Genomic DNA, 48,876 nt, shown 5'->3' on the forward strand with positions numbered 1-48,876 from the left:
GCGAGATCACCCGCTAGCTTCCACGGCAGCGTGTTTTCACGGCCAATCGTACGATTTTCGGCGTAGGCGACAATCAGGCTCAGGGGCATATTGTGCTCGGTCTCAACGCTACACCGCCACGGGCGCTTTGATGTGCGGGTGGTGGTTGTAATTCTCAATGACGAAGTCGTCGTAACGGTAATCGAACAGTGAGTCCGGTTTGCGTTGAATCACAAGTTGAGGGTATGCGTTCGGTTCGCGAGAAAGCTGTAGCTCGACCTGCTCAAAGTGATTGGTGTAGATGTGGCAATCGCCACCGGTCCAAACAAAATCACCAACTTCAAGTCCGCACTGTTGTGCCACCATATGTGTCAGTAAGGCATAGCTTGCGATATTGAAGGGGACGCCAAGAAAAATATCGGCACTGCGCTGATATAGCTGGCAGGACAGCTTGCCCTCAGCAACATAAAACTGAAAAAAAGCATGACAGGGCGGAAGTGCCATGTTTTTGATTTCACTGACATTCCATGCAGAAACAATCAGTCTTCGTGAATCGGGTGTTTTTCTGATTTGCTCGAGTACCTGTGAAATCTGATCAATATGTTGCCCATCGGGGGTAGGCCACGAGCGCCATTGCACACCGTAGACGGGGCCTAGGTCACCTGTCGGGCTTGCCCATTCGTCCCAGATTGTGCAGCCATTTTCTTGCAGCCACCGTACATTCGAGTCGCCTCTTAGAAACCAGAGAAGTTCGACAAAAATACTGCGGGTATGTAGTTTTTTTGTTGTGACGAGCGGGAAACCTTTGGAGAGATCGAAACGCATTTGATAGCCAAAGACCGAGCGCGTGCCTGTGCCTGTGCGATCTGTTTTGTTGACGCCCGTGGTGTAGACGTGGCGCATGAAGGTTTCGTACTGGTTCATCATGTTGACAGAGTCATCCGATTAAGCGGCTGGCTGCGCAGCTGCGCCAGACTGGACGATTTCGGCGGACCAAGTGATGGCCGCAGTGTGCGCAAGCATGGCAGAGGCAGAGCAATATTTTTCGTGGGATAAGGCAATAGCGCGTTCAACAGCAGCCCGAGGAAGATTGTCACCCGTGACTGTAAAGACAAAATGGATTTTTGTGAAAACCTTGGGATCGACCTCGGCACGCTCTGCTTGCAGTTTGACTGAGCAGCCTGTGATGGCGTGGCGACCGCGTTTCAGGATGAGTACGACATCGTAAGCTGTGCAGCCGCCTGTTCCGACTAGCAGCAGTTCCATCGGGCGAGGAGCGAGGTTGTGACCCCCACCCTCAGGCGCACCATCCATGGCCGCAATGTGTCCGGTTCCCGTTTTTGCAACGAACAGCATACCTTGCGGTCCGCCCCAGTCAATGTTGACTTCCATATCGAATCCTTAGCGTTGAAGCAAGAATGATAATCCTTTCGGGCCTCGAAAGGATCAGGTTTTCTGCAAGATAGGGCGGGCTAGAATGCTTGTAAATCTAACTAGGAGTCAGTCATGCAGGATTCTGTGCCGAAGTTTGCTTCCGGCTTTGTGCGTCGTCATGGGCTGTTTGATGCCCTGATCGCGGAGGCGGATATGGCCCTGCAGGTGCTGTCGGGATCGGTCGGAGCGAAGCGTCCAAACCCGGCGGATGTCCTGGCGCCAGATGCGCAGGCGTTAGACGCGACTCAAAAGACGCATGCGGCGGGACTCATGCGTGTAAATCATGTGGGCGAAATATGTGCGCAGGCGCTTTATCGTGGTCAGTCCGTGGTGTGTAAGGATCCAGCTTGTACAGAGCTATTGCTCGACGCAGCTGCGGAAGAGGTGGATCACTTAGCCTGGTGTGGGCAGCGCTTAGCGGAATTGAATGCTCGCCCAAGTGTTCTAAACCCCCTTTGGTATGCGGGATCGTTTGTCCTCGGCGCTCTGGCGGGTCGATCGGGCGTAGCGCACAATCTTGGGTTTATGGCAGAAACAGAGCGTCAGGTTGAGGCGCACTTGGATAACCATCTTGAGCGTCTGCCGGTCCACGATGATCGGTCTCGCGCGATTGTCCTACAAATGAAAGAAGATGAGATCAAACACCGCAAAACGGCGGAAGATCATGGGGCCTCCGCCCTAGCAGCGCCGGTCAAGGCCGTGATGCGGACCGTTTCCCGGGTGATGACGACAACCGCATACCGAATCTAGGGCAGGACGACATTCTGGTTGCCACATGTTGTTGCGACGCACAAAAACAACAAAATTCCATGTATTTCATAGGTAGATTTAAATATTCTTGCAATGCACAAAAAAATGGTTTAGTATTTGGCATATGGAAGTTAAGTACAAAGTTGTTGAAACTAAACCTGCCGAAAGCAGATAAATGTTTAAACAACGGAGGCGTCCAGAAAGCTCTCGCCTCCTTAGCTTGCCAAGCTTGTCTCCTCCACCCTCCTCCTTTGGTGGATTTAGCCCAAGACTGTAAAGTCTTGGGCTTTTTTTTGTATAGCCTCGCTCTCCCTTATCATCATGGTTTTGGCTGGTCACGGATAGACAGCTATTGCGCACCCCGCAGTGATGCGCCTTGTCGGAGAATATTTTGCGTATACAGGATGTCAATCTTGCCGTTGTGGGGCTTGGGTACGTGGGTTTGCCACTGGCTGTAGAGTTCGGTAAGCATCGGAGTGTCCTAGGCTTTGATATCAACACGGCACGTATCGATGAGCTCAAAAACGGGCATGATCACACGCTGGAGGTCGACGACGTCGAGTTGGCCACCGCCAAACACTTGCGTTACACGGCCCAGCGCGCAGACCTTGGACAAGCCAATGTCTTTATCGTTACTGTGCCCACGCCGATTGATGAATACAAACAGCCTGACTTGACACCGTTGGTGAAGGCGAGTGAAACAATTGGGCAGGCTCTTAAGGTCGGTGACATCGTCATCTATGAATCCACTGTTTACCCAGGGGCAACTGAAGAGGTTTGTGTACCTGTACTCGAGCGAGTCTCTGGCTTGCGGTACAACGTCGATTTTTTTGCAGGGTATAGCCCAGAACGCATCAATCCTGGTGACAAAGAGCATCGCGTCAGCACCATTAAGAAAGTCACTTCCGGGTCAACACCTGAGGTTGCGGCACTTGTAGATGCTTTGTATCGCCAGATCGTGGTGGCCGGCACGCACCTGGCACCGAGTATCCGTGTGGCGGAGGCGGCTAAAGTCATTGAGAATACGCAGCGTGACGTCAATATTGCGTTGATTAATGAGCTGGCGTTGATTTTTAACAAGCTCGGCATCGATACAGAAGCCGTCTTGCAAGCCGCCGGGACAAAGTGGAATTTTCTTCCGTTCAGGCCGGGTTTAGTTGGTGGACATTGCATTGGTGTGGACCCGTATTACTTGACGCATAAGGCTCAGTCGATCGGCTATCACCCAGAGATTATTCTGGCGGGGCGCCGGCTCAATGACAGTATGGGTGGGTATGTTGTGTCTCAGCTGGTTAAGGCGATGACACGGGAACGTATTTACGTGCAGGGGGCACGTGTGCTGGTCATGGGTTTGACCTTCAAGGAAAACTGCCCTGATTTACGCAATACACGTGTTGTTGATATCGTCAAAGAGCTTGGTGAGTACAACGTTGACGTAGATGTGTATGACCCGTGGGTTGAGGCAAAGGAGGCTGTGCATGAGTACGGCATCCATCCTGTACAGACGCTTGAAAATGGGCGCTACGATGCGGTGATTATGGCCGTGGCACATCGACAGTTTGCCGAGCTGGGTATCGATGCGATCCGCGCATTAGGAAAACCCAAACATGTGCTTTATGACTTGAAATATATCTTCAAGACTGAGCAGTCGGACCTGCGTCTTTAACCTTTAATAGAGTCACATGACAATCACCCGCTACCATCAGGTCCAGGCGTCCTTACGCGCGAAGCCAAGAAAATGGCTTGTAACAGGCTGTGCAGGTTTTATCGGATCTAATCTGGTTGAAACTCTCCTGTCACTTGACCAGCAGGTCATCGGGCTCGACAACTTTGCTACCGGATATCGACACAATTTGGAAGAGATTCAAGCCTCTGTGTCAGGGTCTCAGTGGTCTCGCTTTGTCTTTTATGAAGGCGATATTCGTGATCCTGCCATGTGTGCCCACGCGGTGTCCGGAGTGGATTGTGTGTTGCATCAGGCAGCACTTGGTTCAGTGCCGCGCTCTCTTAAAGATCCGGCAACCACTAACGACGTCAACATTTCTGGTTATCTAAATATGTTGATAGCCGCTCGTGACGCAGCGGTGTCTGCCTTTGTTTATGCAGCCTCAAGCTCGACGTACGGAGATCACCCCGGCTTGCCGAAAGTTGAAGATCGAATTGGCAAACCGCTTTCTCCGTATGCCGTGACAAAGTATGTCAATGAGTTGTACGCCGATGTGTTCGCTCGCTCGTATGGTTTTGCGAGTGTGGGCCTGCGCTACTTCAATGTCTTTGGTAAGCGACAAGACCCGGAAGGCGCCTATGCCGCGGTCATACCCAAATGGGTTGCCGCCATGATTCGCGGTGATGACGTGCTTGTTAACGGTGACGGCGAAACGAGTCGTGATTTTTGTTTTGTCGAAAATGCCGTGCAGGCCAATATCCTTGCTGCTGTCGCCGCGCCTGAGGGAGTTAATCAAGTCTATAACGTTGCGGTGCATGCGCGCACGAGCCTCAACGCGCTCTTTGATCTGTTGACGCATGCTCTGGGACGACAGGGCGTACAGTACGACAAAGAGGCCGTGTATCAAGACTTCAGGGCCGGCGATGTACGTCATTCGCAAGCGGACATCAGTAAGGCGCGCACACTCTTAGGCTATTCCCCCACGCATACGATTGCTGAGGGGTTGGAAGTGGCCATGCCTTGGTACGTCAAATTTTTGGGCTAATGAGACAGGCGCGCGATGCCTCGATCTAGCCGCTCGCAAGCTTACGGACCCAGTGGGCCGTAGATGGATCATAGGGACTGACTGCAGGGTCGCTGCCAAGTGCGTCGAGTCGCCGTTCGATGTCGCCGGCCAAGCGTTTACCGAACTCCACACCCCATTGATCGAAGGGGTTAATGCCCCACAGTACCCCTTCGGTAAAGACTTTGTGCTCATAAAGCGCAAGTAGCGCGCCAAGTTGTTTAGGATCTAATTGGGGCATGACGATCAGTGTGGAAGGACGACCGCCTGGATGCACACGGTGTTTCGCGAGTGCTGCAGCGGCCTGTGGATTTTTCTCTTTGAGTGAGACTTCAGCGAGTGCCTGCTCAAAGGACTTTCCTTCCAGAAGCGCTGCGCGTTGCGCCAAACAATTTGCGATAAGCAAGCGATGGTGGCGGGTGTGGCGATGGTCTGGTTTAGCGCAGAGGATGAAGTCTACGGGCGCGCCTTTGCCGTCCTGGTGCAACCACTGAAAAAATGTGTGCTGACTATCCGTTCCGGGCATTCCCCAAACTGCTGGGCTACTCGCGACATCAAGCGTGGTGCCATCGCGTTGCGTAGATTTACCAAGCGACTCCATTTCGAGTTGTTGCAACCAGGGGACTAAGTGTCGCAGGCGCGCATCATACGGGCATAAAGCAAATGACGCGTAGCCGAGCACGCTACAGTTCGCAACGGCGCTTAAGGCCATTTGCACGGGTGCGTTCTCTTCAAGGGTGGCATTCAGGAAGTGCTCATCCATCTGCGCTGCGCCAGCACGCAAGTCATTGAGTGTGTCCATTCCTAGGCCAAGCGCAATTGGTAAGCCTATGGAAGACCATATCGAATACCGTCCGCCGACCCAATCCCAGAACTCGAAAATGTGTTCTTCGCGAATCCCGAATTCACGCGCGGCTTGTGCGTTTGCTGTGACAGCAACAAAGTGATCAAGCGGCTGCTTGACTCCGCCTGCGCGTAACCAATCAATTGCACATGCCGCATTGGCGAGTGATTCAATCGTTGTAAAGGACTTAGACGAAATGATGATTAAGGTGTCAGACGGATCGAGACCCTCGAGCGCTGCCGTGATCGCGTGCGCGTCGACGTTTGAGGCAAAGCGAATCGTGCGCCGCCCAGCGTGTCCGGCCAAAGATTCCACTGCGAGTCTAGGGCCCCAATCACTGCCTCCGATTCCCAGGTGCACGACATTGCGATAGAGGTTTTGTGCATTGACTCTCTCGACAAAGCCGGCGAGTTTTGCTTGTTCGGCCTGCACCGCATGAGCAACCCGGGACGGGGGCGTTGGTGCTCGCAATGCCGTATGCCAGGCCGCACGATTTTCTGTCCAATTGATCGGCGCACCTTCAAACAAATCAGCGCGCGCTTGTTCAAAGCCTTGTTGGTTGAGCAACGCTCGAGCGGCAATCACAAGCGCGGGACTATGGCGTTGTGTGCTGAGATCGACCTCAAGTTCGGCGGCGCGCAGGATACGCAGCGTGGCGGGCTTGGTGGGGCTTGCGGACACCGCATGCGAAAACGATTTCCAAGCGGTAGTTTGCGAAAGGGCGCTCATAGGGGCAGGCGTAAAGTCAATGGAGATCGGTCAGAAGGGGAGTTTGACGTGCGGTGCAAGCGCGAGCAATTGTTTGCGAAAGGCGTCTTGGATGCGAGCGAGCGCTTCGACGGAGTCACCCTCAAAACGCAGTACGACAACGGGTGTTGTGTTTGAAGCGCGCGCTAAGCCAAAGCCATCTGGGTAGTCGGCACGCAGGCCATCAATTTTGACGATTTCGCTTGCGCCCTCGAATACGCCTTCGTTCTGTAGGCGTTTGATTAAAGCGTGTGGCTCGCCTTCGCGCATTTCGAGTTTCAGTTCAGGCGTTGAAACACCTTGTGGCAACGCTTCGAGGACGGCCGATGGGTTGGCCGAGCGAGAAAGGATCTCGAGCAAGCGTGCGCCGGTGTAGAGGCCATCGTCAAAGCCGAACCAGCGTTCTTTAAAAAACACATGGCCACTCATCTCGCCGGCAAGCGGTGCGCCTGTTTCGGCAAGCTTGGCTTTGATAAGTGAATGCCCGGTTTGCCACATGAGCGGCTTGCCACCCGCAGCGCGGATTTGCACCGCAACGTGACGACTGCACTTCACGTCGTAAATAATCGTCTCGCCAGGGCAGCGTTCTAGAACATCACGCGCATACAGAATGAGTTGGCGATCTGGCCAGATGATTTGTCCGGATTTTGTGACCACGCCCAAGCGGTCGCCATCCCCGTCAAATGCCAAACCGATTTCGCAATCAGTCGTTTGTACGCAGTGGATGAGGTCTTCAAGGTTGTGGGGCTCGGCGGGGTCGGGGTGGTGATTCGGGAATGTGCCATCGACTTCGCAAAAGAGTTCAGTGACCTCGCACCCCAGTCCGCGAAACAGTTGCGGCGCAACGGCTCCGGCAACTCCGTTGCCGCAGTCAATCGCGATTTTCATTGGGCGCTTGAGCTTAATGTCGCCTAGGACCCGCGCCAAGTAGGGGGTAAGGATATCGACGCTTTTTGCCTCACCTGGTGTTGTGGCGTGTGCGGGGCCCGCCGCGACCTCATCGCGCAATGCCAAAATTGCATCGCCATGCAGTGTGCCGCCCCCCATCATCATTTTGAAACCGTTGTATTCGGGCGGGTTGTGGCTACCCGTGACGGCGACGCCAGAGCCGGTTTTTAGCGTGTAGGCGGCGAAGTAGACCAACGGGGTGGGTACCTGACCCACATCGATGGTGTTAATGCCGCCCTGGCGCATGCCCTCTTGTAGGGCGCCGGCCAGTTCGGGGCTGCTCAGACGACCATCCCGACCGACGACCATTGTCGTGACGCCCACCGCATGGGCTCGTGCGGCAAGGCCGCGTCCGAGTTCGCGCGCAAAGGCGGGATTGAGTGCTGTGGGTACGACGCCACGAATGTCGTAGGCTTTGAAACTCGAATGTGGAAACGGATGTGATGCGGACACGAGTGCTGCTCCGGGTTCGGTGGGCACACTAAAAAGCGGGGTGAGCCCAAGACGCAAAATGAATCCCGTATTATCGCCTATTTGACTAGTGGCAAGCATCCTGAGAACCTCTTAATTGATGACGGTTTTCAATGAACTACCCTACAATTTGTTGAATGGTTACAAAAAAATTGGCCGGTAAGTCCAACCCTAAAATGAGATTTGAATGAGCGTATTGAAACAACTGCAGGACATCGTTGGCGCTGCTCAGGTGTTAACCGGCGAGGCAATGGACCCTTATGTAGTGGATTGGCGGGGCCGTTATCGCGGTCAGGCGTTGGCTGTTGTGCGCCCGGCCTCAACACAAGAGGTCGCTGATGTCGTCAAAGTCTGTGTCTCCAATAAAACACCGATCGTGCCTTCTGGTGGCAATACCAGCCTATGTGGCGGGGCAACGCCTGATGACACTGGGCGTGCGGTGGTGGTTTGCCTGGCGCGCTTAAACAAGGTGCGAGCGATTGATACAGATAACGACACGATGACAGTCGAAGCCGGTTGTATTTTGCAAGCGGTACAAGAGGCAGCACGTGGCGCTGACCGGCTGTTCCCGCTTAGTTTGGCGGCCGAGGGCAGCTGCACCATTGGTGGCAATTTGGCCACCAATGCCGGCGGCACCCAGGTATTGCGTTATGGCAATACGCGGGATCTCGCCTTGGGGCTGGAAGTTGTGACGGCCGAAGGCGAGATTTGGCACGGACTGCGCGGATTGCGCAAGGACAATACGGGCTACGACCTGAGAGACTTATTCATTGGAAGCGAAGGTACGCTGGGCATCATCACCGCTGCGACGCTGAAGTTATACCCTTTGCCGGTTGCCCAGCGCACTGCGATGCTAGCGTTAAACACCATGGAGGATGCAATTACCGTATTGTCGCGTGCGCGAGCCGGTTTTGGTGCCTCGCTCACGGGGTTTGAAGTCATGATGGGCCCAGTTTTGCAGGCGGTGGTCAGATTGTTTCCGCAGCAGCGACTGCCCTTTGAAGGGGCTTCTGCCCAATCGCCTTGGTTTGCTTTGCTAGAGCTTTCGGATAGCGAGAGCGCGGAGCATGCGCAAGGACGCTTCGAGGCAGTCCTAGGTGCGGCGATCGAAGATGGTCTTGTGACCGATGCGGCCATCGCAGAGAATATCGCTCAGAGCAAGGCGATGTGGCATTTGCGCGAGAGCATCCCCCTGGCTGAGGCTGAGCTTGGCAAAAGCATCAAGCACGATGTGTCGATACCTATCTCTTCGATCGGGAGATTCGTCCAGGTGACTAACGCAGCGCTACAGAAGCGGTTCCCGGGTATTCAGCATATTGTGTTCGGTCACCTTGGCGACGGCAATTTGCACTACAACGTGGCGCGCGCGCCGAATCAAACGGAACAAGAGCTCCTCGCATCACAATACGATGTTTACCAGTTGGTGCATGACAGTGTGCATGCGCACGCGGGCTCGATTAGTGCTGAACACGGTGTTGGGCAACTCAAGCGTGATGAGCTCACCCGGTACAAGAGCGAACTGGAACTCAAACTGATGAAGCAGATTAAAACAGCCCTTGACCCGCAAGGGCTGATGAATCCGGGCAAGGTCTTGCAGGCTTAATTAGCGTTTTTGGCAGGTCGAGCAGTAATAGGTGGCTCGCTGTCCCTGCACGAGTCGTTTGATCGGGCGGGAACACGTTTTGCATGGTTTGCCGTCTTGTTCATAAACGGCGGCATGCAATGTGAAATAGGCGCCTGCCTCGCCCGTGGCATTGACATAGTCACGCAAGGTGCTGCCACCGGACTCGAGCGCATCTTTAAGCGTACCGCGTAGGGCAACGACTAAGCGTTCACAACGCTCGTACGATAGGCGTGCCGCGGGGGTGGCAGGGTGAATTTTGGCGCGGAATAGGCACTCTGAGGCATAAATATTCCCAGCACCCACCACAACATCGCCCGCTAGTAAGGCCTGTTTAACCGCCATTTGTCGCCCCGCAAAGCCTTTGCGCAGGTGCTCTGCGTTAAAGCGGGGGTCAAACGGCTCAATTCCAAGTTTTTGTAGCAACGGATGCCGCTCGGCTGGGCCGTCTTCGGCTGGGTGCCAAAGCACAGCCCCAAATCGTCTGGGGTCATGCAGACGCAGGGTTAGGTGCTCAAAATGCCATTCAACATGATCGTGTTTGCGCAATATTTCGCCAGTTTGGACGCTGCGCAGCGAGCCGGACATCCCCAAGTGAATCAGTTGGGTGCCCCGATCGAACTCTAATAGCAGGTATTTCCCTCGGCGCCGACAGGCATTTACCTTCTGCTCTTTCACCCATTCCGGTAGCCCTGCAGGGATAGGCCAGCGCATGCGCGAGTCGTGTACGACCATGCGCTGGAGCACCCGTCCTGTTGCAACGGCATCAATTCCTTTACGAGTTGTTTCAACTTCTGGTAGTTCTGGCATGGGCGAGTGCTAACATCTTGTCACTGAGTCAGTTGATTGTGCCACCAACTAGGCGGTTCGCGTGAAGTCGTCGTTTAAATTTCGTATTACCCCTTGGCTTGCTACCTTGCCCGTGGCCGTGTCGATTTCACTTTTTGTGTCGCCGGTTTGGGCGCAGGTGGGGCAGACCAAAGGAACCTCTCAAAACACCCCTCTTCAGATTCAGCCTCGCGTCGCTGAGTCCGAAGAGATCCATTTGCGCTTTGGCCAGCTGCCCGAAGTCACACTTACATCCTCCCTTTTGTTTCGAATACTGGCTGCCGAGATCGCGGCGCAGCGAGGGTCGTTTTTGTCTGCGGGCAAAACGATGCTGGAGCTAGCGCGTGAGGTGGGCGACTATCGTCTTGCCCGCAGAGCGCTTGAGTTTTATCTAGGAGGCGGAAATTTGCCTGGCGCGTTGGACTCCGCGCGTGTTTGGTTAAGGATTACGCCGGATGACCCAGAGGCCGCCTCTACTGAAATGGCGCTTGCAGCTGCCTCCGGGCAGACAAGCGGTCTTGCAACGGCACTGCGTAAGCAAATTGATGCCACGGCAGACAAAAATGTCGGCATCGCACAAGCAGCACATATTTTGAGCCGTATGCCGGATAAGCGTAATGCGCTGAGTATCCTATCGACTGCAATTGCGGAAAGCACAGCTCGCAACACGCTTGCTGCGCATCTGGCGCTTGCTGATATGGCCAGTGCGGCCGCAGATCGCGAACGCGCCTTGGAAGAGGCCCGTAAAGCCCTTGCGGTTGCCCCACGCTCGGAAGACGCGGCGATGCGCGTATTTGAGTACGGTTTAGGTGTTGACCCAGCGGCAGCGCTACGTGATGCGTCGGCTTTTGCTGCTGCACAGCCTCAGGCTCGTCGTTTGCGCTTGATGATGGTTAGTCATCTGACGGATTTGCGGCAGTACGACACCGCAATGAATGAACTTCAGTCAATGGCTAAACGGTCGCCAGAAGATTTCGACTTGCTGTTCGTTCAGGCCCAGGTCGCGTACCGTGCGAAAAAGCTAGATCAGGCGCGAGGTTTTCTAGAGCAGTTTGTCATCGTCCAGACGCAGCGTGAACGCGGGTCTGCTCCCGGCGCAACTGACGCGCCCTCTGCACTTGCTGAGGCATATCAACTTTACGCACAAATTGCTGATGAGCAGGGCAAACTCGATGAGGCTGTTAGTTTGCTCGCCAAAATCGAGGATCCCTCCGCGCGTTACTCTGCCCGGATTAAGCAGGCAATGATTCGTGCGCGTCAAAAGCGTGTGGACGAAGCGATTGCCTTGATTGATTCTGGTAGCCCGCAAAGCGATGATGAACGAATTCTTGGCTTTTCGGCAGGTGCACAGATTTTGCGTGATGCAGATCGAATCGGCGACGCGATTAAACGTTTGAACGCAGCTAATAAAGAGTTACCAGATACGATTGAGATTAAATACGAGCTCGCGATGCTCTATGAGCGCGAGAATAAAATGCGTGATACCGAGAAACTCTTGCGCGAAGTGATTGCGCTTGATCCCGGACACGCGCATGCGCACAATGCCTTAGGGTATTCGTTAGCGGATCGAAATCAGCGCTTGCCTGAGGCGCTTGAGCTGATCACCCGTGCGCTGTCTTTAGCGCCCAAGGACCCCTTCATTTTGGATAGTATGGGTTGGGTGAAGTTTCGGATGGGCGATAACCAACAAGCGTTGGAGTACCTCGAACAAGCTTATGCTAAACGCCCTGAGGCTGATATTGCTGCGCATCTTGCCGAAGTGTTGTGGCGACTTGGGCGTCGTGATGAGGCTCAAAAGTACCTCAAAGAGGGCGCGCAACGCGACCCCAAAAATCCCACACTCATTGATACGGCGAAGCGACTCGGAGTGCGCCTTTGAAGGTGACGTTTTTATTGGTCTGGGTGAGGGCACTCGTTGGCTTTACTCTGATCGCACTGGTTGGGTGCGCGACGCAGCAAGCAAGTCTCGCACCGCAACCCTTGGATTCCTTTGCTAGAAGTGGACGGTTTGCTTTACGGGTAGAAGAGCCACTGTCTCCTGCGCAAGCCGTGCAGGGTGGCTTTTCCTGGCGAGATGCGAACGGCCGGCTTGAACTAGATTTAACCAATCCGTTTGGCAATATTTTGGCTCGCATTGAGGTGACAGGTAAACGTGCCGTGCTGACTCAAAGTAATGGCGTTAAGTTAGAAGCGCTCACCCCAGAGGAGCTTGTAAAAACTGCAGTGGGCGAGGCGATCCCCGTCAAGAATTTGCGTACTTGGTTACGTAGTCAAACAAGCGCTGAGCCTGCGATGACGCGAGTGAGTCGGGATGAGCAAGGACGAGTCGCAAGCTTCGAACAAGCTGGCTGGCGAGTAGAGCTCTCGCGTTTTGATGCTTCTGGTCCGCGACTCTTGGTTCTTTCGCGACAGGATGACGCAAAAAAAATCGTAATTCGCCTAGTTGTTGATGGGACCTAAAAGCGCCGTAAAGGCTTGATTTAATATGCTTTATGACCTCGTTGCTCCCGCCAAGCTAAATCTTTTCCTGCACGTTGTTGGTCGACGTTCAGACGGCTACCATTTGATTCAAACGGTGTTTCGGCTTATCGACTTGGCCGACTTACTTGATATTGATACGCGCAGTGACGGTCAAATTGTTCGTGAAACGGACATGTTGGGAGTAGCGCACGACGACGATCTGGTGGTGCGCGCGGCCAAAGCGTTGCAACAATATACGGGCACCAAGCTCGGCGCTCAGATTCGTCTGCGCAAGCATATTCCGTCAGGCGCAGGGCTTGGGGGCGGCTCGAGCGATGCGGCGACTGTGTTGATCGCCTTGAATCGATTGTGGCGAACCGGTCTGAGTCGACAGGCGCTGATGCAGTTGGGGCTAAGTTTGGGAGCCGATGTTCCAGTGTTTATTTATGGGCAAAATGCGTTTGCGGAAGGAATTGGTGAAAAGCTCACGACCGTAGAGTTGCCTGAACAGGCCTATTTGGTGGTCCAGCCGGCGCAACATGTGCCCACGCAAGGGATTTTTCAGGATCCGGATTTGACAAGAAACACCGATCCGGTCAAAATACTGGACTTTTCTGGGCGTCAAATCGCGGGATGCGAAAGCACCGCAGATTTGGGTTTTGGGCGCAATGATTTGCAGCCTGTTGTGTTAAAGCGTTACCCGGTGGTACAGCAAGCGCTAGATTGGCTAAACAAAGCCGAATTTAGTGTAGGTGGTTTTGAAGCGCGTATGACGGGGTCTGGGGCATGTTTATTTATAAATTTTCCTGACGCCACACAAGCTGAGCTCGCTCGCCAGAAATTGCTCGCTAAAATAAGTTCGGATTTTTCCGATACTGCAACGGCGGACATGTTCAACCCGATACAGTCTATTTTGCTGTGTAAAGGTTTAAATGTGCACCCGCTGCAGGATTGGGTTGATAGTTAGTTGGGGAGTCGCCAAGCTGGTTAAGGCACCGGATTTTGATTCCGGCATGCGAAGGTTCGAATCCTTCCTCCCCAGCCCCATTGCAGAGCTGTTGAACTAGCCAACGTGTGTAAGGGCATTTGTTCAGCAGCTTTTTTGTTCCGCATCTAAATTCTTACTGTCTGTGACTGCCTCGACCATGGCCAACGATAGTTTTATGATTTTTACCGGTACAGCCAATACAAGGCTGGCCGTTGATGTGGTTAACCACCTAGACATGTCCCTAGGTCGAATGACCGTCGGCCGTTTCTCGGACGGGGAAGTCATGGTTGAAATTAACGAAAACGTCCGCGGTAAAGACGTTTTTGTGTTGCAACCGACCTGTGCCCCCACCAATGACAACCTGATGGAAGTAATGGTGATGGTCGACGCGTTGCGTCGTGCTTCGGCCGGCCGTATCACCGCCGCGATCCCTTACTTTGGGTACGCCCGTCAAGATCGTCGCCCACGCTCGGCCCGAGTTGCAATTACCGCCAAGGTTGTCGCAAACATGTTGCAGGTGGCTGGTATTGATCGCGTGCTAACAATGGATTTGCATGCAGATCAGATCCAAGGTTTCTTTGATATCCCTGTAGACAACATTTACGCTGGCCCGATTTTGTTAGGCGATATCTGGCGCCGCAATTTGACTAATCTCGTTGTGGTGTCACCGGATATTGGTGGTGTGGTGCGTGCCCGGGCCTTGGCGAAGCAGCTTGAGGCCGACCTGGCCATTATCGACAAGCGTCGCCCTCGTGCCAACGTTTCAGAAGTGATGAATATCATTGGTGAAGTCGATGGCCGCACTTGTTTGATCATGGATGACATGGTTGACACCGCTGGTACGCTTTGTAAGGCAGCACAAGCGTTGAAAGAGCGTGGCGCTGGGGCTGTGTATGCCTACTGTACGCATGCCGTTCTGTCTGGCGGTGCGATTGAGCGTATTAATAATTCTGAGCTCAATGAGTTGGTTGTGACCGATACGATTCCACTGTCTGAGGAAGGTCGCGCTTGCGGCAAAATCAGACAGCTGTCATGCGCAGCTTTGCTGGGTGAGACCATCTTACGAATTTCAAATGCTGAGTCAGTGAGCTCACTGTTCGTTGACTAAAGCGAGAAGAATTTGTTAGCCACTGGTCGCGGTGGCCGACAAACGCGTTGACTGATATTCAGGCAGCGTTTTAACCGGGTGATATCCACCCTTTTTGGAGTTTTTTCATGCAATTTAATGCAACCCCACGAAGCGTACAGGGAACGAGTGCGAGCCGCCGCCTGCGCCGTGAAAGCCGCGTCCCAGCCATTGTTTACGGTGGCAAAGAGCAGCCAATCAACATCGAACTCGATCACAACGAAATTTTTCACGCCTTGCGTAAAGAAAAATTTCACGCATCCATTCTCGACATGCAACTCGAAGGCAAAAGCCAACAAGTTCTGTTGCGTTCGGTTCAGTGGCACCCCTTCAAGCAGATCGTGATGCACGTTGACTTCCAGCGTGTTTCAGCGGACCAAGCTTTGCACACCAAGGTGCCACTGCACTTCATGAACGCTGAGCTTTCGCCTGCTGTCAAAATCAGCGCTGCAATCATCTCGCATGTGTTGACGGACCTTGACATCTCTTGCTTGCCAGCGAACCTGCCAGAATTCATCGAAGTAGATCTGAGCAAATTGGTTGGTGGTGGTTCGATCCACTTGGCTGACATCACGTTGCCAAGCGGCGTGACCCACGTTCCCCATCGCGGTGACACGAATCCTGTGTTGGTGACTGCAATCGTTAAGGGTGGCGCGAGCGATGATGCTGATGCCAAGCCAGAAGGCGCAGCCCCTGCAGCCCCTGCCGCTTAAGGATCGAATGGTGCTGAACCCTTAGGGTTCGGTCGCCGCACGTTCCGATCGCCCCGCTAGCGTTTTGCGCAAGCGGGGCTTTTGCTTTCTAATGCAGGCATGTCTAAGCCAATCAAACTTATCGTAGGTCTTGGTAATCCTGGGCCGGATTATGAACGCACGCGTCATAACGCGGGTTTTTGGTTGGTCGATGCGATTGCAGAGGATTTGCGCGCGAGCTTCACGAATGAAAAGTCTTTTTCAGGACTAGTCGCCAAGGCGCGAGTGCAGGCCGAGCAGGTCTTTCTTGCCAAGCCTCAAACCTATATGAACCGTTCAGGTCAGTGTGTGGGCGCCTTGGCGCGTTTCTATAAATTGGAAGCACAAGAAATCTTGGTGGTGCACGACGAGCTTGATCTCTTTCCGGGGCAGGTTAAAGTCAAGCAAGGGGGCGGTCATGCTGGCCATAACGGATTGCGGGATATCCAGGCAGTGCTTGGTAGTGCAGACTTTTGGCGTTTGCGTTTGGGCATTGGTCATCCAAGAACTCTTAATCTGACCCAAGAGGTCGCAGATTTCGTTCTGCATCCGCCTCGCCGAGAAGACCAGATGGCGATTGATGATTGCCTGACACGTTGCCGGGCTGTGATGCCACTTTTTTTTGCGGGCGATTTTGCACGTGCCACGGCTCAACTGCATCGTGATAACCCCGCATGATTGAGCAGTCTCGGGTGACGGGCGTGTTGCCCTTTCGCGAGGAGCTCGTGCACTGTCTTCGCTTTATTAGACGTCCGACCCTGACTCGGGCTTTTGCAAACCGCTCTGCCGGCGCACGGGGTGGGGGTGCATGGCACGCAGACTGGTGGCCTGGCATCTCCGTCAAGCGCTTATTGGCGTGGGCAGCACTGCTGTGGTTCGTCAACATCGTCTTATTGGGCCCTCTGGTCTTGGGTGTTTTTGAGTTGAGCGGTGCCAGCCATCGAATTGACGTGCATAACCTGCCCTGGTTTCAGGCCTTGCTTTGGGCGCCCATTGTTGAGGAATTATTGTTTCGGTTTGGGTTGCGGCGTCCGGTGCACGCGCTGTGGTTAGTGCCCGTGCTCATCCTCGTATTTCTAAATGGTATGCAGTGGTGGGCCGGTAGCTTGCTCGGTCTGTCAGTGTTGGTGTTGTGGTGGCTTGCGCGCTGGGATGTGATGCCTAGCGTGTGGTCCTGGTCTTGGTTAAGAGCCTACTGCAAGGTATTTCCTTGGGTGATGCATGCCTCGGTCGTGGCATTTGCTGCGCTACATCTGCATAATTTTAAATTCGAGCAGATGGCGTGGTGGATGATGGTCGTATTGGTGCTCCCGCAGTGGGTGACGGGGCTCGTGTTGGCCTGGATGCGGGTGGAGCGTGGCATCGGTGCCGCGATATTGCTACACGGCTTGTTTAATGCGGGCCCGCTCGCCGTTGCTTGGGTTGCGCTTCAGTTTGCGAATGCAGCAAGCTAAGATTTAGCTGTGTACTCCTCTCGCAACTGTCTCTTTAAGATCTTGCCGATCTCGCTGCGGGGGAGGCGATCAATGCAAATTAAATCAGCTAGGCGCTGGGTCTTCCCGACCCGAGCATTGAGCCATTGGAGCAAGCTCTCGGCGCTGACGTCCGACTGCGGGCGCAACACCACATAGGCGACTGGCGTTTCGCCCCATTGACGTGAGGGCACACCGACCACCGCAGACTCACGAACCGCTGGGTGCTGACTCAACTCAGCCTCGAGATCGCTCGGGTAAATATTGAAGCCGCCCGAGATCACCACATCCTTTTTGCGATCAGACAAGGTCAGAAAACCATCTTCGTCATAACGTCCGATATCGCCGGTGCGAATAAAGCGCTTGCCCTTGGCGTCAAACCATTCGACCTCTCGCGTTTTTTCTGGCATGCCGAAATAGCCTTCCATCATGGCAGCGGAGCTACCTACGATTTCACCAGTCTCGCCTGGCGCAACTTCCTGGCCCTGCTCGTTAATGAGCCTAATGTCGTGCCCGCTCGCGGGCTTTCCAATGGTGTGGAGCTTATGGGGGTAGTTGTGCGCTTCAAGTTCGCAACGTCCGCCGCCTTCGGTCATCCCATAAATTTCAGTTAGGCGGCCCGGCCAGCGACGTAATACGTCGGCCTTGAGCGCAGCACTGAAAGGAGCGCTCGTTGAAAACTTCGCCTGAAAAGAAGAAAGATCGAAGTCATCAAAATTGGGATCATCCATGAGCCGCTGATATTGCACCGGCACGAGCATCGTGTGCGTGACACGATGCTGCTGGGCGAGCTCCAAATAGCGGCGGGTGTCGAACTTCGACATCAAGATTACGGTGCCGCCTAGGGCAAGTGTCGGTAAGAGTGCGACGAGCGTTGTATTGGAATAAATGGGTGTGGACGCCAGCATGATCGTATCTGGGCCATAGCCGTTGGTCGCTGCGCGTTGCACATGCGCCCACCGCATTGAGCAGGGTTGCACGATCCCTTTTGGCGTTCCGGTCGTGCCCGAGGAGTAGATTAAATTAAAGGGCCAGTGCGGCTCGGGAAAAATTGGCGTTGGGGTGGCGTGCGGGGTAAGCCAGCTGGACCAGTCGGATGCGTCGCCCGAGGAGTCGTCGAGCCAGACCCGGTTGAGTCCCGCTGCGGCTTGTTCATCCGTTGACCATTGGCGCGCGCAAGCTTGATCCATAAACAAGATCTTGGCACCAGAGTTGGCCAGCATGGCGGAAAGGTTTTGTGGGGTCGCGGAGGGGGGCAGAGGGGTCATGAGACCGCCTGCCCGAAGAACACCTAAAAAAAGCGCAACGTACTCAATGGAAGTACTCGCGCAGGCTGCAACGGCCTGGCCTTGTTTTAGGCCTTCCCGTTGTAGGCTGTTAGCCACCCGCCCGATAAGCGCATCCAGTCCAGCGTAGCTGAGGGTATGCCCATCCAGTATTAAGGCTGGTTGAGTTGGGCGCTCTGCGGCCGTGACATGGACGAGTGCCGGGATAGACCCAAAAGGACGAGCGAGGTGGTCATCGAGATACATGGCGGGACCCAAAGCGTTAAACTCAATCCTCATATTCTATACAGCTGTTCCACCCTTCAGAAATTCAGGATTCTCATGGCTCTGCAATGTGGCATCGTGGGTTTGCCCAACGTCGGTAAATCCACCCTTTTTAATGCCCTCACTAAGGCGGGTATCGCCGCCGAAAACTATCCTTTTTGTACGATCGAGCCAAACGTGGGCGTGGTCGAGGTACCTGACGCCCGCCTAGGCAAGCTCGCCGAAATCGTCAACCCCGAGCGCATCTTGCATGCCACGGTTGAATTTGTGGATATCGCAGGCTTGGTGGCTGGCGCCAGTCAAGGCGAAGGCCTGGGCAATCAGTTCTTGTCACACATCCGCGAAACCAACGCCATCATCAACGTGGTGCGCTGCTTTGAGGACGACAACGTCATCCACGTCGCCGGCCGTGTCGATCCGATTTCTGACATTCAAGTGATTGAAACTGAGCTTGCCTTGGCCGATATGCAAACCGCTGAAAAAGCCTTGCATCGCTATCAAAAAACTGCACGCTCGGGCGATAAAGACGCACAAAAAGTTGTCGCGATTCTTGAAGTGGTCATCAAGCAGTTAAACGATGCACAGCCGATTCGTGCGCTCGGTTTGTCAGACGAAGACATGGCCTTGATAGCACCGCTATGCTTTATCACTGCCAAACCCGCCATGTACGTAGGCAACGTCAGTGATCACGGCTTTAAAGACAACCCGATGCTTGATCGCCTGACAGAATACGCCACGGCACGCAAAGCACCCGTCGTGGCGATCTGCGCCGCGATTGAATCTGAAATTGCAGAACTGCCTGACGACGATAAGGCTGTGTTTCTCGAAGACATGGGCATGCAAGAGCCAGGCTTAAACCGCCTGATTCGTGGCGCCTTCACCTTGTTAGGTTTGCAAACCTATTTCACCGCCGGTGTAAAAGAAGTACGCGCCTGGACAGTACCGATCGGCGCAACAGGCCCACAAGCTGCCGGCGTGATCCATACCGATTTTGAGCGCGGCTTTATTCGCGCACAAACCATCGCCTACGAGGATTTCATTACCTTTAAGGGCGAACAAGGCGCCAAGGAAGCAGGCAAGATGCGCGCCGAGGGCAAGGAATACATCGTGCAGGATGGCGACGTCATGAACTTCTTGTTTAACGTATAAAAAGGGCGCTTGTCATGGCTGACATGCACATCATTCCGATTGAGCGATTGCGTTCCGCAGTGCGCTATCTCGTTTCTGGCTTTGGTAGCGATGCGCGCGAAATCGAACTCGTTACCGAAAATTTAATTCAAGCGAATCTAACCGGACATGACTCGCATGGCGTTGGCATGTTGCCACGCTATGCCGAAGCCTATCTCGAAGGTAGCCTAAAGCCAAACGCCAAGATTCAAACGCGGATGGATAGCGGCACCATGATCGGTCTGGATGGCGAGTGTGGTTTTGGCCAGGCGATTGGGCATCAAGCGATGGAGTTGGCGATCGCACGTGCGAAAGAGCATGGCAGCTGCATTATGGCCTTAGGCAACTCTCATCACCTCTGCCGTATCGGCGCCTGGGCTGAAATGACTGTCGCTCAAGGGTTGATTTCGATTCATTTCGTCAATGTCATTTCGCGCCCCATCGTTGCACCCTTTGGCGGTGGCGATGCACGCTTTGGTACGAACCCCTTTACGGTGGGTATCCCCGTGGCGGGTCAAGATCCGATCTTGCTCGATTTTGCGACCAGCATCATTGCGCAGGGTAAAGCCCGTGTCGCTTTCAACAAAGGCGAGCAATTGCCTGAGGGGTATCTGATCGACAGTGAAGGCAAACCTACAACAGATCCTGTCTACGCAGTCAAGCCTCCGCTTGGTGCGTTGTGCACCTTTGGTGACCACAAAGGATTCGGCTTGGCGTTGATTTGCGAACTGCTGGGCGGCGCACTGGCAGGTGGCATGACAACGCATGCTCCCGCTGACGGCAAGCGTCGTGTCGTCAACGGCATGCTGTCGATCGTCTTTGATCCCGCTAAGCTTGCGGACGGCTCTGTGTTTGAGCACGAGATGAAGGCGTTTATCGACTGGGTCAAGGCTTCGCCACCGCTCCCAGGAGGCGAGGGCGTACGTGTTGCAGGTGAGCCTGAGCGCGAGTCGCGTGCAAAGCGCACGAAGTACGGTATACCCGTGGATCACACCACGTGGTCTGACATGTTGGACACGGCAAAGAAGTTAGGGCTTGATCCTGTGCAAATGCAGCAGCTTGCCGGCCTCTAGAGCTGGCGGCTATGAATACAGAAAAATGATCTAGGGAGACATAAATGGCTATTCAAAAAATGACAGGTCGTCAGGCTTTCATCAAGCTGCTGCTTGACGAGGGCGTGACACACATGTTCGGTAATCCGGGTACGACCGAGCTTGCCATTATGGAAGCGGTGCCTCAGTTCCCTGAGCTGACCTATGTGTTGGGCTTGCAAGAGTCGATCGTAGTTGGGATGGCCGATGGTTTTGCTCGCGCTACGAACAAATTGGTTGCTTGTAACTTGCACTGTGCGCCGGGACTTGGCCATGCGATGGGGGCGATCTATAGCGCTAAGTTTTCTGGCTCGCCTTTATTGATTACGGCAGGTCAGTACGAAGTGGGCTATGGTCTGCAAGAGCCGCTGCTGTATGAGCCCTTAGTGCCGATGGCTGCGCCGTTGGTGAAGTGGGCGTTTGAGGTCACACGGTTAGAAGACCTGCCACGCATTATTCGACGTGCCGCAAAGATTGCCCGAACTCCACCCATGGGGCCGGTGTTTATTAGTTTGCCAGGCTCGGTACTCGACGAAGAAGCAGAAATCGAATTTGGCTTTCCGACGGTCGTGGACGCCGCAGTGCGTCCTAGTGATACTGCACTTAAACAGATCGCGCAAACCTTGCTTGCCGCGAAAAAGCCCGTCATTGTTGCCGGTCGCGAGATCGCCAACGCGGATATGTTTGCACAAGCGTGCGAGCTTGCCGAGCTGTTAGGTGCCGCGGTCTATCAAGAGTCCGTGCCGTATAACGCGCGCTACCCCTCGTCACACCCGACTTGTATGGGCGACCTGACACGTAATCAAAAGAAAGTGCGTCAGACGCTTGAACAATACGACCACCTCTTGTGCTTGGGTGCGGATCTATTACGCATGTCGCCCATGAGCACGGTAGAGCCTCTGCCTCCAGAGCTGCCCGTCACCCACATTACTGAACGAGATTGGGAACTCGGCAAAAATTACTCGACTGCGACCGCTGTGCGTGCGGATGTGAAAGAGACGCTACTGGCACTGCTGCCGATTTTGCGGGCAGCACGTACGACAGAACAAGCTCAGCAAGCCCAAGCGCGGGTAAAAGAGCTTGCGACACGCAACTGGTCTGCAGCCCGTGCAAAGACGCGGCAGGATGTCGCGGCGAGTGCGAATGCCAAGCCGATTGATCAGCGTTATCTGGTCAGCCAGTTGGTAGATGTCTTGCCTAAAGATGTCATCGTTGTAGACGAAACACTCACGGCTGCACCAGCGATTTCTGCGATGCTACCTATGGATGATCCACACGCCTACTATGGCTTAGCAAGTGGTGGCTTAGGCTTTGGGATGGCCGGCGCGGTGGGTGTGAGCCTAGCGCATCCGAAGCGGCAAGTGGTCGCGACCATTGGCGATGGCAGTGCGATGTACAGTATTCAGTCGTTGTGGACCGCTGCACATTTAAAGTTGCCAATCACCTATGTGATCATCAATAACCGCAGCTACCGCATTATCAAAGAGCGTTTGCTTGCCATGCGCGGCACCGATCAGTTTGTGGCGATGGATATGGATAATCCTGCTATCGATTTTGCGGGTGTTGCCAAGAGTATGGGCATGCCTTCGCGTTTAGTGACCGATCCAAGCCAAATCGCCACGGTGCTGAAAGAAGCGTTAGCAAGTGGCGGACCGAACTTGGTCGAGGTCATTGTGGCGCGGGGTTTTGGCGAAGCTACCTAGCGACCCACTGCGCGAGCCCTGCAGTCGCAAGGCTCAGCGCATCAAGGTGCCGCCATTGACATCCATGATGGCACCTGACACAAAGCTAGCGGCGGGTGAACAGAGATAGGTCAGCATGCCTGCGATCTCTTCGGGCTCGCCAAGACGCTTCATCGGGTAGATGTTCGGTTCATAGCCGCCAGTTTCTGTCATGCCCGTCGCAATGGGACCGGGGGCGACGCCGTTGACGTTGACGTGATGCGGGGCCGCGCGCCCGGCAAACCACCGCACAAGCGCGTGGACGCTCCCCTTGGAGGCAGAATAGTGCGGACCTGCCCTTAGGCCGCCCGTCCAGCCTGCGATGGAACCACACAAAGCAATACGACCATGTTTACGCTCCATCATGCCGGGCAAGATCGCACGGACCAAATTGATCGGGCCAAGTACGTTTACTTTCATCACGCGCATGAACTCGACCTCATTCCAGCTGGGATCCATCCAGTCGTCATGAAAGGGGCAAATACCCGCTGTGTCAGCCATTGCAGTCAAGGGGCCGTGGCGGTGGACCATCGCCTCGACCGCGGCGCGGTCTGTCACATCGCAAGACTCTACCGCTGTCACACCCTTTAGCTGCTGCGCAAGCTCTTCGAGTTTCGCTTGCTGCCCAAAGTCGCTTAACACCAACGTGGCGCCAAGTTGATTGCACAGGCGAGCGGTGGCTGAACCGATGCCACCTGCTGCGCCGGTAATGAGCATGCGGGTGCCCGACAGGTCAAACGCTTGCGCAGCGGTGTGATGAGAGATGTGCATTGTTGAGTGATAGAAAGAGTTAGACGGACAAATAGCGTTGTTTAATTTCAGCGTTGGCGTTCAATTCTGAAATCGTGCCACAGAACACATCCTTGCCCTTATCGATGACCACAGCACGATCGGCTAAGCCTAAACAAAAGTGCAAATTCTGTTCCGCTAGCACGATGGTCTTCCCCATTTTCCGTAGGGATTGAATTAGATCGTCAATCTTTTGAACCATGATTGGGGCGAGACCTTCACTGGGCTCGTCGAGCAACAGAACATCCGGGTTGCCCATCAGGGAGCGACCGACCGTCAGCATTTGCTGTTCGCCGCCTGAAAGTTGTCCCCCCAAGCGTTCACGTAGAGGCTTAAGCAGCGGCAGCATGTCATAGACACGATCAACACTCCAGTCGTCTTCACCGTTGGCGCCTTTTTTGACCGCGATAGTGAGATTGTCCTCAACAGTCAGGTCAGGAAAAATCTGGCGATCTTCGGGCACATAGCCCACGCCAGCCCGTGCGATTAAATGGGCGGCCTTGCCCGTTACAACTCGGTTGTGCAAAGTAACGGTCCCTTTGCGTGCTGGGATAACGCCTGCGACCGATTTCATGGTCGTGCTCTTGCCTGCTCCGTTGCGCCCGAGTAAGGCTAAGGTTTCACCTTGTTGTACATCGAAGGACAAACCGAATAGCGCTTGGCTCGTCCCGTAAAAAACATCGATGCCGTCGACTTTCAATACTTGCTTGCTCATGCGTGCACCTCCGCTGGCTTTCCTAGATAGGCTTCGATCACCGCTGGATTGTTACGAATTTGCTCGGCATTACCCTCGGCAAGCACCTTTCCGTATGACAGCACATGAATGTGCTGAGAGATACGGAAGACGATCTCCATGTCATGTTCGATCAGTACGACGGTGAGCCCACCTTTTTTCCAAAGCGCGTAAACAGTTTGAATCATCTGCTCACGCTCTTCGGGCCCCATGCCCGCAACAGGCTCATCGAGCAACAGTACTTTTGGCTTGAGCACAAGTGCTAAAGCCATATCGAGGAGCTTTTGATCCCCATGAGAGAGATTGCCACTAATGACATCTGCTTTGGTGTGCAAACCAAGTTGTTCCATGACCTCATAAGCGCGGTCGCGCGTTTGCGCTAAGGGAAAGCGACCATGCATTTGCGAGGACTTCCCGAGAGGCGACATCAGGGCACCCCGTAAGGACTCTTCTACCGTTAAGGTTTTGAAGAGTTTGGCTACCTGAAATGCACGACCAATCCCTTTGTGCACAATTTCGCTGCTGGGCAGGCCGACGATATCCTCACCATCTAGCAAAATCCTACCTGAGTCAGGTCGTAACGCGCCAGAGATCAAGTTAAAGAAGGTGGTCTTGCCAGCACCATTGGGACCAATGACAGCGCTTAGCGATTCTGTTTTGAAATGAATCGAGACATCTGAGGTCGCAACGACACCACCAAAGGACTTATTAAGGTGTTCGATCTTGAGCATTACTTACGACCCTCGCTTTGTACGTTGCGTGCGGGCGGAACACCGCCGTATGTTTGCCAAGTTGATCCAGCCAACCAACCCGCGTCAACAGGAAGATTGATGCCCGTAATGGCTTTTGCGGCTGGCGATAACAAGAAACCGACTGAGTCTGCGATTTCATCGGGTGTCACGAAACGACCCATTGCTGCTTGTGAGGTCAGGTCTTCGGGGTTGCGATCCTTGCGATCAATCGCAGCCTGTAGTGCCTCAGTCAGCACATAGCCAGGAGAAATTGCGTTGATCCGCACGCCCGAGCGGCCCCACTCCGCCGCTAAGCAGGCCGTCATGGAGGCGACCGCAGCTTTTGCAGGGCCATAGGCGTGTAGCGGAGAGGACCGCAGTGAGGTGATCGACGCAATGTTAACAATCGCGCCTCCGCCGAGCTCCACCATGCGTGAGCCGTAAATGGCACACGCTAGATATGTACCGCGCAGATCGATATCGACGACGCGATCCCACTCCGTCATGGTGAGGCGATCTGGGGGCAGACGATGCTGAAGAATTCCAGCGCAGTTCACAAGTGCGGTGACGGGACCATGCGTGGCCTCGATCATTTCTGCGACTTTACGCATGCCATCGTCATCCGTCACGTTACACGCATAAGCCTGTACGCCCATCGGTTTCATTTTTTCGTCGGACCACGTACCTGGCAGATCAAGCGAGACAACATGGTCACCGCGCTTGGCGAGATGACGTACACAGGCTGCACCAATTCCGCTTGAGCCACCTGTAACGACAGTAATAGAGGGCTTCTTGCTCATGGACGTGCTCCTTTGCGACTAAGCGACTGATAAATTTGAACAACGAAATCCGTCATGCCTCGTTTGAGACCTAAGGCAAAAAACAGGACGATGATACCTAGCGCTAAACCGTGATACTCGGTTGTGCGTGTGATGATGTCGTTGAAGATCATCAACAGCCCTGCGCCCACCACAGGACCAATAAAGGTATGTAGACCACCCATCATGATCATGAATACAGCTTCGCCTGACATCGTCCAGTAGCTGAACTCCGGGTAGGCGCCTGAAACGAACAAGGCCATGATGACACCGCCAACGCTTGCAAAGCAGCTAGCTAAGATAAAGGCATAGAGTCGCACTCTCCAGACGTTAATGCCTAAGAACTGTGCACGATCTGCGTTGTCGCGCACCATCCGCAAGGTGTAACCGAAAGGTGACTGGAGGATGTAGCGCATGAGAAAGAGGCAAACTACGCCAAGCACGCAAGAAAACCAATACAGGGTCTGTACATCAGCGAGGTTCAAACTGCCCCAGACGCGCGGAATACCGCCCATCAGTCCTTGATCGCCACCCGTCAGTGATGTCCAGGTGATGATGATGCTGTGGATCAACATTTGAAATGCGAGGGTAAGGAATGAAAAATAGATTTCCTTTAGCCTCACGCAGATCGAACCGATGACAAAGCCTAAGACGGCACAAAACAGGACGGCACCAAGTATTGCTACTGGGATAGAAGCACCGCCTTTCTGCATCAGCAGGCCAAAGGCGTAGGCTCCACCGCCAAAAAACATGGCATGCCCAAACGACACCATGCCGCCATAGCCCACCAAAATGTTGAGGGAGGTCGCAAAAAGACCAAAGGCAGCTAAACGGATGACAAAGTCTAACGCCACGCGTCCAGGTGAGAAAAATGGAATCGCGACTAAGATCGCGAGTCCGGCCAACGCGACGAGTAGGTCCTTATTGAAGCTTGAATGCGTGGTCATCAGCGTTGCTCCTTACCAAGAAGGCCGCTCGGCTTGAGTATAAGAATCAAGGCCATCGCAAGAAACATGATGCCCTCTACAAAAAGAGGAAATCCGATCGAGCCAAAAGAGCGCACGAGACCGATCAGTAACGCGCCAACTAACGCTCCGCTCACTGAGCCCATGCCACCAATCACCGTGACGATGAAGGACTCAATCAGAATTGAGAAGCCCATGCCAGCAGACATCGAGCGAACCGGCGCGGCGAGCGCTCCAGCAAGCCCCGCCAAGGCTCCGCCAAACACGAAAACGCCAGCGTAAATCCATGTCGTATTTAGACCAAGCACGGATGTCATTGTCGGATTGTGGGCTGCTGCGCGCACAATCTTCCCAATGCGCGTACGCGTCAGAACGTACCATAGGATCGCACCGATCACGGCAGCGGCACCCATCATAAATACGTAGAAGACCGGCACGATGCCGCCGCCAATGAAGAGCGGTGGTGTTTGGAAGGCGGCGGGCATACCCATCGATTGAAACTCGTGACCCCAAATAATTTTGACTGCATCGTCAAGAATCAATATGAAGGCATAGCAGACCAATAGTTGCAGCAGAACATCGGCGTTGTAGACACGCCGCATGAAAAAGCGCTCGAAGATCAGGCTAAAGAGACCCACTCCAATTCCGGCAATCAGCGCTGCAAGCAGATAGCTGTCAGTTAGGCGGTATGCAGACAGCGCGATGTAGGCGCCCAGCATATAAAACGAGCCATGCGAAAAGTTAATGACGCCGAGCACGCCAAAGATAAGCGTGAGGCCTGCGGCAACTAGAAATAGCAGCGCTCCCACGATGAGTCCCGTACTGGTCTGGGTGACGATACAGGAGATGGACGAGAGGCATTCGAATAGTGCGGTGGGATCCAAAGATGTCTCCGAGTGAAACCAACGTGTGGCACAGCGAGGGCGAGCAGTAACAACGCCATCGCTCGATACGAAAGGGGTCTCTGCCAATCAACATGGCAGAGACCCCGTCGACTTCAGTGTGAAGCGCAGCGGGGCTTATGCCCAACCTTTACGCTTCTTCCATTCGGTTTCGAGTTCATAAATTTGAGCCCAGCTACCGTTGACCTGGTTGGTCATGTATGGCTCTTTGTTGGTGAGAGAGCCGTAGCCAATCGCGTAGTTCACCAGCGTGTGGTCCTCAGCCCGCATGGTGAGCGTACCGTCTGCGCCGAAAGGCGAGTCAATTTTCAAGCCGCGCATCACTTCCGCTATTTTTTTGCCATCAGAACTATTGGCTTTTTTCATTGCGGTCATAATGAGGTTAATACCGGCAGAGTTTTCCCAAGACCAGTTCAGTGCGAGCTCTTTGAACTTGGCTTGATAGGCATCGGCCCACGCATTGTTTGCGGGAGTATTTGGGAAGCTACGCAGGTAGCGGTTGCCTGAGTGCATATTTGGCGGAACGTTCTTGACCGCTGTCAGTACCGCATACTCTGCTAAGTTTGGCGAAAAGAATTGCTTGTCCTTGAACAGAGCGTAGATGCCTGCCTGATCGATGAAGGAGGTCATGTCGCCGCCCCACAGCGCGGAGTAAAGCGCTTGTGGTTTGCCTTGAACGAGACGTGTAATGTTTTCGCTATAGTCCGCCTGGAAGAGCTTGGGCCAAACTTGACCGACGACTTCAATGTCTTTGTTGAAGTGTTTGAGATATTCAAAGTATTCGGCTGTGGTGTCGCGACCATAGGCATAGTCAGGCGAGATACTCATCCAGCGGTTGAGTTTGAGACGCTTGGCAACCTCGGCGCCATAGGACCCACCAACGATTGCATCGTGGATGCCTTGGCGCGCGGAGCGGAACGCCGTTGGGAAGCGCAATTTTGGATCTGCAGTCAGAGACGACGTCTCTGAACAAGTATGCACGACAAGTACTCCCAAATCTTTGGCCACTTCGTGTACGGCAAAGGCGCCTGAAGACGCTTCCGCATCCAAAATCATTTCACAGCCGTCGCCGGTGATCAGTTCGCGGGCAACGCGTGCGGCCTCTTGAGGCTGGCCTTTGGAATCGCGCACGACCATTTCGATCATACGTCCGCCCAAGCCACCGGCTGCGTTAAATTTCTCAACTTCAAGCGCAACGGCGTTACGTGAGGAGATGCCAAGCATGGCGACACGGCCAGACAGAATCGTCGGCATACCGATACGAATGGTCTTATTCTGCGCTAATGAGATCGCTGGGGCACCCAAGACTGCCATACCAGCGGTTGCGGCTGCGCCTTTTAGTAATTTGCGGCGAAGGGCCGTTTTTGAGTTCGATGTTGAAGCTGCGCTCATCTTTTGTCTCCCGTAGTGTTCAGATGATAGTTATGTGTTTTGAACTAACCTCTATAGGACGTTTTTACTTAGTTTTTGTCAAGAACCGAAGTCTCAGGAAAACCCTAGGCGTGTTGTTTCTAGGTGTGGCGGGATGCGCTAAAGTGTCGCTAGAGTGAAACCTTTTGGATGCTAGCTAAATGACACAAGCAAAGTTTTTTCCAGTGGCCGGTTGTGCCGGTACAGACCATAGGTTGGCGGGTGACTACCACCACCGCTGGATGGTGATCGATGCGCAGGGCGAGTGGTTAACTTCTTTGGCGTGCCCAAAGTTGCTAGAGGTGACGGTCGATTTGAAAATGGGTGCTCTGGTGCTGCGTGCGCCGGGAATGCTGCGTATGGATATCCCGCTCGATGTGATTGAGGATGATGAAAGTGTGAATCGTCCGGCTACTATTGCCGCGCAGCCTGTTGTCGTCATTGATGAGGGCGAGGTTGCCGCGGTATGGTTCAGCAAAGCGCTTGGTCAATCATGTCGCTTTGTCAAAATTCATCCCGACAAGAAACAACCGGTTTGGCCGTAAGGGTGAGCCTTCCCGCTGCTTTAAATTTTTTCTGTGGTTGAGGCGGTTAGGACACGATACTTCGCCATTAAGGCGTCTTGGCCTTCCTTCCATTGCGGATGGATTTCAATGCAATCGACCGGGCACACGACCTTGCACTGAGGCTCGTCGTGATGTCCAACGCATTCGGTGCATGCTGCCGGACTAATGATGTAGATCTCTTCGCCCATCGAGATCGCATCGTTGGGGCATTGTGGCTCGCACACGTCACAATTAATACATTCATCGGTGATGCGCAGTGCCATAACGCTCCTGAAAACCGGTCAGGCGCAATCCCTTTTGGGATTACGCTTTGGGTGCTGCGGCGTTTTGTTCCCGGCGCTCTTTCGCTTTGGCTTGTAGCCAACGTTCGACTGACGGAAACACAAACTTGCTCACATCGCCGCCCAACTCTGCGATCTCGCGCACAATCGTGCCCGAAATAAACTGGTATTGGTCAGAGGGTGTCATGAACAAGGTTTCAACTTCCGGAAGCAAATGGCGGTTCATGCCGGCCATTTGAAACTCGTACTCGAAGTCGGATACGGCGCGCAGGCCGCGGACAATCACCCGCCCGTCTTGTTCGCGCACAAAGTCTTTCAAGAGACCGGCAAAGCTGGCCACTTTGACATTGGGGTAGTGGCCGAGCACTTCACGTGCGATTTCAACGCGCTCTTCGATCGCGAAGAACGGCTTTTTATTCCGGCTATGTGCCACACCGACCACAACGCGGTCGAATAAGCTAGCTGCTCGGCGCACTAAGTCTTCGTGGCCGCGTGTCATCGGGTCGAACGTACCAGGGTAGATAGCAGTGATCATTTTTGCAATGCAGCAATTTGGATAAGGTGATAGTGTACGGCCCCTGCCCGGTCTTGGCGCAATAAGTCGTACTGCTCGGGTACAAAAATCGGTTTTTCGGCCTCAATATAAACAAGACCGTTGGGTTCTAACAAATTTGGAAGAATGGGCCAGAGTTCTTCGAGCCAGTTTTTTCCAAACGGTGGATCTAAAAAAATAAGATCAAACCGCGCCGCCTCTAGTCTTTCAACTATATGCTTTGCATCACCGGCGTGAATTCTAACTGCTTGTGCACCTAACTTATCGCGTAAAGCCCTAAGGGCGGCGACAGCTTTGGGGTGTTGTTCCACTAGTTGGACGTGCGCAACGCCGCGCGAGGCTGCTTCAAACCCTAGCGCGCCACTTCCGGCAAATAGATCCAGGACGCGCTTACTCTGAAAATCACCTTGCCAAAAAAAGTTTAGCCAATTGAACAAGGTTTCTCTGACTCGGTCTGGCGTAGGACGCAAACCGTCCACTTCGATCACCTCGATTGGTGTGCGACGAAACTGTCCGCCAACGATCCGAATATACTTCTTCACTATGTTTCGCTTTTTCAAGAAAAAAACTACGCCCGTTGAGCCTCTTCCAGAGGCCCAGACCACGACGCCTGCGCCGGATCTGAGCATCTCGCAGAATACCAGTACCGAGGTCTCCCCGGATGCGGCGCAGAGCCCTCCCGTGCAGGGCCGACGCTTTATGTTGTCCCAGGCCTTATCAGGCGCCCCGCTTGGTCGCCAGACTGGGCTGCCCATTGTGTCGGCCGACATTGCGCAGCCGAGTGCGGCAGTCCCTATTGTTTCTGTGGACGCGGCTCAACAGCCTGAAGCGCCGGCTCACGCGCCAGCACTTGAGCTGGTAGAAGACCAGAGCGCAGAACAAACAGAAGAACAAATTGCAGAACAAAAAACGTCTTGGCTAGCCAAGTTGAAGGGCGGTTTGGCCAAAACTGGGCAAAGTCTTGGAAGTCTGTTTGTCGGCGTACGTGTTGACGAGGATTTGTTCGAAGAGCTTGAGACGGCTTTGATCATGGCCGATGCGGGCGTTGAGGCGACCGAGCAACTGATGTCGGCGCTACGTGCCCGTGTAAAACGAGACCGAATCGAAGACGCCGATGCCGTACGTCAAGCTTTGAAAGACGTGCTGGCTGACCACTTAAAGATTCTCGAAAAGCCTTTTGATGTTGGGCATGTTAAGCCGCTTGTCGTGATGATTACTGGCGTGAATGGTGCTGGCAAAACAACATCGATTGGAAAGTTGGCAAACGCGCTGCAGCAACGCGGGGCTAAGGTGTTGCTGGCTGCAGGTGATACGTTTCGCGCTGCCGCACGTGAGCAGCTAGTTGAGTGGGGCAATCGCAATAATGTTTCTGTTGTCGCGCAAGACGGTGGTGATCCTGCTGCGGTGGCCTTTGATTCTGTTCATGCGGGTCGTGCGCGTGGCATGGATATCGTGATGATCGACACAGCAGGGCGTCTACCAACGCAATTGCATTTGATGGACGAACTGAAAAAAATTCGCCGTGTGATTGCCAAGGCTGATCCGACAGCGCCGCATGAGGTCTTACTTGTTGTCGACGGCAACTCCGGACAAAACGTACTGTCGCAAATCCGGAGTTTTGACGCAGCGGTTGGATTAACCGGGTTGATCGTTACAAAATTAGATGGGACCGCGAAAGGTGGCACCCTGGCTGCCGTAGCTGCTGGATCCCAAGGCACACGTCCGGTTCCCGTCTATTGGATTGGCGTCGGCGAAAAAATGGAAGATCTGCAGCCCTTTGTGGCCGCAGACTTTGCGGCTGCGTTAGTAGGCTAACGCCAGGGCCTGTGGGTGTTCGCAAGCGCTTTGAAGGCCTCTGTCGCCTCAAGCGTCAAGGTATCAAGTCGCGAGGTAATCCACCCGCAGGCAAACCAAGCACTAGGTTGTGTGTCGCGTAAGCCGACGAAGCGTTCACGCGCTACGATCAGATCATTCATCTCGCCCAGAATATTCTGTACGCGCGCAAGAGCCTTTTTGTATGGAGCCAGTCGACGTTGTGGCAAGATCGACTCACAGAACTGCAGCGCATAACGCAGCTTTTTGCCCCGTTTGCGCAGCTCATGCCGGGCTTCCATGTCTAGCGTTGGAAGTTGGCTCCCCTCCGCTACAACTTTGCGATCCCATTTCTTTAGTTTTTTGCTGAGCGTTTGTTCAAGCGATTGCTCTACAGGTTTCGCAAGCACTTCTTCGTCAGTCTGTACAGTGGCCGAAGCGGCCGGGACCGAAGGCAGTACAACACGCGCCAGCATCTCAAGCAGCCAAGACTGGTAACGCACGCTGCGAACGGTTGTCGCGGCATGGTTATCTTGCACTGCTTGTTCCAGAACTAATGGAGGTTGCCCTGCTTTGCGCAAAATGGGCAAAATCAGTTCTCGCAAGACGTCGTCATCGCGAGCGCCACCCAGCTGAGCAAAATGCATTTTTATTTCAGTGCGTACTTCCAGGCTGGGTAAGTCGGTCAGCCCATTGAAAAAAGACCAGGCAGAGCGTAGCCGACGAATGCCGACACGCAGCTGGTGCACATGTTCAGAGCGCTTGTCTAGGTAGAGGTCACCGGTATCCACGCCAGCAATGAATGCGCTGTTTCGAATGATTTGATCCAGGCACTCGGCAGATACGTCGCGCAAGGCTTGTGCAGCATTGCTTTGTGCGTCTAACACGATCGGCGTGACCGGTTGGGGCGCCCAGAATGCGGCGACTGCCTCGATGCGTTTTGTTTCTGAGTCTTGTGCGTTCAGCGCATCAAGCGCAGTCAAGGTTTTGTTTAGCTGAGCCAAGCGATCCCCGCGCTCAGCTTTGCTGCGCGCATCGAGAAGCAAGGCAAATTTTTGTTGCCAGCGCTTACCAAGTGTAAATATCGTTTCGAGCGGCCCCGATAGCAGTTCAAATTCAATTTCAGAAATCGGTAGCTCAAGCGCGCCAGCACGAATAACGCCGCGGTCATACGCAACTTCGACGCGACCAGTTTTGTCTCGAAGGATTCGGGACAGTCTCAGGACATTCGTTTCATATCGAACTTCCAAAGGTTCGGTCAGTGACGTGAGGACAACGCCTGCTGGAAGTCCCGCATATACACTCAGGTCAAGAACGGGGCCAGGGCGAGCCTGATTGAGTTCGATGCGGGAGAGGCTATCGGACCCTGGCATCTTTAGTGTTTGTACCCAGCGCCGACCTTCTAAGCGAAGTCGCAACGAAATTTTCGCGCGGGCAAGGGTGCGTGTTGGCGTATCAAAATAGAGCGCCCGTAACCGAGTGCGCGTAAGCGCTCCCCGAGCCAGTTCGCGCTCAACGCCGAGGCGGGCTGTCACAGGCACATGCAATTTGAGTTCTTGTTCTAGCATTCGGGTGTTTAAGCAGCCTTTAGGGAAGCAAAGTGTATCGACCACCCCACCTAAATTTGATGACAAGGTAAAAAAGCTAAGAATTCTGTATCTTTTTTGCCTCGAGAATCCAGTTGGCCAGTTCAACAAAGCCGGCACCGCCTAAAGAGGGCGTGACAAACTTGGGCTTATGCGTCAGACGGTGCAGTTGAGTTTGAATATTGGCCACGCCGACCGAATAATCAAAGAACCGGAACATCGGCTCGTCGTTCGGTGAGTCCCCAGCGAACGCACACACGGGCAGGAGCTCCTCGAGCCGACTTGAAAATTCGCGAGCGAACAAGGTGCGCGTCATGGAAAGCTTGTCATAGTGGCCAAACCAACCATTGACGTGGATGGAGCTGACCTTCGCTTGCGCACCCTCTGCTTCAAAGAGTGAGACAATTTTCTTGACTGCGTCCTCGGGCAAAGGCGGGACATCCTCACAAAAATCAATGGCTAGATCCGCCTCACGATAGTTTTGATCACTTGCCAGCGCACAGCCTGGAACACCACTCAAAATCTTGATTGAGAGGGAATTTAGACGCTCCCGATTGGCTCGACGCTCTGTATCGCTCGCGAAATGGTGGGTCAGCATCCGCCTTTGTTCGTGGTCATAGCGCATATAAAACGCCCCGTTTTCACCTACAACCGCAAAAACTGGCCACATACGCGCGATGTGGTCGCACCAGCCGGCAGGTCGCCCTGTGATGGGGATAACAGTGATGCCAGAAGCCCAAAGACGCTCAAGTGCCGCGTAGGCGTCTGCCGTGAGACGCCCTTCGGTCGTTAAGGTGTCATCGATATCAGTCAGTAGAAACTGGATCTTAGCGGCGTGCTCGGGTCTAAGGGTATTGAGTGCGCGCATGCGTATTCCGGGAGGAAGTTTGGGCGCCAGTAGGCTGGGGCCGTATGGTTTATCTTAACGATTCTATAATAGGTGTTTAGATTCGCCTGATTGTCCGACAACCATGTCCGCCAAAATTTCTCTCGCAACGAGCACAACTCCCGTACCGCCCTCGGCGATTTCACCGGTCTCTGAGATTATCGATGAGCTCCGAATGGGGCGTATGGTGATCCTAGTGGACGAGGAAGACCGTGAAAACGAGGGTGACCTTGTCATGGCAGCAGAGTTCGTGACCCCCGAGGCGATCAACTTCATGGTCACGCATGGGCGTGGCTTGGTTTGTCTCACCTTGACGGAAGAGCGTTGTCGGCAACTCGAATTGCCGCTGATGTCGAATAAAAACGGTACCCCGTACGGTACAAACTTTACGGTTTCGATTGAGGCGGCTGAGGGGGTTGAAACTGGAATTTCGGTAGCAGACCGCGCGCGGACGGTGCGCGTAGCTGTTGCACGGGATGCGAAGGCCTCTGACTTAGTCCAGCCTGGTCATATTTTTCCGCTACGTGCCGTTCCTGGCGGCGTGCTGGTGCGCGCTGGTCATACCGAGGCAGGTTGCGACTTGACCGCGATGGCTGGATTGACACCCGCAGCCGTAATTTGCGAAATCCTGAAGCCCGACGGCACGATGGCACGGCTGCCGGATCTGATTGAGTACGGGCGCACACATAATTTAAAACTCGGCACGATTGCTGATTTGATTCAGTACCGTAGTGAGCACGAGTCTGTGATCGAGCGTGTTGGAGCGCGCCCCGTACAAACCCCTTGGGGTGAATTTCAGATGATTGCCTATCGTGATACCGTGGCCGGACATCCGCATCTTGCCTTGGTGTACGGTCAAATTGATCCCGGCCGGGAAACGCTAGTGCGAGTGCACGAGCCCACGTCGGTGCTCGATGTGATCGATGTGCAAAGCCCCGGTCACAGCTGGGGCGTGGGCGAAGCGCTCAAGGCGATCCGAGAGGCTTCGGCGGGCGTCATGGTTTTTTTGAACTGCCAGGGCTCGGCAGACCACTTGTTTGGTCAAATTGCGAGCTGGCAGGGAGCACCCAGCGCACCGCCCGTTAAGCGTGAATCTGGACGTATGGATTTACGCACCTATGGCATGGGCGCTCAGATTTTACGAGACTTGAACGTCGGACAAATGCGCCTGTTGGCGCGCCCGCGCAAGATGCCAAGCATCATGCCAGGCTTCGGTCTGGACGTGACAGGTTACGAACACCAACCCCCCACCCGTAACAAATAGGAAGCACACCATGAGCCCATACACCTTGACCCCCGACATGAATGGCGAGGGCCTGCATATTGGCATCGTTCGTGCCCGCTTCAATGAGGATATCGGCTTAATTGAACTGGATGCTTGCTTGCAAGAGCTCGAGAGCCTTGGTGTTGACGAGCGTGACATTATGGTCGTCACGGTACCTGGGGCCCTAGAGCTTGGTGTAACACTCGCGCGTATGGCCGAGACCTTTGAGTTTGATGCGTTGATTGCACTGGGCGCCGTCATTCGCGGTGAAACCTATCATTTTGAAATTGTGAGCAATGAAAGTGCTTCAGCAATTTCTCGCATTTCCCTCGAAACAGGGATCCCGGTTGCTAACGGTGTGTTGACAACCGAGACTGACGAACAGGCCGAAGTGCGTGCCGCCGATAAAGGTCGCGACTGCGCACAGTGTGCGGTAGAGATGGCAAATCTTGTGGCTGCGCTTGAGCCTGAAGCCGACGAAGATGAAGAGGACGAAGATCTTGAACAATCCGACGCACGACGCTGAAGCGGGCGCGGTAACTCCGCCACGCAGCGCGCGCAGACGGGCGCGAGAACTTGCTTTGCAAGGTTTGTACGCCTGGCTAGTGCGTGATACGGATAGCTTGCAGGATGCTGGCGAGATTGAGGCGCACTTGCGGGACGAAGATGAGTTTGAGCAGGCTGATGCAGTCTGGTTTCAAACGCTATTGCATGGCGCGATGAAAGACGCGGGGCCATTGCGAGAGAAATTTTCTCCCTTCATTGACCGGCCTCTTGCCGAGTTATCCCCAATTGAGCATGGTATTTTGTTGATTGGCAGCTACGAGCTTGTGCATCACGTTGAAGTGCCTTACCGGGTGGCGATTAACGAGGCCGTCGAGCTCGCCAAGTCGTTCGGTGGCACCGATGGCTTTAAGTTCGTAAACGGCGTACTCGACAAACTTGCCGCGCAAGTGCGTGCACCTGAAACCCGAGCGACAACCCGTCGTTGAGCGTCTCCGGGGCAACCATACTCGTGCCATCCGAATTCGAACTCATCACGCGCTACTTTAGTCGACCTGTGCCAGGTGACATGCTTGGTGCGGGCGATGACTGCGCGTTGTTTTCCGTGAAGCCGGGTATGCAGTTGGCGACCAGCACGGATCTGTTGCTCGAGGGGCGCCATTTTTTTGCTGGGACGGATCCATTCCGGCTTGGGCATAAGGCGCTGGCCGTCAACCTCTCGGATTTGGCTGCAGTAGGCGCCAAACCCCTTGCGTGTCTGTTGGGACTTGGCTTACCAAGTGTCGACGAACAATGGGTATCTCGTTTTGCGGATGGGTTTTATGCGCTTGCCGATGAATTCGGTTGCGCGCTGATCGGTGGCGACACCACGCGCAGCATGCAGGGTGTCACGCTGAGTGTCACGGTCTTTGGTGAAGTAGCCCCCGAGCTAGCGATGCGTCGAAGCGCCGCAGTGCTGGGTGATGACATCTGGGTATCTGGAGACCTCGGCGCAGCGGACATTGCATGCCGAATGCTGGCTGGCGAGCTGCCGCGGGACGAAAAACTTCTGGCACAAACACGTCTTGCTCTAGAGAAACCTACGCCGCGGGTTGCGTTGGGTCGCAGGCTCGCCTCGCATGTGCATGCGGCGATTGATCTGTCGGATGGGCTTGTGCAAGATCTTGGACATATTCTCAAGGCGAGTGGCGTTGCCGCTGAGCTTGAGGAGGTCGCAATGCCTGTACACGACGCGTTAACGGGCTATGACGCCGCGCATGTGCGTCGCGCGATCCTTGCTGGTGGTGATGTGTACGAGCTTTGCTTCACCGCATCGCCTGCGCAGCGAGACAGTCTTCAGCGCATCGCAATCGAAACGGGCGTTCCCTTGGCCCGCGTTGGTCGAATCACCAGCGGATCGGGTGTAGTCGTGCGGGATGCAGGCGGGCATGCGTTGTCCGACCTTCCGAACGGGTTTGATCATTTCAGGAGTTCTGGTGACGCGCGTCTCTGAAAGGCATCTGACCAAGTGGCCGACCTTGTCTTGGGTGTTTTCTGACCCCGGGCGAATGATGATGTTTGGGTTTGGCTCGGGATTGGTTCGGCCAGGTTCTGGCACGTGGGGCACGTTGCTCGCGTGGCTACTCTGGAGCTTCTCGGCACCGGGTGTGGGTGACACGGCGATCGCCGTGTTCTTGGTCGCCTGTTTCATTTATGGCTGTTGGGCTTGCGAGCGAGTGACCGCGCAGCTGGGTGTTGCCGACCATGTGGGGATCGTCTGGGATGAGTTCGTTGCCTTTTGGATCGTGCTGTGGCTCGTGCCAGATTCGTTAACGGCACAGGCTGCTGCTTTTGTGTTGTTTCGTTTTTTTGATACGGTCAAGCCCCCTCCTATTCGTCAAGTCGATACCCGCTTCAAAGGGGGAGTAGGGGTGATGGTTGATGATTTACTGGCCGCAGGTTACACCTTGCTAGTAATGGCTATTTTGGTTCGAGTTGGCATCGCTTTCTGAGCACTCGACGCGTACATTTAGGAGGTGTTTGCATGCAAACTGATACCGATGCCTTGGCCCTGCGGCTTGGGCAGTTATTAGTCGCTCGGCAAGGTTGGCTTGCCACGGCGGAATCTTGCACCGGCGGTTTATTAGCGGGAGCAGCGACCGCCGTTGCCGGCTCGAGCGCTTGGTTTGAGCAAGGCTGGGTGACTTACAGCAATGGTGCAAAGCACGTCCAGCTTGGTGTGCCCAAAGACACGCTCGTTCAGTTTGGCGCGGTGAGTAAAGAAGTGGCAGAGGCGATGGCAGCAGGGGTGTTGGCGCACTCTCCGCCTGCGACACTTGCGCTTACTACGACGGGCATCGCGGGCCCGGGCGGTGGTACGGCCCACAAACCTGTGGGCCTGGTGTGGTTTGGATTCGCACAGCGCTTACCCTCGGGGATCGTGGTGCATGCGACCTCCAAAGTCTTTGAAGGCGATCGAAGTGCGGTGCGCCATGCGTCAGTGGCGTTTGCACTGCAGTCTGCCTGCGACCTACTGACCTCTTAGTCAGCAACTCTCAGCGATGCGCGTTGATGTCATCGCGCGTCTGTTTTGCTGCTGCGGCGGCAGCTTCAGTCCAATGTCCTGGGCCCTTCGCATAAAGAATCGCTCGCGATGAGTTGATCATCATGCCGGTCTTCTGCGTGTTGCAACCCGCAGCGCAGGTTGCAGCGATGTCCCCACCTTGCGCACCGATTCCCGGCACAAGCAGTGGAATATCGTTTCCCACTGCTTTGCGCACCGCAGCGAGCTCTTTGGGGAAGGTTGCCCCGACCACAAGCCCGCACTGACCCGTTTTGTTCCATTTGTTCGCTACCAAATCGGCTACGCGCAGATAAAGTGGCACGCCGTCCGTCATCAAAAACTGCAGATCCGACCCGCCTGGGTTGGATGTCCGGCACAACACGATCACGCCACGATCTTCCCATTCCAAATACGGGTCCACCGAGTCTGCGCCGAGGTAGGGGCTCACCGTGACGGCATGAGCGTTGTAGCGACCAAATACCTCTTTCGCATACTGCGTGGCTGTCGCGCCAATATCGCCGCGCTTGGCGTCGAGTACCAGGGGCAACTGTGGATAAGTCTCGCGAATATAGGCACACAGGTCCTCGAGCTGACCTTCCGCGCGTTCCGCCGCGAAATACGCGATCTGGGGCTTAAATCCACACACAAAAGGTGCGGTGGCATCGACAATTTGTTTGCAGAACTGAAAAATCGAATCGGGTCTGCCGGCTAGTTCGGCAGGCATCTTTGTGATGTCCGGGTCTAGCCCGACCATCAGCAGGGAATTTGACTTGATCCAGGCGGCGTTAAGGGTGTTGATAAATGACATAGATGAGGAAACTTGGTTTATAAAGACCGACCGCCTGTACGATTCAGGCTTTTCATTTTACTTCGGGAAGATAGCACGCCATGCCAATGCTCAACGTCCAGATCCTGCAAGGCTACAGTCCTGCCAACAAGACCGAGCTCTTGAAAAAGTTAACACAGTCCGTTGTGGACAGTATCGCCGCCCCGTTGGCTTCGGTGCGTGTTGTGTTGCAAGAGATTCCCGCTGAGCATGTCATCGTGGCCGGTGAGTTGGGCAAAGAAATGGTGATGATCACCGTAGGCTTGATTCGTGGACGTACTGAGGAACAAAAGGCGGCGCTGATTGCTGCGATGGCGGATGCCACAGAGCGCGCCATTGGGGTTTCCAAACAAAACATCCGTGTGATTTTGTTCGATCGTCCAGCGACCGATTTTGGCGTGGCGGGCGGCATTACTGCCAAAGCGGCTGGACGTTAGGCGTTGCAAGACCGCTTAAGCGCTGACAGCCTCTTCTTTCATTTTTCAACATAAGCGAAGGTCAAAGAATGACAACCGTTTTGCAATACGAACAAGATGATTTGGGCGTGGTGACGCTTACGCTCAATCACCCAGAGACCCGCAACGCACTGACCGGCACCGGCATCGTCGAGGCAATGCTTGATGCGTGCCATCGCATTGAGCATGATCCGAGCGTGCGTGCCGTCATCATCACGGCCTCAGGCCCGGTGTTTTCCTCGGGCGGCAAGATCGACGAAATGCAGAGACAGATTGGGTCCGGCTTTGGTAGCGACGTGCTGCGGCAGGAGTACCGGCAAGGCATTCAGCGCTTGCCCTTAGCGATTCACCAGATTGAGGTCCCCACGATTGCGGCAGTGAATGGACCAGCCATTGGCGCAGGATGCGATCTGGCCTGCATGTGCGACCTACGGATTGCCTCAGAGCAGGCGACGTTTGCCGAAAGCTTTGTGAAGGTCGGGATTGTGGCGGGTGATGGCGGCGCCTGGTTCTTGCCGCGCGTCATTGGCATGGCAAGGGCAGCCGAAATGTCCTTCACAGGAGAGGCGATCGATGCAAAGACGGCACTGGATTGGGGAATGGTGTCGCGCGTTGTGCCCGCCGCGGATCTGCTGACGACAGCCCAGACGCTTGCGCGCAAGATGGCCGTGAATTCACCACCTGCTGTGCGCATGACCAAGCGTTTGTTACGCGAGGGACAGACAGCCTCGCTGGCGAATTTGCTTGAGTTATCAGCAGCTTACCAAGCGATTGCCCATAAAACGCCCGAGCACGCCAAGATTGTGAATGATTTCATGGAGGCCAAGGCCGCCCGACAGGCAGCGCGTAAATAGGCAAACTCCTAAGTTTTCTCAAGCCGGACTTGAAATCCGGCAAAGAGACCTTATAATTAGCACTCGACTTCAATGAGTGCTAACAATATTGTTGGCTACTCAGCGAAGTGTTTCTCACAACCATTATTTTTGTAACAGGAGTTCTACATGGCCCTGCGTCCCCTGCACGATCGCGTGATCGTCAAACGCCTGGACAACGAGCGCAAAACTGCCTCGGGCATCGTTATCCCTGAAAGCGCCGCTGAAAAGCCCGATCAGGGTGAGGTGTTAGCCGTTGGTCCCGGTAAACAAACCGAAGACGGCAAAGTGTTGAAGATGGATGTCAAAGTCGGCGACAAAGTTCTGTTCGGCAAATACGCCGGTCAGACCGTTAAAGTCGATGGCGAAGAAGTCCTCGTCATCCGCGAGGAAGAAATCCTCGCTGTGGTCCAGTAATTCACAGAATACGGAAGGAAATCTAAATGGCTGCCAAGCAAGTCCTATTCGGCGATGACGCACGTGTGCGTATCGTCCGTGGCGTGAACATCCTCGCCAACGCAGTAAAAGCAACCCTGGGTCCTAAGGGTCGTAATGTCGTGCTCGAGCGTTCTTTCGGCGCCCCAACCGTCACCAAAGACGGTGTGTCGGTCGCTAAAGAAATCGAACTCAAAGACAAATTTGAAAACATCGGCGCGCAGCTGGTCAAGGAAGTGGCTTCCAAGACCTCTGACAACGCTGGTGACGGCACCACCACGGCAACCGTGTTGGCGCAGTCGATCGTTGTCGAAGGCCTGAAGTACGTGGCCGCCGGCATCAATCCAATGGACCTCAAACGCGGTATCGACAAAGCTGTTATTGCTGCGGTGGCAGAGCTCAAGAAGCTCTCGAAGCCTTGCACAACAACCAAGGAAATCGCACAAGTCGGTTCGATCTCGGCAAACAGCGACTTCTCAATCGGCCAGATCATTGCTGACGCAATGGACAAAGTCGGTAAGGAAGGCGTCATTACTGTTGAAGACGGTAAGTCGCTTGAGAATGAACTCGACGTTGTTGAAGGTATGCAGTTTGACCGCGGCTATCTGTCGCCATACTTCATCAACAACCCTGACAAGCAAGTGTCAGCGCTGGATGATCCCTATGTTCTGATTTACGACAAGAAAGTCAGCAACATTCGTGACCTCTTGCCCGTACTTGAGCAAGTTGCCAAGTCGAGCCGCCCACTGCTGATCGTGGCTGAAGACGTCGAAGGCGAGGCTTTGGCTACGTTGGTCGTCAACAACATCCGCGGCATTCTCAAAACCACAGCTGTCAAAGCGCCTGGTTTTGGTGACCGTCGTAAAGCAATGCTCGAAGACATCGCCATCCTTACCGGTGGTACCGTCATTTCCGAAGAAACCGGCATGTCGCTTGAAAAAGCTACGCTGGCAGAACTCGGTCAAGCAAAGCGCATCGAAGTTGGCAAAGAAAACACCACCATTATCGACGGTCATGGCGATGCTAAGTCGATCGAGGCACGCGTCAAGCAGATTCGTGTTCAGATCGAAGAAGCAACATCAGACTACGATCGTGAAAAACTGCAAGAGCGCGTGGCTAAGTTGGCCGGCGGTGTTGCTGTGATCCGTGTTGGTGCTTCGACCGAAGTCGAAATGAAAGAAAAGAAGGCACGTGTTGAAGACGCCTTGCACGCAACCCGTGCAGCGGTGGAAGAAGGCATTGTTCCTGGCGGTGGCGTTGCGTTAATCCGTACACGCGCTGTGGTTTCGAAGGTCAAGGGCGACAACGCTGACCAAGACGCTGGTATCAAGCTTGTCTTGCGTGCCATCGAAGAGCCTCTGCGCACCATCGTTGCTAATGCTGGCGACGAACCAAGCGTTGTGGTCAATAACGTTGCGAACGGCACAGGTAACTACGGCTTTAACGCCGCCACCGGCGAGTACGGTGACCTGGTCGAGCAAGGCGTTCTGGATCCAACCAAAGTAACGCGTACAGCCTTGCAGAACGCAGCCTCTGTTGCCAGCCTGTTGCTGACAACCGAAGTCGCTGTTTGCGAACTCGCTGAAGACAAACCAGCCGGCGGCGGCGGTATGCCTGGTGGCGATATGGGCGGCATGGGTGGTATGGGCGGCATGGGCTTCTAAGCCCAGGTCTTTCACACACCGACCTCGATTTTTCGGGGTATGCACCAAACCCCCGGGTAGGTTACCGGGGGTTTTTTTATGCGTGGCGTCTTTGCGTACAATCTCCGCCCATGACGGCAAGCTCGCTCGCGGGTATGCTTTGGCTCACACAAGTAATGAGGCGGTTGCAGATGACCCAAAATGCACAGGTACAAACGGTATGGTCCGAGGCCGAGTTATCGGCTTTAGCGGTCAAGGCTTTCCAAGGACTTGGTTTAACCCTGGCCGATGCCAAAGATGTTGTGCAAGTGCTTGTTATGGCCGATCTCTTTGGCCTAAGTACGCACGGATTGTCTCGGGTAGAGTCCTACGGCGAGCGCTTGCTAGTCAAAGGTATCAGTGCACGCCCTAACATTACGGTGCAATCGCCAGCACCTGCCTTACGACTAGTCGATGGTGACAACGGTGTCGGACCACTTGTCGGTATGCATGCGCTGAGGGCGGCGATGCAAGCGGCTAAAGAGTGCGGCATTGGTATGGCATTTGCTCGCGGCAGCAATCATTTTGGACCGATTTCCCCTTATTCCTTGCTTGCTGCGCAAGAAGGCTTTGCCAGCATTATTGGAAGCAATGCGACAACGACGATTGCACCTTGGGGCGGCAGTGATGCCCGTTTGGGTAACAGCCCCCTGGGGTTCGGTGTACCCAACCCAGGTGGTGATCCTTTTCTGCTTGATATGGCAATGAGCGTCGTGGCGCGCGCCAAGATTCGTAACGCGTTCAAGCGGGGGGAGGCTATCCCTGACACCTGGGCAACGGATGATAAAGGCCGAGCAACAACAGACCCGAAGGCCGCACTCGACGGCTTCTTGCAGCCGATTGGTGGCCACAAGGGGTATGGACTGGCCCTACTAGTTGATTTGTTTGCGGGCCTGCTTTCGAACGCTGCCTATTTAACTCACGTGAAATCTTGGGTAGATGCTCCGGATGAGCCACAAAATCTAGGCCACTTCTTTATTTTGATTAATACGCAGATGCTTGGGTCGACGCAATGGCTCGCTGAACGCATGACTGATTTTGCTTCGATCTTGCATGACAGCCCGGCTGCGGTCGAGGGGCGCCCGGTCATTGTCCCTGGCGAAATCGAATTGCATAAAATGAAGCAGCAACGCGCCCAGGGCATTACGCTTGATGCCACGACTGTTATTTTGCTGCATCAGCACGCAGCACGAGCAAAATGATTGCACCTACTTTAATCGAGCCTTTTTTATATAGACAGGTAGCCCAAGATGACTGAGCATGAGTGGACGTGGTTATGGATCCCCGCTTCAATTTTTGCAGCGGCTGCTCAGGCAGGACGTAATGCCATTCAGCGCAGCCTGACTGAGCAACTCGGCACGCTTGGCGCAACACAGGTCCGATTTTTGTATGGATTCCCGTTCGCGTTTTTGTTCACACTGATTGCCATCTTTGTGACGGGGTCTGTATTGCCCTCGATGAACATGAACTTCGCCTTATTTGTTCTGGCTGGGGCGCTGTCGCAAATCGCGGCGACCGCTTTGATGTTAGCTGCTATGCGGCAACGCGCCTTTGTTGTGGTCACGGCCTGGACAAAGACGGAGCCTGTTCAGGTTGCGCTGTTTGGTCTCATTGTGTTGGGCGATCAAATTTCTTTATTAGCGATGGGGGCGATTATTGTCGCGACTGTGGGCGTAACCATCATGGCGTCTAAGCCAGCGGCTGGCGGTGAGACAGGATCTTCCTGGCAGCCTGTCGTATTGGGGTTGTTGGCAGCCGCCTGTTTCGCGATTGCTGCTGTTTCATTTCGAGGCGGCATCTTGGCTTTAGGTGAGGCGCATTTTTTCGTACGCGCTTCTTGGACGCTTACCTGTGGACTTGGTTTACAGACAATATTGCTGGCTGCCTGGATGATGACCTTTCATTACGAAGCGTGGGTGCGTTGCTTGAAGGCCTGGCGTATTTCAATCTGGGGTGGCTTGCTTGGCGCCTCGGCGTCACAAGGTTGGTTTCTTGGTTTCGCCTTGACAGCCGCGGCGAATGTGCGCACGCTTGGGCTCGTTGAAGTGTTATTCGCACAGTTGCTTTCTTGGCGGGTGTTCTTGAGTAAGAGCACACGACGGGAGACGCTCGGCATCGTGTTAATTGTTGCCGGAGTCGCCTGTCTGCTACTAACGATGCCCTGATCTGGGCATCGTACAAACCAGCACCGAACCGCCAAAGAAGCGTTACTGTAAAAGCGGCAGACGCTTTGCTGCGGTATCGGCAGCAGGGGTGCCCTTGTAGTCTTTAATGATGCGTTGTAGCGTTACCTTTGCACCTGGACGATTGTTGAGTTCAATCTGGCAAGCGGCCACCATTAATAAGGCGTCAGGTGCGCGTTGCTGGGTCGGATACTTCTGAACCATTGCTTGCAGTGTCCCCATCGCACCTTTGAAGTCCTTTAAGGCGTAACGGCTGCTACCCAGATAAAACTGTGCGGTCGGTGCCAGGGCGCTGTCTGGATACAGCGTCATAAATGCGGTTAGATTTTGAATTGTTTCTTTGTATTGGCCTTTGCGAAATGTTTCCATCGACTGATCAAAGGCCGACTGCTCTCTGGGGTCCTGTGAGCGTGCGTCTGGAGCACGTCCCCCACCCGCTGCATTGGCAGCATTACCTGCGCCACCTGGGCGTGTGAGTTGCTCCATCTCGCCACGTAAGCGCGCTACCTCTTGCTCTAGCCCTTCAATTTGGTCGGCTAGCTGGATGCGTGCACGTTGATTGGCCTCGGTGAGCACTTTAATCTGTTGGCGTAAATCCACGATTGCCCTGCGCGCATCGTCATCGGCAAAGGCGAAAGCCGTTTGTGTCAGCAGGACGCTACCAGTAAGTGTGACACCAACCACAATCTGGCGGACAAGCGATGATTTAAAAATCATGGGTAATTCCTTTCGAAAGTAACAGGGCGGCTGATAAGCCGCCCTGAACAGGTCTAACACAAACGCTACGAATTAGCGCTTGTAGTTGAAATCTGCACGACGGTTTTCAGCGTAGTCTGCGTCGCTATCACCCAAAGCTTTTGGTTTTTCTTTACCGAAGCTAATGGTCTCAACTTGGGTATCAGACACACCAATTAAGGTAAGCATACGGCGAACTGCTTCTGCACGGCGCTGACCGAGCGCTAAGTTGTACTCGGAGCCGCCGCGTGCATCCGTGTTGCCTTCAATGACAACGCGTTGTTGTGGCTTACTGGCCAAGTATTTGCCATGCGTATCAACCAAGCTGCGGTATTGCTCGCTGACGGTGTAGCTGTTGAAGTCGAAGTAAACGGAACGTTGTTTAGCTAAGATGCTTTGTGGGTTGAACGGGTCAAGAATGCCCGAGCCATCCGCGCCGGCACCAGCGCCAGCCTGATCGTCCAGTGACACTGAACTACAAGCAGCGAGACTAGCGGCAACTGCCGCAATGGTTAATGCTTTGGCGATACGAGCTTTCATGATGTTTCCTTTGCTAGGAGATTCGACTATTTGGAAAACGGGCCCCAGGTGGGTTCGCGGATTTCACCGTTGAGGATCGATAGTGTTTGGCGCACACGTCCATCGCTGGAAACACCTGCCAACACACTTCGACCACCTTGCACGGCGGCGTACAAAACTTGCATGCCATTAGGCGCGAAACTAGGCGACTGATCATCTCGTCCGGCTGTTAGGAAGGACTCGGTGTTGTTCGTCAGGTTCAACGAAACGATACGGTATGCCCCGTCTCGGCGCGTTACAGTGAGCAACGTTTTGCCGTCTGGAGAAATTCTAGGTGAGATATTGTAACCGCCGTTGAACGTTACGCGGCGTGCTTCACCACCATCGAGCCCAACTTGGTAGATCTGCGGACTGCCGCTGCGGTCGCTTGTAAAGTAGATGGAGCGCCCATCAGGACTGAATACAGGCTCGGTGTCGATGAGCGGCGAGCGCGTGATGCGTCGCAAGTTCGAGCCATCGGCAGCGCTCACAGTGTAAATCTGTGACAAGCCATCACGTGTCAGCACGACCGCTAACTGGCTACCGTCAGGTGACCAGGCGGGTGCCGAGTTGTTGCCTTTGTAATTGGCAACCGGAAAGCGCTTGCTGGTTGCCAGTTGGTGCACGTATACCACCGGCTTGCCGGACTCGAAGCTGACATAAGCTAGACGTGAGCCGTCTGGAGACCACGCAGGAGAAATAACCGGTTCACGCGAACGCAGCGCGACTTGGGGGTTTTGACCATCCGCATCGGCAATTTGCAATTCATAGGTGTTACCTTGCTTTAGTACGTAGGCTATGCGCGTCGCAAAAACGCCCCGGATTCCGGTAATCTTTTCGTAGATGCGATCAGCGATTTGATGCGCAACGCGTCTAAGTTCTTTCTCGGTTCCCGAAAAAGCGACTCCATCAAGAGGGCCGCGTTTAACCGTATCACCAAGACGGTACTTCACCTCAAAGCGCCCATCGGGTAAGCGCACCACTGTGCCATAGGCGATGAAATCCGCACCACGGGTGCGCCACTCGTCGAAGGCAATCGGTGTGTCTACCGTCAGATTGGACCCAGAGGTTGAAATCAAGCGAAATTGTCCCGAGCGCGTCAGATCGGCACGAATGATTTCAGCAATTTGTGCGCCAGCTGGGTCGCCACTGAAATCGGCTATTGCAACAGGGTATTGTTGTGCCCCGGTGCCGGAGATGTCGACACGGAGTTGTGCATTTGCTGGAAGGGCTGCCGCAAGGCCTAAGAGCACGAGGCAAAGGGCTAGCCACACCCGTGTGCTCTGTAAAAGAGCGCGGATAGATTCTCGGTTGCCGAACGTGCGGGTAAGCGTCATATTTTTGCGAGCTCCTGTCAATCGTACATATTGTAATTGACGTCTATGTAACCTGGATAGGTGCCAGAGGGTGGTTTGGGGAAGGGCGTGCATCGCCGAATGCCGGTCTCCACAGCTCGGTCGAAGTTCGGATTGCCTGACCCGCGGGTGAGCTTCACGTCGGAAATCGTGCCATCCGGGCGCAGTTGTACGCGGTACACCGCTGCAGGATTTGTTGAGCCACTGCGTGGTGGTGTCGGGAAGGCCACGCCTGGCTGCACGCAGGCCCGGACCTGGGCGCCATAGCCGTCATTGCGGCCACCACCAGCTTGATTGCGGTCGGCTGTGCCGCCCGGGATGCCGGCGGCCCCCATGGCGTCATTACGGAACGCATCACGCAAGGCTTGCTCGCGTTTTGCCGCGGCTGCAGCCGCTTCTTTGGCCTTTTGATCCGCCTGAGCCTTCTCCTTTGCCTTTTGGTCAGCCTCGGCTTTTTCTTTAGCCTTTTTGTCGGCTTCTTCTTTTTTCTTCTTCTCTAGAGCGGCTTTAGCGACCGCCTCCTCCTTGGCGCGTTTTTCTGCTTCGATACGTTCGGCTTTTTCGCGCTGTTGCTCTAAGCGTTCGCGCTCACGTTTGGCCGCAAGCTCGCGTTCACGCTTGATTCGCTCTTCTTCCTTCCTAACCTCTTCACGCTCGAGCCGCTCTTGTTCTTCTCGCTTCTTGCGCTCTTCATCCAATGCAATTTCTGGATCCACCTCGGCCTTGGGTGGGGGGGCGGACGTGGAAGGCGTAGGGGGCGGGGGGGGCGGCGGGGG

The 48,876-nt window shown here is 54.5% G+C and carries 52 protein-coding genes and 1 tRNA gene; 29 read left to right on the forward strand and 24 right to left on the reverse strand.

Annotated elements, in window-relative coordinates; genetic code table 11:
• The 3 genes from KZZ10_RS02975 to KZZ10_RS02985 all read right to left on the reverse strand — a co-directional run.
• Positions 1 to 89, reverse strand: an 89-nt coding sequence (locus KZZ10_RS02975) for a dihydrofolate reductase (protein ID WP_259660068.1), incomplete at its 3' end; no start/stop codon positions are given.
• Positions 90 to 108: 19 nt separating this feature from the next.
• Positions 109 to 903, reverse strand: coding sequence for a thymidylate synthase (locus tag KZZ10_RS02980; protein WP_259660069.1), 795 nt, complete (start codon positions 901 to 903; stop codon positions 109 to 111).
• Between the two features lie 21 nt (positions 904 to 924).
• Positions 925 to 1,371, reverse strand: coding sequence for an OsmC family protein (locus KZZ10_RS02985; protein ID WP_259660023.1), 447 nt, complete (start codon positions 1,369 to 1,371; stop codon positions 925 to 927).
• A 114-nt stretch (positions 1,372 to 1,485) separates the two neighbouring features.
• Between KZZ10_RS02985 and coq7 the strand changes: the two genes are divergently transcribed.
• The 3 genes from coq7 (at position 1,486) to KZZ10_RS03000 (ending at position 4,874) form a co-directional block, all read left to right on the forward strand.
• Positions 1,486 to 2,163, forward strand: coding sequence for a 2-polyprenyl-3-methyl-6-methoxy-1,4-benzoquinone monooxygenase (coq7, locus tag KZZ10_RS02990; protein ID WP_259660024.1), 678 nt, complete (start codon positions 1,486 to 1,488; stop codon positions 2,161 to 2,163).
• 391 nt (positions 2,164 to 2,554) lie between these two features.
• Positions 2,555 to 3,829, forward strand: coding sequence for a Vi polysaccharide biosynthesis UDP-N-acetylglucosamine C-6 dehydrogenase TviB (tviB, locus tag KZZ10_RS02995; protein ID WP_311133536.1), 1,275 nt, complete (start codon positions 2,555 to 2,557; stop codon positions 3,827 to 3,829).
• A gap of 16 nt (positions 3,830 to 3,845) precedes the next feature.
• On the forward strand, positions 3,846 to 4,874 hold the full coding sequence (locus KZZ10_RS03000) for an SDR family oxidoreductase (protein ID WP_259660025.1): 1,029 nt from the start codon (positions 3,846 to 3,848) through the stop codon (positions 4,872 to 4,874).
• Positions 4,875 to 4,899: 25 nt separating this feature from the next.
• On the opposite strand, the gene pgi is transcribed toward KZZ10_RS03000, so the two are convergent.
• The gene (gene pgi, locus KZZ10_RS03005; RefSeq protein ID WP_259660026.1) at positions 4,900 to 6,465 is read right to left on the reverse strand and encodes a glucose-6-phosphate isomerase; all 1,566 of its coding nucleotides are present in this window, start codon (positions 6,463 to 6,465) and stop codon (positions 4,900 to 4,902) included.
• A gap of 30 nt (positions 6,466 to 6,495) precedes the next feature.
• On the reverse strand, positions 6,496 to 7,884 hold the full coding sequence (locus KZZ10_RS03010) for a phosphomannomutase/phosphoglucomutase (RefSeq protein ID WP_259660027.1): 1,389 nt from the start codon (positions 7,882 to 7,884) through the stop codon (positions 6,496 to 6,498).
• A gap of 205 nt (positions 7,885 to 8,089) precedes the next feature.
• Between KZZ10_RS03010 and KZZ10_RS03015 the strand changes: the two genes are divergently transcribed.
• Entirely contained in the window at positions 8,090 to 9,505 is a 1,416-nt protein-coding gene (locus KZZ10_RS03015) for an FAD-binding oxidoreductase (RefSeq protein WP_259660028.1), read from the forward strand.
• Here KZZ10_RS03015 and mutM read toward each other — a convergent pair whose 3' ends face one another.
• Positions 9,506 to 10,333: a bifunctional DNA-formamidopyrimidine glycosylase/DNA-(apurinic or apyrimidinic site) lyase gene (mutM, locus tag KZZ10_RS03020; RefSeq protein ID WP_259660029.1), complete on the reverse strand. Its 828-nt coding sequence runs from the start codon at positions 10,331 to 10,333 to the stop codon at positions 9,506 to 9,508. It abuts the gene before it with no gap.
• 61 nt (positions 10,334 to 10,394) lie between these two features.
• Between mutM and KZZ10_RS03025 the strand changes: the two genes are divergently transcribed.
• The 8 genes from KZZ10_RS03025 to KZZ10_RS03060 all read left to right on the forward strand — a co-directional run bounded on the left by KZZ10_RS03025 (position 10,395) and on the right by KZZ10_RS03060 (position 17,110).
• Entirely contained in the window at positions 10,395 to 12,230 is a 1,836-nt protein-coding gene (locus KZZ10_RS03025) for a tetratricopeptide repeat protein (RefSeq protein WP_259660030.1), read from the forward strand.
• A gap of 2 nt (positions 12,231 to 12,232) precedes the next feature.
• Entirely contained in the window at positions 12,233 to 12,811 is a 579-nt protein-coding gene (locus KZZ10_RS03030; RefSeq protein WP_259660071.1) for an outer membrane lipoprotein LolB, read from the forward strand.
• A 25-nt stretch (positions 12,812 to 12,836) separates the two neighbouring features.
• Positions 12,837 to 13,778 carry a 4-(cytidine 5'-diphospho)-2-C-methyl-D-erythritol kinase gene (gene ispE, locus KZZ10_RS03035; protein ID WP_259660031.1) on the forward strand — a complete coding sequence of 314 codons (942 nt, stop codon included), beginning with the start codon at positions 12,837 to 12,839 and terminating at the stop codon, positions 13,776 to 13,778.
• A 1-nt stretch (position 13,779) separates the two neighbouring features.
• Positions 13,780 to 13,853 (forward strand) — tRNA-Gln (locus KZZ10_RS03040).
• Between the two features lie 103 nt (positions 13,854 to 13,956).
• On the forward strand, positions 13,957 to 14,907 hold the full coding sequence (locus tag KZZ10_RS03045) for a ribose-phosphate pyrophosphokinase (protein WP_259660072.1): 951 nt from the start codon (positions 13,957 to 13,959) through the stop codon (positions 14,905 to 14,907).
• Positions 14,908 to 15,014: 107 nt separating this feature from the next.
• On the forward strand, positions 15,015 to 15,638 hold the full coding sequence (locus tag KZZ10_RS03050) for a 50S ribosomal protein L25/general stress protein Ctc (RefSeq protein WP_259660032.1): 624 nt from the start codon (positions 15,015 to 15,017) through the stop codon (positions 15,636 to 15,638).
• A gap of 99 nt (positions 15,639 to 15,737) precedes the next feature.
• Positions 15,738 to 16,334, forward strand: coding sequence for an aminoacyl-tRNA hydrolase (pth, locus tag KZZ10_RS03055; protein ID WP_259660033.1), 597 nt, complete (start codon positions 15,738 to 15,740; stop codon positions 16,332 to 16,334).
• Complete coding sequence (locus KZZ10_RS03060; protein WP_259660034.1) at positions 16,331 to 17,110, forward strand: CPBP family glutamic-type intramembrane protease; 780 nt, start codon at positions 16,331 to 16,333, stop codon at positions 17,108 to 17,110. Before pth ends, KZZ10_RS03060 begins: the two co-directional genes overlap by 4 nt.
• On the opposite strand, the gene KZZ10_RS03065 is transcribed toward KZZ10_RS03060, so the two are convergent.
• Positions 17,107 to 18,693, reverse strand: coding sequence for a class I adenylate-forming enzyme family protein (locus tag KZZ10_RS03065; protein WP_259660035.1), 1,587 nt, complete (start codon positions 18,691 to 18,693; stop codon positions 17,107 to 17,109). The two genes, KZZ10_RS03060 and KZZ10_RS03065, sit on opposite strands and share 4 nt — an antisense overlap.
• A gap of 42 nt (positions 18,694 to 18,735) precedes the next feature.
• Here KZZ10_RS03065 and ychF point away from each other — a divergent pair, with 42 nt between their 5' ends.
• From ychF to KZZ10_RS03080, 3 genes are read left to right on the forward strand one after another with little or no spacing between them, the layout of a single operon-like run.
• On the forward strand, positions 18,736 to 19,827 hold the full coding sequence (gene ychF, locus KZZ10_RS03070; RefSeq protein WP_259660036.1) for a redox-regulated ATPase YchF: 1,092 nt from the start codon (positions 18,736 to 18,738) through the stop codon (positions 19,825 to 19,827).
• Positions 19,828 to 19,841: 14 nt separating this feature from the next.
• A complete protein-coding gene (locus KZZ10_RS03075) occupies positions 19,842 to 20,918 on the forward strand; it encodes a malate/lactate/ureidoglycolate dehydrogenase (RefSeq protein ID WP_259660037.1) in 1,077 nt (358 codons plus the stop codon).
• Between the two features lie 44 nt (positions 20,919 to 20,962).
• Entirely contained in the window at positions 20,963 to 22,639 is a 1,677-nt protein-coding gene (locus tag KZZ10_RS03080) for a thiamine pyrophosphate-binding protein (RefSeq protein ID WP_259660038.1), read from the forward strand.
• Positions 22,640 to 22,672: 33 nt separating this feature from the next.
• Here KZZ10_RS03080 and KZZ10_RS03085 read toward each other — a convergent pair whose 3' ends face one another.
• The 7 genes from KZZ10_RS03085 to KZZ10_RS03115 all read right to left on the reverse strand — a co-directional run bounded on the left by KZZ10_RS03085 (position 22,673) and on the right by KZZ10_RS03115 (position 28,987).
• A complete protein-coding gene (locus tag KZZ10_RS03085) occupies positions 22,673 to 23,428 on the reverse strand; it encodes an SDR family NAD(P)-dependent oxidoreductase (protein ID WP_259660039.1) in 756 nt (251 codons plus the stop codon).
• A 19-nt stretch (positions 23,429 to 23,447) separates the two neighbouring features.
• The gene (locus KZZ10_RS03090; RefSeq protein ID WP_259660040.1) at positions 23,448 to 24,161 is read right to left on the reverse strand and encodes an ABC transporter ATP-binding protein; all 714 of its coding nucleotides are present in this window, start codon (positions 24,159 to 24,161) and stop codon (positions 23,448 to 23,450) included.
• The gene (locus KZZ10_RS03095; RefSeq protein ID WP_259660041.1) at positions 24,158 to 24,910 is read right to left on the reverse strand and encodes an ABC transporter ATP-binding protein; all 753 of its coding nucleotides are present in this window, start codon (positions 24,908 to 24,910) and stop codon (positions 24,158 to 24,160) included. Before KZZ10_RS03095 ends, KZZ10_RS03090 begins: the two co-directional genes overlap by 4 nt.
• On the reverse strand, positions 24,910 to 25,710 hold the full coding sequence (locus tag KZZ10_RS03100; protein WP_259660042.1) for an SDR family NAD(P)-dependent oxidoreductase: 801 nt from the start codon (positions 25,708 to 25,710) through the stop codon (positions 24,910 to 24,912). The genes KZZ10_RS03095 and KZZ10_RS03100 overlap by 1 nt, the downstream gene beginning before the upstream one ends.
• On the reverse strand, positions 25,707 to 26,675 hold the full coding sequence (locus KZZ10_RS03105) for a branched-chain amino acid ABC transporter permease (RefSeq protein WP_259660043.1): 969 nt from the start codon (positions 26,673 to 26,675) through the stop codon (positions 25,707 to 25,709). Before KZZ10_RS03105 ends, KZZ10_RS03100 begins: the two co-directional genes overlap by 4 nt.
• The gene (locus tag KZZ10_RS03110) at positions 26,675 to 27,577 is read right to left on the reverse strand and encodes a branched-chain amino acid ABC transporter permease (RefSeq protein WP_259660044.1); all 903 of its coding nucleotides are present in this window, start codon (positions 27,575 to 27,577) and stop codon (positions 26,675 to 26,677) included. Before KZZ10_RS03110 ends, KZZ10_RS03105 begins: the two co-directional genes overlap by 1 nt.
• A 135-nt stretch (positions 27,578 to 27,712) precedes the next feature.
• Entirely contained in the window at positions 27,713 to 28,987 is a 1,275-nt protein-coding gene (locus KZZ10_RS03115) for an ABC transporter substrate-binding protein (protein WP_259660045.1), read from the reverse strand.
• Between the two features lie 179 nt (positions 28,988 to 29,166).
• On the opposite strand from KZZ10_RS03115, the gene KZZ10_RS03120 reads away from it, so the two are divergent.
• On the forward strand, positions 29,167 to 29,550 hold the full coding sequence (locus KZZ10_RS03120; protein ID WP_259660046.1) for an MOSC N-terminal beta barrel domain-containing protein: 384 nt from the start codon (positions 29,167 to 29,169) through the stop codon (positions 29,548 to 29,550).
• A gap of 20 nt (positions 29,551 to 29,570) precedes the next feature.
• Here KZZ10_RS03120 and KZZ10_RS03125 read toward each other — a convergent pair whose 3' ends face one another.
• Genes KZZ10_RS03125 through rsmD form a run of 3 tightly spaced genes read right to left on the reverse strand, consistent with a single transcriptional unit; the run spans position 29,571 to position 31,034 of the window.
• Positions 29,571 to 29,834: a YfhL family 4Fe-4S dicluster ferredoxin gene (locus KZZ10_RS03125; protein WP_259660047.1), complete on the reverse strand. Its 264-nt coding sequence runs from the start codon at positions 29,832 to 29,834 to the stop codon at positions 29,571 to 29,573.
• A 40-nt stretch (positions 29,835 to 29,874) separates the two neighbouring features.
• Positions 29,875 to 30,387, reverse strand: coding sequence for a pantetheine-phosphate adenylyltransferase (coaD, locus tag KZZ10_RS03130; protein WP_259660048.1), 513 nt, complete (start codon positions 30,385 to 30,387; stop codon positions 29,875 to 29,877).
• Positions 30,384 to 31,034: a 16S rRNA (guanine(966)-N(2))-methyltransferase RsmD gene (gene rsmD / locus KZZ10_RS03135; RefSeq protein WP_375372528.1), complete on the reverse strand. Its 651-nt coding sequence runs from the start codon at positions 31,032 to 31,034 to the stop codon at positions 30,384 to 30,386. Before rsmD ends, coaD begins: the two co-directional genes overlap by 4 nt.
• Positions 31,035 to 31,104: 70 nt before the next feature.
• On the opposite strand from rsmD, the gene ftsY reads away from it, so the two are divergent.
• A complete protein-coding gene (gene ftsY / locus KZZ10_RS03140) occupies positions 31,105 to 32,220 on the forward strand; it encodes a signal recognition particle-docking protein FtsY (protein ID WP_375372529.1) in 1,116 nt (371 codons plus the stop codon).
• Here ftsY and KZZ10_RS03145 read toward each other — a convergent pair.
• Both KZZ10_RS03145 and KZZ10_RS03150 read right to left on the reverse strand, forming a co-directional pair.
• A complete protein-coding gene (locus tag KZZ10_RS03145; RefSeq protein ID WP_259660050.1) occupies positions 32,217 to 33,785 on the reverse strand; it encodes a CYTH and CHAD domain-containing protein in 1,569 nt (522 codons plus the stop codon). The two genes, ftsY and KZZ10_RS03145, sit on opposite strands and share 4 nt — an antisense overlap.
• 76 nt (positions 33,786 to 33,861) lie before the next feature.
• Positions 33,862 to 34,671: an HAD-IIB family hydrolase gene (locus KZZ10_RS03150; protein WP_259660051.1), complete on the reverse strand. Its 810-nt coding sequence runs from the start codon at positions 34,669 to 34,671 to the stop codon at positions 33,862 to 33,864.
• A 103-nt stretch (positions 34,672 to 34,774) separates the two neighbouring features.
• Between KZZ10_RS03150 and ribBA the strand changes: the two genes are divergently transcribed.
• The 6 genes from ribBA to KZZ10_RS03180 are packed head-to-tail and all read left to right on the forward strand — an operon-like array spanning position 34,775 to position 38,981.
• A complete protein-coding gene (ribBA, locus tag KZZ10_RS03155; RefSeq protein ID WP_259660052.1) occupies positions 34,775 to 35,953 on the forward strand; it encodes a bifunctional 3,4-dihydroxy-2-butanone-4-phosphate synthase/GTP cyclohydrolase II in 1,179 nt (392 codons plus the stop codon).
• 10 nt (positions 35,954 to 35,963) lie between these two features.
• Positions 35,964 to 36,479, forward strand: a complete 516-nt coding sequence (ribH, locus tag KZZ10_RS03160; RefSeq protein WP_259660053.1) for a 6,7-dimethyl-8-ribityllumazine synthase — start codon at positions 35,964 to 35,966, stop codon at positions 36,477 to 36,479.
• On the forward strand, positions 36,436 to 36,945 hold the full coding sequence (gene nusB / locus KZZ10_RS03165; RefSeq protein ID WP_375372530.1) for a transcription antitermination factor NusB: 510 nt from the start codon (positions 36,436 to 36,438) through the stop codon (positions 36,943 to 36,945). The genes ribH and nusB overlap by 44 nt, the downstream gene beginning before the upstream one ends.
• A gap of 23 nt (positions 36,946 to 36,968) precedes the next feature.
• The gene (gene thiL / locus KZZ10_RS03170) at positions 36,969 to 37,949 is read left to right on the forward strand and encodes a thiamine-phosphate kinase (RefSeq protein ID WP_259660055.1); all 981 of its coding nucleotides are present in this window, start codon (positions 36,969 to 36,971) and stop codon (positions 37,947 to 37,949) included.
• Positions 37,933 to 38,448, forward strand: a complete 516-nt coding sequence (locus tag KZZ10_RS03175) for a phosphatidylglycerophosphatase A family protein (RefSeq protein WP_259660056.1) — start codon at positions 37,933 to 37,935, stop codon at positions 38,446 to 38,448. Before thiL ends, KZZ10_RS03175 begins: the two co-directional genes overlap by 17 nt.
• Positions 38,449 to 38,480: 32 nt before the next feature.
• Positions 38,481 to 38,981 (forward strand): CinA family protein, encoded by a 501-nt coding sequence (locus KZZ10_RS03180; RefSeq protein ID WP_259660057.1) that lies wholly within the window; start codon positions 38,481 to 38,483, stop codon positions 38,979 to 38,981.
• A 10-nt stretch (positions 38,982 to 38,991) separates the two neighbouring features.
• Here the strand turns inward: KZZ10_RS03180 and pyrF are convergent, their stop codons facing one another.
• Positions 38,992 to 39,807, reverse strand: a complete 816-nt coding sequence (gene pyrF / locus KZZ10_RS03185; protein ID WP_259660058.1) for an orotidine-5'-phosphate decarboxylase — start codon at positions 39,805 to 39,807, stop codon at positions 38,992 to 38,994.
• 80 nt (positions 39,808 to 39,887) lie between these two features.
• On the opposite strand from pyrF, the gene KZZ10_RS03190 reads away from it, so the two are divergent.
• The 6 genes from KZZ10_RS03190 to KZZ10_RS03215 all read left to right on the forward strand — a co-directional run bounded on the left by KZZ10_RS03190 (position 39,888) and on the right by KZZ10_RS03215 (position 45,434).
• On the forward strand, positions 39,888 to 40,262 hold the full coding sequence (locus tag KZZ10_RS03190; RefSeq protein WP_259660059.1) for a tautomerase family protein: 375 nt from the start codon (positions 39,888 to 39,890) through the stop codon (positions 40,260 to 40,262).
• A gap of 68 nt (positions 40,263 to 40,330) precedes the next feature.
• Positions 40,331 to 41,134: a crotonase/enoyl-CoA hydratase family protein gene (locus tag KZZ10_RS03195; protein WP_259660060.1), complete on the forward strand. Its 804-nt coding sequence runs from the start codon at positions 40,331 to 40,333 to the stop codon at positions 41,132 to 41,134.
• Positions 41,135 to 41,281: 147 nt separating this feature from the next.
• Positions 41,282 to 41,569 (forward strand): co-chaperone GroES, encoded by a 288-nt coding sequence (groES, locus tag KZZ10_RS03200; RefSeq protein ID WP_028817000.1) that lies wholly within the window; start codon positions 41,282 to 41,284, stop codon positions 41,567 to 41,569.
• 26 nt (positions 41,570 to 41,595) lie between these two features.
• The gene (gene groL / locus KZZ10_RS03205; RefSeq protein WP_259660061.1) at positions 41,596 to 43,251 is read left to right on the forward strand and encodes a chaperonin GroEL; all 1,656 of its coding nucleotides are present in this window, start codon (positions 41,596 to 41,598) and stop codon (positions 43,249 to 43,251) included.
• A gap of 170 nt (positions 43,252 to 43,421) precedes the next feature.
• Positions 43,422 to 44,471 carry an Ldh family oxidoreductase gene (locus tag KZZ10_RS03210; RefSeq protein WP_259660062.1) on the forward strand — a complete coding sequence of 350 codons (1,050 nt, stop codon included), beginning with the start codon at positions 43,422 to 43,424 and terminating at the stop codon, positions 44,469 to 44,471.
• 48 nt (positions 44,472 to 44,519) lie between these two features.
• Positions 44,520 to 45,434: a DMT family transporter gene (locus tag KZZ10_RS03215; RefSeq protein ID WP_259660063.1), complete on the forward strand. Its 915-nt coding sequence runs from the start codon at positions 44,520 to 44,522 to the stop codon at positions 45,432 to 45,434.
• Positions 45,435 to 45,476: 42 nt separating this feature from the next.
• Here the strand turns inward: KZZ10_RS03215 and ybgF are convergent, their stop codons facing one another.
• From ybgF to tolA, 4 genes are all read right to left on the reverse strand, one after another.
• Entirely contained in the window at positions 45,477 to 46,169 is a 693-nt protein-coding gene (gene ybgF, locus KZZ10_RS03220) for a tol-pal system protein YbgF (RefSeq protein ID WP_259660064.1), read from the reverse strand.
• 72 nt (positions 46,170 to 46,241) lie between these two features.
• Positions 46,242 to 46,727 (reverse strand): peptidoglycan-associated lipoprotein Pal, encoded by a 486-nt coding sequence (gene pal / locus KZZ10_RS03225; protein WP_259660065.1) that lies wholly within the window; start codon positions 46,725 to 46,727, stop codon positions 46,242 to 46,244.
• 26 nt (positions 46,728 to 46,753) lie between these two features.
• Positions 46,754 to 48,082, reverse strand: coding sequence for a Tol-Pal system beta propeller repeat protein TolB (gene tolB / locus KZZ10_RS03230; RefSeq protein ID WP_259660066.1), 1,329 nt, complete (start codon positions 48,080 to 48,082; stop codon positions 46,754 to 46,756).
• Positions 48,083 to 48,099: 17 nt separating this feature from the next.
• Positions 48,100 to 48,876 (reverse strand): cell envelope integrity protein TolA (tolA, locus tag KZZ10_RS03235; RefSeq protein ID WP_259660067.1); only part of this gene is annotated, 777 nt, incomplete at its 5' end.

It is taken from the genome of Zwartia hollandica, from assembly GCF_019923725.1.
Classification (GTDB): domain Bacteria; phylum Pseudomonadota; class Gammaproteobacteria; order Burkholderiales; family Burkholderiaceae_B; genus Zwartia; species Zwartia hollandica.

Excerpts from the sequence above, each read along its gene's own strand:
- KZZ10_RS02980 (WP_259660069.1), bottom strand. The coding sequence starts at position 903 with ATGAACCAGTACGAAACCTTCATGCGCCACGTCTACACCACGGGCGTC.
- KZZ10_RS02985 (WP_259660023.1), bottom strand. The coding sequence starts at position 1,371 with ATGGAAGTCAACATTGACTGGGGCGGACCGCAAGGTATGCTGTTCGTT.
- coq7 (WP_259660024.1), top strand. The coding sequence starts at position 1,486 with ATGCAGGATTCTGTGCCGAAGTTTGCTTCCGGCTTTGTGCGTCGTCAT.
- KZZ10_RS03000 (WP_259660025.1), top strand. The coding sequence starts at position 3,846 with ATGACAATCACCCGCTACCATCAGGTCCAGGCGTCCTTACGCGCGAAG.
- pgi (WP_259660026.1), bottom strand. The coding sequence starts at position 6,465 with ATGAGCGCCCTTTCGCAAACTACCGCTTGGAAATCGTTTTCGCATGCG.
- KZZ10_RS03015 (WP_259660028.1), top strand. The coding sequence starts at position 8,090 with ATGAGCGTATTGAAACAACTGCAGGACATCGTTGGCGCTGCTCAGGTG.
- mutM (WP_259660029.1), bottom strand. The coding sequence starts at position 10,333 with ATGCCAGAACTACCAGAAGTTGAAACAACTCGTAAAGGAATTGATGCC.
- ispE (WP_259660031.1), top strand. The coding sequence starts at position 12,837 with ATGCTTTATGACCTCGTTGCTCCCGCCAAGCTAAATCTTTTCCTGCAC.
- KZZ10_RS03045 (WP_259660072.1), top strand. The coding sequence starts at position 13,957 with ATGGCCAACGATAGTTTTATGATTTTTACCGGTACAGCCAATACAAGG.
- KZZ10_RS03050 (WP_259660032.1), top strand. The coding sequence starts at position 15,015 with ATGCAATTTAATGCAACCCCACGAAGCGTACAGGGAACGAGTGCGAGC.
- pth (WP_259660033.1), top strand. The coding sequence starts at position 15,738 with ATGTCTAAGCCAATCAAACTTATCGTAGGTCTTGGTAATCCTGGGCCG.
- KZZ10_RS03060 (WP_259660034.1), top strand. The coding sequence starts at position 16,331 with ATGATTGAGCAGTCTCGGGTGACGGGCGTGTTGCCCTTTCGCGAGGAG.
- KZZ10_RS03065 (WP_259660035.1), bottom strand. The coding sequence starts at position 18,693 with ATGAGGATTGAGTTTAACGCTTTGGGTCCCGCCATGTATCTCGATGAC.
- ychF (WP_259660036.1), top strand. The coding sequence starts at position 18,736 with ATGGCTCTGCAATGTGGCATCGTGGGTTTGCCCAACGTCGGTAAATCC.
- KZZ10_RS03075 (WP_259660037.1), top strand. The coding sequence starts at position 19,842 with ATGGCTGACATGCACATCATTCCGATTGAGCGATTGCGTTCCGCAGTG.
- KZZ10_RS03080 (WP_259660038.1), top strand. The coding sequence starts at position 20,963 with ATGGCTATTCAAAAAATGACAGGTCGTCAGGCTTTCATCAAGCTGCTG.
- KZZ10_RS03085 (WP_259660039.1), bottom strand. The coding sequence starts at position 23,428 with ATGCACATCTCTCATCACACCGCTGCGCAAGCGTTTGACCTGTCGGGC.
- KZZ10_RS03090 (WP_259660040.1), bottom strand. The coding sequence starts at position 24,161 with ATGAGCAAGCAAGTATTGAAAGTCGACGGCATCGATGTTTTTTACGGG.
- KZZ10_RS03095 (WP_259660041.1), bottom strand. The coding sequence starts at position 24,910 with ATGCTCAAGATCGAACACCTTAATAAGTCCTTTGGTGGTGTCGTTGCG.
- KZZ10_RS03100 (WP_259660042.1), bottom strand. The coding sequence starts at position 25,710 with ATGAGCAAGAAGCCCTCTATTACTGTCGTTACAGGTGGCTCAAGCGGA.
- KZZ10_RS03105 (WP_259660043.1), bottom strand. The coding sequence starts at position 26,675 with ATGACCACGCATTCAAGCTTCAATAAGGACCTACTCGTCGCGTTGGCC.
- KZZ10_RS03115 (WP_259660045.1), bottom strand. The coding sequence starts at position 28,987 with ATGAGCGCAGCTTCAACATCGAACTCAAAAACGGCCCTTCGCCGCAAA.
- KZZ10_RS03120 (WP_259660046.1), top strand. The coding sequence starts at position 29,167 with ATGACACAAGCAAAGTTTTTTCCAGTGGCCGGTTGTGCCGGTACAGAC.
- KZZ10_RS03125 (WP_259660047.1), bottom strand. The coding sequence starts at position 29,834 with ATGGCACTGCGCATCACCGATGAATGTATTAATTGTGACGTGTGCGAG.
- coaD (WP_259660048.1), bottom strand. The coding sequence starts at position 30,387 with ATGATCACTGCTATCTACCCTGGTACGTTCGACCCGATGACACGCGGC.
- rsmD (WP_375372528.1), bottom strand. The coding sequence starts at position 31,034 with ATGCTCAGATCCGGCGCAGGCGTCGTGGTCTGGGCCTCTGGAAGAGGC.
- ftsY (WP_375372529.1), top strand. The coding sequence starts at position 31,105 with ATGTTGTCCCAGGCCTTATCAGGCGCCCCGCTTGGTCGCCAGACTGGG.
- KZZ10_RS03145 (WP_259660050.1), bottom strand. The coding sequence starts at position 33,785 with ATGCTAGAACAAGAACTCAAATTGCATGTGCCTGTGACAGCCCGCCTC.
- KZZ10_RS03150 (WP_259660051.1), bottom strand. The coding sequence starts at position 34,671 with ATGCGCGCACTCAATACCCTTAGACCCGAGCACGCCGCTAAGATCCAG.
- ribBA (WP_259660052.1), top strand. The coding sequence starts at position 34,775 with ATGTCCGCCAAAATTTCTCTCGCAACGAGCACAACTCCCGTACCGCCC.
- ribH (WP_259660053.1), top strand. The coding sequence starts at position 35,964 with ATGAGCCCATACACCTTGACCCCCGACATGAATGGCGAGGGCCTGCAT.
- nusB (WP_375372530.1), top strand. The coding sequence starts at position 36,436 with ATGAAGAGGACGAAGATCTTGAACAATCCGACGCACGACGCTGAAGCG.
- KZZ10_RS03180 (WP_259660057.1), top strand. The coding sequence starts at position 38,481 with ATGCAAACTGATACCGATGCCTTGGCCCTGCGGCTTGGGCAGTTATTA.
- pyrF (WP_259660058.1), bottom strand. The coding sequence starts at position 39,807 with ATGTCATTTATCAACACCCTTAACGCCGCCTGGATCAAGTCAAATTCC.
- KZZ10_RS03190 (WP_259660059.1), top strand. The coding sequence starts at position 39,888 with ATGCCAATGCTCAACGTCCAGATCCTGCAAGGCTACAGTCCTGCCAAC.
- KZZ10_RS03195 (WP_259660060.1), top strand. The coding sequence starts at position 40,331 with ATGACAACCGTTTTGCAATACGAACAAGATGATTTGGGCGTGGTGACG.
- groES (WP_028817000.1), top strand. The coding sequence starts at position 41,282 with ATGGCCCTGCGTCCCCTGCACGATCGCGTGATCGTCAAACGCCTGGAC.
- groL (WP_259660061.1), top strand. The coding sequence starts at position 41,596 with ATGGCTGCCAAGCAAGTCCTATTCGGCGATGACGCACGTGTGCGTATC.
- KZZ10_RS03210 (WP_259660062.1), top strand. The coding sequence starts at position 43,422 with ATGACCCAAAATGCACAGGTACAAACGGTATGGTCCGAGGCCGAGTTA.
- KZZ10_RS03215 (WP_259660063.1), top strand. The coding sequence starts at position 44,520 with ATGACTGAGCATGAGTGGACGTGGTTATGGATCCCCGCTTCAATTTTT.
- ybgF (WP_259660064.1), bottom strand. The coding sequence starts at position 46,169 with ATGATTTTTAAATCATCGCTTGTCCGCCAGATTGTGGTTGGTGTCACA.
- pal (WP_259660065.1), bottom strand. The coding sequence starts at position 46,727 with ATGAAAGCTCGTATCGCCAAAGCATTAACCATTGCGGCAGTTGCCGCT.
- tolB (WP_259660066.1), bottom strand. The coding sequence starts at position 48,082 with ATGACGCTTACCCGCACGTTCGGCAACCGAGAATCTATCCGCGCTCTT.